General features: G+C 66.1%; 57 protein-coding genes and 1 riboswitch. Of the genes, 40 read left to right on the forward strand and 17 right to left on the reverse strand.

Going from position 1 to position 55,586, the window contains the following annotated elements; all coding sequences use genetic code 11:
- Positions 1–868: TRM11 family methyltransferase (locus tag Q0X68_RS05355; protein WP_297748625.1), on the reverse strand; the 868-nt coding region annotated here is incomplete at its 3' end.
- A 32-nt stretch (positions 869–900) separates the two neighbouring features.
- On the opposite strand from Q0X68_RS05355, the gene Q0X68_RS05360 reads away from it, so the two are divergent.
- Positions 901–1,833, forward strand: a complete 933-nt coding sequence (locus Q0X68_RS05360) for an NAD(P)-dependent oxidoreductase (RefSeq protein ID WP_297748628.1) — start codon at positions 901–903, stop codon at positions 1,831–1,833.
- 99 nt (positions 1,834–1,932) lie between these two features.
- Here Q0X68_RS05360 and Q0X68_RS05365 read toward each other — a convergent pair whose 3' ends face one another.
- The 5 genes from Q0X68_RS05365 to Q0X68_RS05385 all read right to left on the reverse strand — a co-directional run bounded on the left by Q0X68_RS05365 (position 1,933) and on the right by Q0X68_RS05385 (position 8,163).
- Positions 1,933–4,458, reverse strand: a complete 2,526-nt coding sequence (locus Q0X68_RS05365; protein WP_297748631.1) for an ABC transporter permease — start codon at positions 4,456–4,458, stop codon at positions 1,933–1,935.
- The gene (locus tag Q0X68_RS05370) at positions 4,455–5,216 is read right to left on the reverse strand and encodes an ABC transporter ATP-binding protein (protein WP_297748634.1); all 762 of its coding nucleotides are present in this window, start codon (positions 5,214–5,216) and stop codon (positions 4,455–4,457) included. The genes Q0X68_RS05365 and Q0X68_RS05370 overlap by 4 nt, the downstream gene beginning before the upstream one ends.
- A gap of 208 nt (positions 5,217–5,424) precedes the next feature.
- Positions 5,425–6,093: a response regulator transcription factor gene (locus Q0X68_RS05375; RefSeq protein ID WP_297748637.1), complete on the reverse strand. Its 669-nt coding sequence runs from the start codon at positions 6,091–6,093 to the stop codon at positions 5,425–5,427.
- A complete protein-coding gene (locus Q0X68_RS05380; RefSeq protein ID WP_297748640.1) occupies positions 6,090–7,250 on the reverse strand; it encodes a sensor histidine kinase in 1,161 nt (386 codons plus the stop codon). Before Q0X68_RS05380 ends, Q0X68_RS05375 begins: the two co-directional genes overlap by 4 nt.
- A 361-nt stretch (positions 7,251–7,611) precedes the next feature.
- Positions 7,612–8,163 (reverse strand): inorganic diphosphatase, encoded by a 552-nt coding sequence (locus Q0X68_RS05385; protein ID WP_297748765.1) that lies wholly within the window; start codon positions 8,161–8,163, stop codon positions 7,612–7,614.
- A gap of 68 nt (positions 8,164–8,231) precedes the next feature.
- On the opposite strand from Q0X68_RS05385, the gene dacB reads away from it, so the two are divergent.
- The 11 genes from dacB (at position 8,232) to Q0X68_RS05440 (ending at position 17,808) form a co-directional block, all read left to right on the forward strand.
- On the forward strand, positions 8,232–9,659 hold the full coding sequence (gene dacB, locus Q0X68_RS05390) for a D-alanyl-D-alanine carboxypeptidase/D-alanyl-D-alanine-endopeptidase (protein WP_297748643.1): 1,428 nt from the start codon (positions 8,232–8,234) through the stop codon (positions 9,657–9,659).
- Positions 9,659–10,549 carry a zinc-dependent metalloprotease gene (locus tag Q0X68_RS05395; protein WP_297748646.1) on the forward strand — a complete coding sequence of 297 codons (891 nt, stop codon included), beginning with the start codon at positions 9,659–9,661 and terminating at the stop codon, positions 10,547–10,549. Before dacB ends, Q0X68_RS05395 begins: the two co-directional genes overlap by 1 nt.
- Positions 10,542–11,459: a tRNA lysidine(34) synthetase TilS gene (gene tilS, locus Q0X68_RS05400; RefSeq protein ID WP_297748649.1), complete on the forward strand. Its 918-nt coding sequence runs from the start codon at positions 10,542–10,544 to the stop codon at positions 11,457–11,459. Before Q0X68_RS05395 ends, tilS begins: the two co-directional genes overlap by 8 nt.
- A 6-nt stretch (positions 11,460–11,465) precedes the next feature.
- On the forward strand, positions 11,466–12,017 hold the full coding sequence (gene hpt, locus Q0X68_RS05405; RefSeq protein WP_108871380.1) for a hypoxanthine phosphoribosyltransferase: 552 nt from the start codon (positions 11,466–11,468) through the stop codon (positions 12,015–12,017).
- 179 nt (positions 12,018–12,196) lie between these two features.
- The gene (ftsH, locus tag Q0X68_RS05410; RefSeq protein ID WP_297748768.1) at positions 12,197–14,341 is read left to right on the forward strand and encodes an ATP-dependent zinc metalloprotease FtsH; all 2,145 of its coding nucleotides are present in this window, start codon (positions 12,197–12,199) and stop codon (positions 14,339–14,341) included.
- Positions 14,338–14,904, forward strand: a complete 567-nt coding sequence (folE, locus tag Q0X68_RS05415; protein ID WP_297748655.1) for a GTP cyclohydrolase I FolE — start codon at positions 14,338–14,340, stop codon at positions 14,902–14,904. The genes ftsH and folE overlap by 4 nt, the downstream gene beginning before the upstream one ends.
- A 2-nt stretch (positions 14,905–14,906) precedes the next feature.
- Positions 14,907–15,707, forward strand: a complete 801-nt coding sequence (folP, locus tag Q0X68_RS05420) for a dihydropteroate synthase (protein ID WP_297748657.1) — start codon at positions 14,907–14,909, stop codon at positions 15,705–15,707.
- Positions 15,708–15,764: 57 nt separating this feature from the next.
- A complete protein-coding gene (gene folB, locus Q0X68_RS05425) occupies positions 15,765–16,109 on the forward strand; it encodes a dihydroneopterin aldolase (RefSeq protein ID WP_297748771.1) in 345 nt (114 codons plus the stop codon).
- A complete protein-coding gene (folK, locus tag Q0X68_RS05430; protein WP_297748660.1) occupies positions 16,106–16,669 on the forward strand; it encodes a 2-amino-4-hydroxy-6-hydroxymethyldihydropteridine diphosphokinase in 564 nt (187 codons plus the stop codon). The genes folB and folK overlap by 4 nt, the downstream gene beginning before the upstream one ends.
- Positions 16,666–17,148, forward strand: coding sequence for a DUF3180 family protein (locus Q0X68_RS05435; protein ID WP_297748663.1), 483 nt, complete (start codon positions 16,666–16,668; stop codon positions 17,146–17,148). The genes folK and Q0X68_RS05435 overlap by 4 nt, the downstream gene beginning before the upstream one ends.
- A 27-nt stretch (positions 17,149–17,175) precedes the next feature.
- Positions 17,176–17,808, forward strand: coding sequence for a hypothetical protein (locus tag Q0X68_RS05440; protein WP_297748665.1), 633 nt, complete (start codon positions 17,176–17,178; stop codon positions 17,806–17,808).
- Positions 17,809–17,816: 8 nt separating this feature from the next.
- Here Q0X68_RS05440 and Q0X68_RS05445 read toward each other — a convergent pair whose 3' ends face one another.
- Positions 17,817–18,812 carry an NADH-quinone oxidoreductase subunit D gene (locus Q0X68_RS05445; protein WP_297748669.1) on the reverse strand — a complete coding sequence of 332 codons (996 nt, stop codon included), beginning with the start codon at positions 18,810–18,812 and terminating at the stop codon, positions 17,817–17,819.
- 170 nt (positions 18,813–18,982) lie between these two features.
- Between Q0X68_RS05445 and Q0X68_RS05450 the strand changes: the two genes are divergently transcribed.
- The 10 genes from Q0X68_RS05450 (at position 18,983) to Q0X68_RS05495 (ending at position 30,799) form a co-directional block, all read left to right on the forward strand.
- The gene (locus Q0X68_RS05450; RefSeq protein WP_297748672.1) at positions 18,983–19,312 is read left to right on the forward strand and encodes an Lsr2 family protein; all 330 of its coding nucleotides are present in this window, start codon (positions 18,983–18,985) and stop codon (positions 19,310–19,312) included.
- Between the two features lie 96 nt (positions 19,313–19,408).
- Positions 19,409–21,919: an ATP-dependent Clp protease ATP-binding subunit gene (locus tag Q0X68_RS05455; protein ID WP_297748675.1), complete on the forward strand. Its 2,511-nt coding sequence runs from the start codon at positions 19,409–19,411 to the stop codon at positions 21,917–21,919.
- A 126-nt stretch (positions 21,920–22,045) separates the two neighbouring features.
- Positions 22,046–22,450 carry a BlaI/MecI/CopY family transcriptional regulator gene (locus Q0X68_RS05460; protein WP_297748678.1) on the forward strand — a complete coding sequence of 135 codons (405 nt, stop codon included), beginning with the start codon at positions 22,046–22,048 and terminating at the stop codon, positions 22,448–22,450.
- Positions 22,447–23,433 (forward strand): M56 family metallopeptidase, encoded by a 987-nt coding sequence (locus Q0X68_RS05465; protein ID WP_297748681.1) that lies wholly within the window; start codon positions 22,447–22,449, stop codon positions 23,431–23,433. The genes Q0X68_RS05460 and Q0X68_RS05465 overlap by 4 nt, the downstream gene beginning before the upstream one ends.
- Positions 23,434–23,441: 8 nt before the next feature.
- Complete coding sequence (locus Q0X68_RS05470; protein WP_297748684.1) at positions 23,442–24,029, forward strand: hypothetical protein; 588 nt, start codon at positions 23,442–23,444, stop codon at positions 24,027–24,029.
- A 142-nt stretch (positions 24,030–24,171) separates the two neighbouring features.
- Positions 24,172–24,831, forward strand: a complete 660-nt coding sequence (locus tag Q0X68_RS05475; RefSeq protein ID WP_297748687.1) for a 4Fe-4S dicluster domain-containing protein — start codon at positions 24,172–24,174, stop codon at positions 24,829–24,831.
- A gap of 5 nt (positions 24,832–24,836) precedes the next feature.
- A complete protein-coding gene (nrfD, locus tag Q0X68_RS05480; protein WP_297748690.1) occupies positions 24,837–26,090 on the forward strand; it encodes an NrfD/PsrC family molybdoenzyme membrane anchor subunit in 1,254 nt (417 codons plus the stop codon).
- Positions 26,087–29,257: a molybdopterin-dependent oxidoreductase gene (locus Q0X68_RS05485; protein ID WP_297748693.1), complete on the forward strand. Its 3,171-nt coding sequence runs from the start codon at positions 26,087–26,089 to the stop codon at positions 29,255–29,257. The genes nrfD and Q0X68_RS05485 overlap by 4 nt, the downstream gene beginning before the upstream one ends.
- Before the next feature lie 53 nt (positions 29,258–29,310).
- Positions 29,311–30,315 (forward strand): 4Fe-4S binding protein, encoded by a 1,005-nt coding sequence (locus Q0X68_RS05490; RefSeq protein WP_297748774.1) that lies wholly within the window; start codon positions 29,311–29,313, stop codon positions 30,313–30,315.
- Between the two features lie 25 nt (positions 30,316–30,340).
- Positions 30,341–30,799 carry a hypothetical protein gene (locus Q0X68_RS05495; protein WP_297748696.1) on the forward strand — a complete coding sequence of 153 codons (459 nt, stop codon included), beginning with the start codon at positions 30,341–30,343 and terminating at the stop codon, positions 30,797–30,799.
- 33 nt (positions 30,800–30,832) lie between these two features.
- On the opposite strand, the gene Q0X68_RS05500 is transcribed toward Q0X68_RS05495, so the two are convergent.
- From Q0X68_RS05500 to disA, 4 genes are all read right to left on the reverse strand, one after another.
- A complete protein-coding gene (locus Q0X68_RS05500; protein WP_297748699.1) occupies positions 30,833–31,807 on the reverse strand; it encodes an ABC transporter ATP-binding protein in 975 nt (324 codons plus the stop codon).
- Positions 31,804–33,405, reverse strand: a complete 1,602-nt coding sequence (locus Q0X68_RS05505; protein ID WP_297748703.1) for an iron ABC transporter permease — start codon at positions 33,403–33,405, stop codon at positions 31,804–31,806. Before Q0X68_RS05505 ends, Q0X68_RS05500 begins: the two co-directional genes overlap by 4 nt.
- Complete coding sequence (locus Q0X68_RS05510; RefSeq protein WP_297748706.1) at positions 33,402–34,442, reverse strand: thiamine ABC transporter substrate binding subunit; 1,041 nt, start codon at positions 34,440–34,442, stop codon at positions 33,402–33,404. The genes Q0X68_RS05505 and Q0X68_RS05510 overlap by 4 nt, the downstream gene beginning before the upstream one ends.
- Positions 34,443–34,475: 33 nt before the next feature.
- A riboswitch (TPP riboswitch) is annotated at positions 34,476–34,579 on the reverse strand.
- A gap of 8 nt (positions 34,580–34,587) precedes the next feature.
- A complete protein-coding gene (gene disA / locus Q0X68_RS05515) occupies positions 34,588–35,646 on the reverse strand; it encodes a DNA integrity scanning diadenylate cyclase DisA (protein ID WP_297748709.1) in 1,059 nt (352 codons plus the stop codon).
- A gap of 123 nt (positions 35,647–35,769) precedes the next feature.
- Here disA and Q0X68_RS05520 point away from each other — a divergent pair, with 123 nt between their 5' ends.
- From Q0X68_RS05520 to Q0X68_RS05535, 4 genes are all read left to right on the forward strand, one after another.
- Positions 35,770–36,510 (forward strand): HEAT repeat domain-containing protein, encoded by a 741-nt coding sequence (locus tag Q0X68_RS05520; RefSeq protein WP_297748712.1) that lies wholly within the window; start codon positions 35,770–35,772, stop codon positions 36,508–36,510.
- Between the two features lie 109 nt (positions 36,511–36,619).
- On the forward strand, positions 36,620–37,009 hold the full coding sequence (locus Q0X68_RS05525) for an MmcQ/YjbR family DNA-binding protein (protein ID WP_297748715.1): 390 nt from the start codon (positions 36,620–36,622) through the stop codon (positions 37,007–37,009).
- 266 nt (positions 37,010–37,275) lie between these two features.
- A complete protein-coding gene (locus Q0X68_RS05530; RefSeq protein ID WP_297748718.1) occupies positions 37,276–37,431 on the forward strand; it encodes a hypothetical protein in 156 nt (51 codons plus the stop codon).
- Positions 37,432–37,467: 36 nt separating this feature from the next.
- A complete protein-coding gene (locus tag Q0X68_RS05535) occupies positions 37,468–37,725 on the forward strand; it encodes a hypothetical protein (protein WP_297748721.1) in 258 nt (85 codons plus the stop codon).
- A gap of 63 nt (positions 37,726–37,788) precedes the next feature.
- Here the strand turns inward: Q0X68_RS05535 and Q0X68_RS05540 are convergent, their stop codons facing one another.
- The 6 genes from Q0X68_RS05540 to Q0X68_RS05565 form a co-directional block, all read right to left on the reverse strand.
- Positions 37,789–38,199: a hypothetical protein gene (locus Q0X68_RS05540; RefSeq protein WP_297748724.1), complete on the reverse strand. Its 411-nt coding sequence runs from the start codon at positions 38,197–38,199 to the stop codon at positions 37,789–37,791.
- Positions 38,189–39,271, reverse strand: coding sequence for a hypothetical protein (locus Q0X68_RS05545; RefSeq protein ID WP_297748727.1), 1,083 nt, complete (start codon positions 39,269–39,271; stop codon positions 38,189–38,191). Before Q0X68_RS05545 ends, Q0X68_RS05540 begins: the two co-directional genes overlap by 11 nt.
- 91 nt (positions 39,272–39,362) lie before the next feature.
- Positions 39,363–40,748 carry a DNA repair protein RadA gene (gene radA, locus Q0X68_RS05550; RefSeq protein ID WP_297748729.1) on the reverse strand — a complete coding sequence of 462 codons (1,386 nt, stop codon included), beginning with the start codon at positions 40,746–40,748 and terminating at the stop codon, positions 39,363–39,365.
- Positions 40,749–41,106: 358 nt separating this feature from the next.
- Positions 41,107–41,817, reverse strand: a complete 711-nt coding sequence (locus Q0X68_RS05555; RefSeq protein ID WP_297748732.1) for a DUF3800 domain-containing protein — start codon at positions 41,815–41,817, stop codon at positions 41,107–41,109.
- A gap of 273 nt (positions 41,818–42,090) precedes the next feature.
- Entirely contained in the window at positions 42,091–42,492 is a 402-nt protein-coding gene (locus Q0X68_RS05560) for a hypothetical protein (protein WP_297748735.1), read from the reverse strand.
- Positions 42,493–42,578: 86 nt separating this feature from the next.
- Complete coding sequence (locus Q0X68_RS05565) at positions 42,579–43,217, reverse strand: VOC family protein (RefSeq protein WP_297748777.1); 639 nt, start codon at positions 43,215–43,217, stop codon at positions 42,579–42,581.
- Between the two features lie 116 nt (positions 43,218–43,333).
- On the opposite strand from Q0X68_RS05565, the gene Q0X68_RS05570 reads away from it, so the two are divergent.
- The 14 genes from Q0X68_RS05570 (at position 43,334) to Q0X68_RS05635 (ending at position 55,509) form a co-directional block, all read left to right on the forward strand.
- Entirely contained in the window at positions 43,334–44,131 is a 798-nt protein-coding gene (locus tag Q0X68_RS05570; protein WP_297748737.1) for a sugar phosphate isomerase/epimerase, read from the forward strand.
- On the forward strand, positions 44,128–45,024 hold the full coding sequence (locus tag Q0X68_RS05575) for a hypothetical protein (RefSeq protein WP_297748739.1): 897 nt from the start codon (positions 44,128–44,130) through the stop codon (positions 45,022–45,024). The genes Q0X68_RS05570 and Q0X68_RS05575 overlap by 4 nt, the downstream gene beginning before the upstream one ends.
- A complete protein-coding gene (locus Q0X68_RS05580; protein ID WP_297748742.1) occupies positions 45,021–45,800 on the forward strand; it encodes a CPBP family intramembrane glutamic endopeptidase in 780 nt (259 codons plus the stop codon). The genes Q0X68_RS05575 and Q0X68_RS05580 overlap by 4 nt, the downstream gene beginning before the upstream one ends.
- A 51-nt stretch (positions 45,801–45,851) precedes the next feature.
- The gene (locus tag Q0X68_RS05585; RefSeq protein WP_297748780.1) at positions 45,852–46,877 is read left to right on the forward strand and encodes an aspartate-semialdehyde dehydrogenase; all 1,026 of its coding nucleotides are present in this window, start codon (positions 45,852–45,854) and stop codon (positions 46,875–46,877) included.
- A complete protein-coding gene (gene proC, locus Q0X68_RS05590; protein WP_297748745.1) occupies positions 46,874–47,662 on the forward strand; it encodes a pyrroline-5-carboxylate reductase in 789 nt (262 codons plus the stop codon). Before Q0X68_RS05585 ends, proC begins: the two co-directional genes overlap by 4 nt.
- 119 nt (positions 47,663–47,781) lie before the next feature.
- Entirely contained in the window at positions 47,782–47,883 is a 102-nt protein-coding gene (locus Q0X68_RS05595) for a 30S ribosomal protein bS22 (protein WP_042842924.1), read from the forward strand.
- Positions 47,884–47,888: 5 nt separating this feature from the next.
- Positions 47,889–48,128, forward strand: a complete 240-nt coding sequence (locus Q0X68_RS05600; RefSeq protein ID WP_297748748.1) for a glutaredoxin family protein — start codon at positions 47,889–47,891, stop codon at positions 48,126–48,128.
- A 9-nt stretch (positions 48,129–48,137) separates the two neighbouring features.
- Positions 48,138–49,688, forward strand: a complete 1,551-nt coding sequence (locus Q0X68_RS05605; RefSeq protein WP_297748751.1) for a uroporphyrinogen-III synthase — start codon at positions 48,138–48,140, stop codon at positions 49,686–49,688.
- A 9-nt stretch (positions 49,689–49,697) separates the two neighbouring features.
- Complete coding sequence (locus Q0X68_RS05610) at positions 49,698–50,357, forward strand: histidine phosphatase family protein (RefSeq protein WP_297748754.1); 660 nt, start codon at positions 49,698–49,700, stop codon at positions 50,355–50,357.
- Positions 50,354–50,917, forward strand: a complete 564-nt coding sequence (locus Q0X68_RS05615; RefSeq protein WP_297748757.1) for a TlpA disulfide reductase family protein — start codon at positions 50,354–50,356, stop codon at positions 50,915–50,917. The genes Q0X68_RS05610 and Q0X68_RS05615 overlap by 4 nt, the downstream gene beginning before the upstream one ends.
- A gap of 41 nt (positions 50,918–50,958) precedes the next feature.
- Positions 50,959–51,669 (forward strand): cytochrome c biogenesis CcdA family protein, encoded by a 711-nt coding sequence (locus Q0X68_RS05620; RefSeq protein ID WP_297748783.1) that lies wholly within the window; start codon positions 50,959–50,961, stop codon positions 51,667–51,669.
- Positions 51,669–53,153 (forward strand): cytochrome c biogenesis protein ResB, encoded by a 1,485-nt coding sequence (locus Q0X68_RS05625; RefSeq protein ID WP_297748760.1) that lies wholly within the window; start codon positions 51,669–51,671, stop codon positions 53,151–53,153. The genes Q0X68_RS05620 and Q0X68_RS05625 overlap by 1 nt, the downstream gene beginning before the upstream one ends.
- A gap of 25 nt (positions 53,154–53,178) precedes the next feature.
- Positions 53,179–54,060, forward strand: a complete 882-nt coding sequence (gene ccsB / locus Q0X68_RS05630) for a c-type cytochrome biogenesis protein CcsB (protein ID WP_297748786.1) — start codon at positions 53,179–53,181, stop codon at positions 54,058–54,060.
- 3 nt (positions 54,061–54,063) lie between these two features.
- Positions 54,064–55,509 carry a GerMN domain-containing protein gene (locus tag Q0X68_RS05635; protein ID WP_297748762.1) on the forward strand — a complete coding sequence of 482 codons (1,446 nt, stop codon included), beginning with the start codon at positions 54,064–54,066 and terminating at the stop codon, positions 55,507–55,509.
- Positions 55,510–55,586 lie beyond the last annotated feature (77 nt).

Raw genomic sequence — 55,586 nt, forward strand, 5'->3', positions numbered from 1 at the left:
GTTCGCACAAGGCCGAGAGATCGTCGCGGGAGAGCCCGAACGTGTTCCACGCGACGCCGAGCGCGCCGCCGTGCTTCAGCTGGCCTGCCCACACAGGGATGGCCTCGGCGAGCAGCTCGGCGGGGGAGCGGTGGCGGCCGGAGTCGCTCGTCGCGCCGTGCGCCACGCCGTAGGGCGCATCGGTGACCACCGCGTCGAAGCGCTTCTTGCCAAAGAGCTGCGCGGAGTCGCGGGCGTCGCCGGTGAACATGGTGGCGGTGAGCCCGTCGACGCGCAGGTCCAGCCGACGCCCCACCGCGCGGCCGTTGCGTTTCACGGGCGTGACGTCGGCCGTGTGCTTCATGTGCTTGCGGCGGAAGTAGGTCTTCCAAAACGATGCGGCCGCCTCGAATGCCTTGTCATCCAGCTCGACGCCGTACGCGTCGTGGCCTTGCCGCAGCGCGGTCGACAGCGTGGTGCCGCGCCCGGCCATCGGGTCGAGCACCTGGCGACGGCCGTCGGCCTCGCGGGTCACCGCGCCCAGCGTGACGTTCAGCAACAACTGCGTGAACTGCTCGTTCGTCTTGCCCTGATACTTCGGGATGGTGACGAGATCGTCGGGAAACCGGAACACGTCCGGCAACTCCACGGGCCGCAGCAACCCGTCCAGATGCTCGAACAGCGCGAAGCAGCCCGACTGCCGGGCCACCACGTCGAGTGCCCCCTCGTCGGCAGTGAATGCCAGGTAGGGCACACCGGCCAGTTCGACGGGTTCGACGTCGGCAGCCCCTGGGCAGGTGGCTTTGAGTTCTGCGACGGCGAGCTGCGGCGCGGATCCGGCGTAGACGCGGTTGGCGGAGGGCGCTAGCAACATGAGGTATCCGGGCATGAAGGAAGGGTAGCGCGGACTACTGTGGATGCATGAAGATCCTCGTGCCCAACTCGTTCCCCCTGACCCTCGACACTGACGACGAGCAGGTCGTGTATGACATTAAGGCAGACATCCCCGACGAGCATCGCGACGCGGAGGTGCTCGTCGTGTGGGGTAACAAGCCTGCGAAGCTGAAAGAGATCGCGTCGCAGCTGCCCAAACTGAAACTAGTACAGACGCTCATGGCAGGCACCGACGCCATCCTCGCAGCGGGATTCACCGACGACGCGGTGCTCTGCGGAGGTGCGGGCCTGCATGATCGCACCGTGACCGAGCACACCGTTGCGCTCACTCTGGCGCTCGTGCGCAAGGTGCCCACACTCGTCGCCAACAAGGCCACACACACCTGGACGTGGGAAATCAGCGGCCGCCAGGAGCTCGCGACGAAGCCCGTCACCACGCTGATTGGTGCCAACGTGCTCATCTGGGGGTTCGGGTCGATCGCGCAATGCCTCGCCCCGGTGCTGCAAACCCTGGGCGCCAACGTCGTCGGCGCGGCCCGCTCGGCGGGGGAGCGCGGCGGGTTCCCCGTCGTCGACGAGGCGCATCTCGACGACGAACTCGCCCGCACGGATGTGCTCATCATGATTCTGCCCGACACCGAGCACACCACGAACGCACTGAACGCCGAGCGTTTGGCGAAGCTGCCCGAGCACGCCTACGTCGTGAATGTCGGGCGGGGGCGCACCGTCGACGAGGACGCGCTGATGCAGGCGCTGGAGGGCGGGTCGATTGCGGGCGCGGCCATCGACGTGATGTGGCACGAGCCGCTTCCGGAGGACTCGCCGCTGTGGGAGGCCCCGAACCTGCTCATCTCCCCGCACGCTGCGGGCGGCCGCCCGATTGGCGCCGACGAGCTGGTCACCCATCAGCTCCGCGCGCTCGCCACAGGCGGCGAGTTCCGCAACCTCGTCGCCCGCTGAGGCCGCCGTCGCAGGCTTCATGCCCGTCGCATACGCAATAGGTGGCAGATTAGCGCCCATTGACGGGCGCTAATCTGCCACCTAAGGGGCCGGCCAGGTCTACTCCGCAGCTAGCGCCACCACGACGGGAACCCGCGCCGCCGAGCGTGACGGTACGACGGAGGCGATGAGCCCAGCCACCACCGCGACGGCCAAGGTGCCGAGCAGCACGCGCCAGTCGAGGGCGAACACAAAGCCGTCCGCACTGCCGAGCAGGATCGTCGACCCAGCGAAGCCGGTCAGCACCCCGAGCAGGATGCCGATCACTGCCCCGGCCACCGAGATGAGCACGCCTTCTGCGGCCAGCATCCCGCGCAACTGGCTGCCCGTGACGCCGACGGAGCGCAGCATGCCGTGCTCGCGTCGCCGCTCAATCACCGACAGCGTGAGCGTGTTCGCCACGCCGACAAGGGCAATCACGACGGCCACCGCGAGCAGACCGATCATCACGGTGACCACCGCGTCGATCACTCGGTTCATGTTCTGGCGCTGCTGCAGCGGCGCCGCTACGGAGGGCGCCGAGTCGCCGCCGTGCTCGGAGACTACGCGCTGCACGTCAAGCACGACGTCGTCCACCCGCTCGTCGTCGACGTTCAGCAGGAGCATCGTCGGCTGGCCGAGCTGCACCCCGGACCGCTCGATGGTCTCGGGCTCTACCACCATCGCTACCGCGAGGTTCTTCACGGTCTGGGTGGGCAACGTGATGGGCTTCGTCTCCTCTCCCGACGGCGTCTGGATGCTGAGGGTCATCTCGTCGGGAACGCCCTGGGGGAACGGCCGCGGGTCCACCCCGACGCGCCCGGGCTGCAGCGTGTAATCCGGGGTCTTCACCGTGGCCAACACGTCGTCGCGCTTCGCGATCATCACGTTCTTGCCCTCGGTGTCGTTGGCCATCCACGCGCGGGCGACGTACTCGACGCCCTCCACGCCCTCGACGGCTTTCACCAGGTTGTTGGAGAACGCCTCGGTGCCGTTGGCTCCGACCACTATCTCGGTGGGGAAGAACTCGTCGAGCGAATTCTCGATCGTGGCTCGCCCCGAGGCCGCACCTGTCGCCATCAATGTCACGAGGCCCACGCCAATCACGAGTGCCGACGTGGTAGCCGCCGTCCGGCGAGGGTTCCGCGTGGCGTTCGCCGTGGCCAGCCGCACCGTCGCCTTCGACTTCTTCGGCACGACGAGCGCCGCCAGCCAGCCGAGCACCGCCACCATCTGCGGCACCATGTACACGGCCAGCACGAGGAACCCCGCGACGAGCAGCAGCCCTCCAGCCACACCCATGAGCAGCAGAACACCGAGCAGGTCGACAAGCCCCGTGAGGTCGCCATCGGCGCGGTAGCCGTACACCAAAGCGGTGGGGAAGCCCAGCATCAGAGCACCGAGGATGAGTAGGACCAGCCCCACGACCTTGCGCAGACCGCTCTTCGCGCGCACGGGGTCCACCGTCGTCGGGCGCAGTGCGGCGACGGGGCTCACCCGCGTGGCGGCCCGGGCCGGGCCGAGTGCTGCGAGCACGGTCACCACCAGGCCGACGATGAGGGGCACGAGGATTGCCGGGATATTCACACCCATGCTGCCGAGCTTCACGGCGCCGGAGGACTGTGTCGACACCCACCAAAGGCCGGCGTAGCCGAGCCCGTGGCCGAGCAGAATACCGACAACCGATGCGAAGACGCCCAACACCGCGGCCTCGATGAGCACCGAGCGACGGATCTGCGCCTTCGTCGCCCCACCGCAGCGCAGCAGGGCGAGTGCTTTCGTGCGTTGCGCGACGAGCACCTCGAACGTGTTGGCGATCACCATGGCAGCCACGCCCACAGCAACGGCTGCGAACGCGAGCCCCAGGAAGACGAAGAAATTCGCATTGCCGACCATGTTCTCAACCTGCTGGTCGATGACCTCCCGGGCGGTGTGCACGGGGTAGGGGATCGTCTTCGCAATGTCGGCCGCTACCTCGCTCGGGTCACGGGAACCGTCGGTGTAGGCGAGGAGCGTGTCGTTCTCGACATGTTCTTCTGCGTATGCGGCGCGAACCTGCTGCACCGTGTCCGCAGTCGTCCACGACGGCGCGGTGCTAAACAAGGACATGCTCGGCTGGGTGACCCCGACAATCTTGAATTCCCCACCCTTGTCCTCCAGCGCAGACCACTGGAGCGCGTCGCCCACCTTCACGTTCAGCGACTTGGCGAGATCATGCGCGATCAACAGCTCGCCGGGAGCCTTCGGGGTCGTGCCTTCCGCCGGTGTTGGCGCGTCGCCAGCCGTCGGCAGCGACTGCAATTGCAGGAAGTACGCCGACGTCGCGTTCCCCACGGGAACGCCCTCGTTGAGCCTGTAATCGATGGCCTTGACGCCGGGAGTGGTGCGCACTGCGGCGAGTTGTTCGTCGGTGACATTGACTTCCTTGGCGACGACGTTAGCCCCGTTCAAATCAGCCGTGGCTACGGCTTCCGCGGTCGCTTTCATGACGCTGGTGCCCAGCAGTGTTGCCGACACGAAGCCTGTGCCGAGCACGATGGCGATGCCCGCCAGCAGGAGCTTGCCGACCGACGAACGCATCTGCTTGATTGCGAAGTGCCACATCATGCCACCTCGTCGGTGCGAAGGAGATCGAGGCTGGTGGAGACCGCTTCGGGCGTCGGGTCTTGGATCTCGCCGGCGATGCGCCCGTCGGCCAGGAGAAGAACGCGGCTCGCGTGCGCGGCGGCGACCGCGTCGTGGGTGACCATGATGACGGTCTGCCCCAGCTCGCGCACGCTCGTGCGCAGGAAGGACAGCACTTGGCCGCCCGCGCGCGAGTCCAGGTTGCCCGTGGGCTCATCGGCGAAAATTACGTCTGGCTTGGTGATGAGCGCGCGTGCCACGGCGACACGCTGCTGCTGGCCTCCGGAGAGTTCCGACGGCAGGTGCTCCAGGCGGTCGCCGAGATGCAGCAGATCGACGACGGTGGTGAACCATGCGTCGTCAGGTTTGGTGCCGGCGAGCTCGAACGGCAGCAGGATGTTCTGCTTCGCGGTGTACATCGGCAGCAGGTTGAACCCCTGGAAGACGAAGCCGACGCGGTCGCGGCGCAGGAGAGTGACGTCGTTATCTTTCAGGCTGGTGATCCACTTGCCCGCCAGCCACACGAGGCCGGAGCTGGGGCGGTCGAGGCCAGCGAGCATGTGCATGAGCGTCGATTTGCCGGAGCCCGACGGCCCCATGATCGCGGCGAACTCGCCGCGTTTGAACTGCACATCGACGCCGGCCAGCGCCTCAACCTGGGTGGCGCCTTCGCCGTAGATCTTTTTCAGATCGCGTGCGGCGGCCGCGACGTCGCGCAGCTCCTCGAATGGCTCTTGCATGGTGCACTCGCTTTCCAATCTGGTTCCAATCTGGGTGACGCTACGAACGCTACGCAGCCTCCGAGTGGAAAGCGTCAGCCTGGAGGATGGTCTTGCGCGTCATCCTGGGGGCTGACGGCGTTCGCGCGACCGAGCGCACACCAGATGGCAAAAACCGCCCCCAAATGGCCAAAATTGGCATCTAGAGTGCGCCCAGTCGCGCAAGTCGTTAATGCCCGGGTGCGACCAGCCCGGTTTCATACGCCACAACAACGGCCTGCACGCGGTCGCGGGCGTTGAGCTTCATCAGGATTCGCCCGACGTGCGTTTTCACCGTGGCTTCCGCGACGTACAGCTCGGCCGCGATCTCTTGGTTACTGAGCCCGCGGGCCATCAGCACGAGCACCTCGCGCTCGCGGTCGGTGAGCACGTCGAGCGCAGCGGGGGTGGCGCGTTCCTCGTCGGGGAGCATGCCGACGAGGTGATCGAGCAGGCGTTTCGTCGACGACGGCGCCATCACCGCGTCGCCCGCGTGGACGGTGCGAATGGCGTCCAGCATGACCTCGGGTGGGGTGTCTTTCAGGAGAAACCCCGAGGCTCCCGCCTTGATGGCGCGCAGTACGTACTCGTCGAGGTCGAACGTGGTGAGGATGATGATTTTCGGTGTCGCGTCGCCTTCGGGGCGGGCAGTGAGCTGTTCGGTGGCGGTGATGCCGTCGACCCCGGGCATGCGCACATCCATGAGCACGACGTCGACGTTCGCCATCGGGATTTGCTCGACGGCCTCGGCGCCGTCGCCGCATTGCAGCACCACCTCGAGGTCGGGTTGGGAGCCGATCACCATGGCGAACCCGGCTCGGACGAGCTGTTGGTCATCGACGAGTGCGACGCGGATCATGTGGTCTCCTGAGCGTGGTCGGGGGAGAGGGGGAGGGTGAGTTTGACGCGGAACCCTCCGGTGGCTTTGGGGCCGGCGTGCAGGGTGCCGCCGAACAGGGCAGCGCGCTCGCGCATCCCGACGATCCCACTGCCCGCGCCGTCGGAGAGCGCCGCCGCGCCACGACCGTCGTCGTCCACCTGCAAAGTGACGTCGGCGTCGGTGTAGCAAAGCATGACGGCCATCTTGGCGCCCGGCCCGGCGTGTTTGAGCGCGTTGGTGAGGGCTTCCTGGCACACGCGCTGCAGGGTGACGTTCATGCCCGGCATCAGTGGCCGGGGAGTGCCCATCGTGGTGTACGCCACGTCGACACCGGTCTCCTTGACGCGTGCGATCACGTCGGCGAGGTCGTCGCTGGTGGGTTGGGGTGTGACGATGGCGACGTCGGCGTCGGCGGTGCGAAGCACGCCGAGGATGCGACGGATGTCGGCGAGCGCGTCGCGCCCGATCTCGGCGATCGTCTCCAACGATTTCGTGGCCTGTTCCGGGTTGGCCGATGCCGCGTATCGGCCGCCGTCGGCCTGGGCGATGATGACGGCCAGCGAATGAGCGACGACGTCGTGCATCTCGCGCGCGATCCGCGAGCGTTCCGCTGCGACGGCGAGTTCGGCGTCGGTGCTTTTGGCGGCTTTCAAGGCGGCGATCCGTGCCTCGTCGGTGTGCTGCTGCGTGATTCTGCTGCGCCGCGCGAGCCCGAGCGCCCACGCCACACCGACGGCGAAGAGTGTGGGCAGGAAGTAGACGAGCACGTCGCTGGGATTCCGGCCGGCGACGAGTACAGCAAATATGAAGGCGCCGATGCCGCCACCAGCGAGCCCTAGTCGGTTGGCCCAGGTGGGGCCGTGGGCGGTGACGGAGTACAGGGACAGCAGCACGACGAGGTTCATTGGGCCGGGTTCGATGCCTAGTAGCACCTGGGCGAGCGCGAGCGCGTAGATTGCGGCAGCCGACGGTGCAGGTGCGGCGCGGCGCAGGAGGATGAGGCCTGCGTAGAGCAAGATGAACAATGGCAGCCACAAGGTGTGGGAATGCGACGGCGCCCATCCCCAGGTGATGATCCCCAGCCCGAATTGGCAGAGCGCGAGTACCACGTCGACGGTACGGACACGACTCAGCATGGTGTCAGCCTACGAGGCGAGCCGCGACGCCGCATCAGTCCCCGGGCTGATCTAGGTGGGTGGGATTGTCGGTGGTTGAGTAGCCCGCGGAGCGGGCGTATCGAAACCGCGCCGCTCGTGTAGCGAAACCCAGCACGAAACTTCATAATCCGTACGCAGATTCGTTTAACCCCTCAAAATCGGAGGCTTTGGTCAATCTGCGTACGGATTTTGAAGTTTTCACTCGGTGCATCTCGATACGGCGCTTCGCGCCTACTCGACGGTCGGTGGAAGATGCGGGCTGCCTACTCGATGGTCAGGTAGCGCTGTCTCCGGTGCTTGAGTAGCCCGCGGAGCGAGTGTATCGAAACCCCGGAGAGCGTCAGGCGAGGTTGACGTGGTGGTGCTCGAAGGGTGTGCCCTTGGCGCGCTCGGTCGACTTGATGACTTCCTGCTCCGCTTCCTTGCGGCCCGTCCAGGTGGCGCCTTCGACGGACTTGCCGGGCTCCAAGTCTTTGTAGACGGAGAAGAAATGCTCAATCTCGAGCAGCATGTACTCGGGCACGGAATCGAGGTCGACGAGGTGCTTGCGGCGCGTGTCTGCCGTCGGCACACACAGCACCTTGTCGTCGCCGCCCATCTCGTCGGTCATGCGGAACATCGCGATGGCGCGGCATTCAATAAGGCAGCCGGGGAACGTCGGGTCGCCGCCCACCACCATCGCATCCAGCGGGTCGCCGTCTTCGCCCAGCGTGCCCTCCACGAAACCGTAGTCGTACGGGTACTGGGTGGAGGTGAACAAGGTGCGGTCGAGACGGATCCGGCCAGTGTTGTGGTCCATCTCGTACTTGTGCTTGGTGCCCTTGGGGATCTCCACCGTCACGTCGAACAGAACCTGATCGCCGGACTCGATGGGTTCGAGAGATGCGTGAATGTCTTGGCTCACGACCGGGGCTCCTAAGATGATCGGTGTTACTTGCAGGTCACAATACCCTGTCGGAGGTGGCAGTGCCGAAGTCTCGGACAGCGCAGTGGGTCGCCGTCGGTATCGTGCTCGTGTTGGTGCCCAGCCTCACGCTCACCGCGCTCGCTCTGCGAGGCCGCATCGCCACCGCCGTCGGCCTCGATCGCCCCGCGGCATCCCCGACGGTGCCCCCCTCGGTGTTCGCGGCTCCATCAGCAGCGCCGACACCGCCCAGCGTCGGTGACCTCCAACCACCCGCAGCCATCGCGACGCCGGGCCCCGCCCCGTCGAAACAGCAACTTGCCCAGCGTCTCGCGCACCTCGACACATCGAAGCTCACAACGCCCGACGGGAAACCTGCCACGATCTCGTGGGAGCTGCTCGACGGGGTGTCCGGGCAAGCGATCGCCTCACGCGACGCCCACCGGATGCTGACCCCCGCGTCGAATACCAAAACGCTGACCATCACGTCGGTGCTCAACGCCTTCGACGGCGAAGAGACCTTCGCCACCACCGTCACCCAACCCGGCCCGGGCACCATCGTGCTGGTGGGCGGGGGCGACCCGCTCCTGGCAAGCGAACCCGCACAACCAGGCACGTACCCCCAGCCGCCGTCGCTGCGCAGCCTCGCCCAGCAGACCGCGAAGGCGCTGCGCGCCGCGGGAACCACCAGCGTCACGCTGGGCTACGACGCGTCCTACTTCCCGGATTCCGGCTGGGCAACAACATGGCCCGCGAAATACCGCGATCAGGTGACGCCGATCAGCGCGCTGTGGGCCGATGAGGGGAAGGTCGACGGAGCACGCCAAGCTGATCCCGCTGCCGCGGCCGCCGCCGTCTTCGCTCGCCAGCTCGGCGAAGAAGGCCTCCAAGTACGCGGCGCACCTGTCGTTACCAAGGGTACGGGAGCGGAGATCGCGAGCGTCGAATCGTTGCCCGTGCATGCGCTCGCCCAGCAGGCGATGCTGCGCTCCAACAACTCATTCACCGAAGTGCTCGGCTTCCAATTGGCCAAACACACGGGCCACCCGGCCACGTTCGCGGGCTCCACCGCCGCCATCCAGCAACAACTCACCAAGCTCGGCATCTGGGAGCAAGGCGCTCATCTCGACGACGCGTCGGGGCTCTCGCGCAGCAACCGCGTATCGGCGGCGATGCTCGCCCGCGCCAACCACCACATCATCACCGACGCCCGCCTCACCGCCGTCATGGATGGTCTGCCCGTCGCGGGGGTTAGCGGGACGCTGCGCGAGCGCTTCACCGACGAGGTCAGCGCCCCCGCGCGAGGGGTCGCCCGCGCGAAAACCGGTACGTTGAGCCTAGTGTCCTCCCTCAGCGGCTACACCATCACTGCCGACGGGTCGCTCGTCGTCTTCGCCATCGTGCTCAACGGGCAAGTCGACGGGTGGGCGGCGAAGGTGCTGGAAGACCAAGTGGTCGGCACGGTCACAGGGTGCGGTTGCTGATGGACGCCGCGCCAGAACTCCACTGGGCAACCGCCCGCGCCGTCGCCAAGCTGGGCCGAGGTGACCTGCCCGCCGTCTCGCGCCCGGAGGCGCACCGCTACGTCGCGAGCATACGACGCCACGCGCGCGAGGCCGCCGAGCTAGCGGCAGCGGCAATGCAGGTTCCCGCCCGTGGCGCGTCCAACATCCGTGTCGTAGATCGCGACGGTTGGGTCGCCGCCGCCACCAACGTCGCCCAGGCAGCCATCGACTCGGTGGGGTGGCCCCGTCGTTCCCCGACACTCTGGCGCGCCCTCACCGCGCGCGTGCTGGGCGCGGGCGTGGGCGTGGGGCTAGGTATCGGATCGCGGTGGATGCTCGGCCAATACGACGCTTTCTCGGGCAGCCGCACCTTGTACCTCGTCGCCCCGAATCTGTGGCGCCTGCAGTACCGAAACGGCTTCGACGAGCGCTCGTTCTTGCTGTGGATAGCAGCGCACGAACAGGCCCACGCGCTGCAATTCGACCGCGCGCCCTGGCTCACCGGCTACCTCGGTGAGCTCGTCGGCGACGCTAGCGGCAGGGCATCGATCAACCGCATCATCGCCACCATGACCTTCCTCGAAGGGCACGCTGACTACGTCTCCGACCGCACGGGGCGTATTCGTCACGTGCAGCGCATGCGCCGGGTGCTGGAGCGCTCGCGGCCCCAGCGCGGCGGCGGGCTACTCGACAAGGGCACCCAATACGCGCAGGGGCGCCAGTTCTGCCTCAAGGTGCAGCAGATGCACGCCGACGATGGCCTCAGCCAGCCGAATCCGCTCGACGCCGCATTCGACGCGCCAGAGAACTTGCCGACGCGCGAGGAGATCGCAAACCCTGCGCTGTGGGATCGGAGGGTGTATGGCTAGGCGTGAACTCGGCCCGGCATCGCTGGAGGTGGCGCGCGCCGTCGCGCAGGTGTGGCCGGGTGGCGATGTCGTCGTGGCGTGCTCCGGGGGTGCCGATTCCCTGGCGCTCGCGCTGGGGGCCGCGTGGGCGGCGCGGCGCGACGGGGGAGCGCCGCTTGCCGTCGTCGTCGACCACCAGCTGCAACCAGATTCCGACGAGGTCGCCCACCAGGTGGAGGAGCAGCTGGCCTGCCACTCCATCGAAGCACGCACGGTGAGGGTCACCGTCGAACCCGGCGCCGACGGCCTCGAAGCGGCTGCCCGCGACGCCCGCTACGCGGCGCTGGAAGCATTCGGGCGCCCGGTGCTGCTTGGGCACACCCTCGACGACCAGGCCGAGCAGGTGTTTCTAGGCCTCGTGCGCGGATCCGGAACGCGCGCCGTCGCCGGGATGCCCGCCCGACGCGGCCCGTTCCTGCGCCCGCTGCTCGGCCTCCGCCGCGCCACGACGGAGCAGGCCTGCGCCGAGTGGGGCGTCACCCCGTGGCACGACCCGATGAACGACGACCCCTCCTTCATGCGGGTGCGCGTGCGCCGCGCGCTCGCTGGGCTGGAGGACGTCATTGGGAGGGATCTCGCGCCCAACCTCGCGCGGACAGCCTCGCTGGCCAGAGCCGATGCGGACGCCCTCGACGCGTTCGTCGACACCCCGCCTACGCCGACGCTTCCCGTCGACGATATCCGCGAGCTCCCCGACGCGCTCAGGTGGAGGTTCCTGAAAGCTTGGCTCGAAGCGCAGGGTGCGCAGCCGGCGATGGTGCACGTGTTGGCCGTCGACGCCCTCGTCACGACGTGGCGAGGGCAGGGCCCCATCGACGTCCCGGGGGGCAGCGTGCAGCGTGCCGAGAACGAGCTCAGGTTGGTAAGGTGAGGAACCGTGGATGCTGCCGATATTGCTGAAGACCTCGAGCGCGTGCTCTACACCTCCGACCAGATCGCTGAGCGCATCGCGGAGATAGCCGCCCAAATCGATGCTGACTACGAGGGGAAGGACATCCTCCTCGTTGGAGTGCTGAACGGCGCGGTCATGGTGATGTCAGACCTGCAACGCGCCATGAAGAGCCACGTCCAGATGGACTGGATGGCCGTCTCCTCCTACGGCGCAGGCACCCAGTCGAGCGGCGTGGTGCGCATTCTGAAAGACCTCTCACAGGATCTCGAAGGCCGGCACGTCATCGTCGTGGAAGACATCATCGACACCGGCCTCACGCTCAGCTACCTCATCAACTACCTCGCCTCGCGCGGCCCGGCGAGCATCGAGATCATGACGATGTTCCGCAAACCCGACGCGGCGAAGATCGACGTGCCCGTGAAGTACGTCGGCTTCGACATCCCCAACGAGTTCGTCGTCGGCTTCGGTCTGGACTTCGCCGAGAAGTACCGCAACCTGCGCGACGTCGGCACACTGAAGCCTGAGATCTACAGCTGATCAACCCATACCTAACCCAATATCCACACGGGTTTCGCTGCAGGGGTCAAATCGGCCGATTTCGGCAAACGCATGTGGATATCGGGTTAGGAACGCAGTTGGGCCCCCGCAGCTTCCGGGGATGCATCTTTGGCGAGCGCTGGTAGGCTTCGGCTTGCTGTTTTCGTCTTTATTGAGTGGTGGCACCCTTGCAGAAATTCTTCAAGTCCCCAGTGGCGTGGATCCTCATCATCGTCATTGTGCTCATGCTCGGGTGGCAGCTGTTCAGCTCCTTCACCGGCTTCGAGAACATGCCCACGAGCCAGGCAATCAAGGTGCTCGAAAGCGACGAGAAGCTGCGCGAAGTGATCCTCGTCGACGGTGAACAACAGATCCAGATCGTCGACAAAGACGGCAAGCGTACGAGGAGCACCTGGGTGGGTGAGCAGCAGGCCGCCGACATCGTGAAACTCCTCAACGAGCGTCGAGAGCAGGGCACGCTCGAGCGCTGGAACGGAGAGAACCCGAAGCCAGGGCTGTTTTCCACCTTCCTGTTCTCGTTCCTGCCCTTCCTGTTGCTGATCGGTGTGATGTTCTTCATCTACCGTTCCATGAGCCAAGGCGGCGCGGGCGGGCCGATGTCGTTCGGAAAGTCGCGCGCCAAACTCGCGAGCAAGGACACCCCGCAGACCACTTTCAGCGACGTGGCCGGCGCCGACGAGGCGGTGGAGGAGCTCGTCGAGATCAAGGAATTCCTCGAGAAGCCCGACAAGTTCGTCGAGCTCGGCGCGAAGATCCCCAAGGGCGTCCTACTCTACGGGCCGCCCGGCACCGGTAAGACGCTGCTCGCCCGCGCCGTCGCAGGCGAAGCCGGAGTGCCCTTCTTCTCCATCTCGGGTTCCGACTTCGTCGAGATGTTCGTCGGTGTTGGTGCATCCCGCGTCCGCGACCTCTTCTCCCAGGCGAAAGACAACGCGCCTGCCATCATCTTCATCGACGAGATCGACGCCGTCGGCAGGCACCGTGGTGCAGGCATGGGCGGCGGCCACGACGAGCGCGAGCAGACGCTGAACCAGCTGCTCGTCGAGATGGACGGATTTGACTCGCGCGGCGGCATCATCCTGATCGCGGCGACGAACCGTCCCGACGTGCTCGACCCAGCGCTGTTGCGCCCCGGACGCTTCGACCGGCAGATCTCCGTCGAGGCTCCCGATGCGGCCGGACGCGAAGCCATCCTCAAGGTGCATGCGAAGGGCAAGCCGCTCGCGTCGAACGTCGACCTCACCTCCATCGCGCGGCGCACGCCCGGGTTCTCCGGCGCCGACCTTGCGAACGTCCTCAATGAAGGCGCGCTCCTGGCGGCCCGTTTGGGCTACGACATGATCGGCCAGAAGGAACTCGACGAGGCCATCGACCGCGTGATCGCTGGGCCGCAGAAGAAGACGCGCCTCATGGACGAGCGCGAGCGACTCATCACCGCCTACCATGAGGGCGGGCACGCGCTCGTGGCGGCAGCCATGCCGGGCAATGATCCGGTGCAGAAGGTGACGATCCTGCCGCGCGGGCGAGCGCTCGGATACACGATGGTGCTGCCTGACCAGGACAAGTATTCGCAGACGCGCGGCGAGCTGCTCGACCAGATGGCCTACATGATGGGAGGCCGCGCCGCCGAAGAGATGGTGTTCCACGACCCGACCACCGGGGCGAGCAACGACATCCAGAAGGCGACGAAGGTGGCCCGCGCCATGGTCACCCAGTACGGCATGAGCGAGCGCATCGGTGCGGTGAAGATTGGCGGCGGCGACTCCGAGCCGTTCATGGGCATGAAGGGCACAGACTCCAGCAAGGAGTATTCCGACGAGCTGGCAGGCATCGTCGACGAAGAAGTGGCCAAGCTCATTCACGCCGCGCATCAGGAAGCCTACGACGTGCTGGAAGAAAACCGCGACGTGCTCGACGAACTCGTCCGTCAACTCTTCGAGAAGGAAACCCTGGGCAAGGCGGAAGTGGCGAAGATTTTCGAGCCGTTGCGCCGACGCGACAAGCGTCCGGCCTGGACGGGGTCGCCCAACCGCGTGCCGTCGTCGATCCCGCCGGTGACACCGCCGGAAGCCCCCGCCGACTCCGATCTCCCCGACGGTGCCTCCTCACCCAAGCCGCTGGCTGGCCCCTCGGATTGGACTCCGCCGTCCGCACCCCAGCCGGGCGTGGAGCCGCCGGCCCCGCCGCAGCCGGGCGTGGAGCCGCCGGCCCCGCCGCAGCCGGGCGGCATCCCTCCGGGTGACACCCCTGGGTGGCGCCCGCCATCGGATTGGCAGCCTCCGCAGCCGCCGAGGCCCGAATGAGCGTCGATCAACCGCGCATCGAAGCCGCGGTGCGCGAGATTCTGCTCGCCATCGGCGACGACCCTGACCGCGACGGTTTGCGCGACACCCCACAGCGCGTCGCCCGATCATACGCCGAGCTGTTCGCCGGCCTCAGCCAAGACCCGGCAGATGTGATCGGCACCACCTTCGACGTATCCCACGAGGAACTCGTGCTCGTGAAAGATATCGAGGTGGCGAGCTGCTGCGAGCATCACCTCTTGCCATTCACGGGCGTGGCCCACGTGGGGTACATCCCGCAGAAGGGCGGCCGGGTGGCGGGCCTGTCCAAAATTGCGCGCCTCGTCGACGTCTATGCCCGCCGCCCGCAAGTGCAGGAACGGCTCACCACCCAGATCGCTGAGGCCATGGTGGAGCAACTGCACGCGCGCGGGGTGATCGTCGTGGTGGAAGCGGAGCACTCCTGCATGACGCTTCGAGGCGTGCGCAAGCCGGGCTCGAAAACGGTGACGAGCGCGGTGCGCGGAGTACTGCGTGACAGCGCCACCCGAGCAGAGGCGATGGGCCTCATCCTGGGGCACTGAGCATGCAGACACTCATCATGGGGGTGCTCAACGTCACACCCGACTCCTTCTCCGACGGCGGCCGCTGGGCCAACCCGGATTCCGCCTGCGAGCACGCCCACGAACTCGTCGCCCAGGGCGCGAGCATCATCGACGTGGGCGGAGAATCCACCCGCCCAGGCGCGGCTCGCGTCGACGCCGACGAGGAACTGCGACGGGTGCTCCCCGTCGTCGAACGCCTCGCCGCAGCGGGCATCACCGTCTCGGTTGACACCATGCGCGCCACGACGGCCCGCGCGGTGGTAGACGCCGGGGCCGCCATCATCAACGATGTCTCCGGCGGGCTCGCCGACCCCGATATGTTCGCGACGGTCGCTGCCTCCGACGCCTGCTACATCTTGCAACACTGGCGCGGGCATTCCGACGTGATGAATTCCCTCGCCAACTACACTGACGTTTGCGCGGAAGTGCTCGGTGAGACGCTCGCACGTCGTGACGCCGCCGTCGCCGCCGGGATCCCCGCCTCGCGCATTATCCTCGATCCCGGGCTCGGTTTCGCGAAGTCCAGCGACGATAATTGGCAGATCCTGCGCGATCTCACCGCATGGCAGGCCACCGGGCATCGCGTCCTCGTCGGCGCCTCCCGCAAACGCTTCCTCGCCGAGGCTCAGGATCGCGACGTCGCCACCGCCGCGGTGACCACCTGGTGCGCGGCCCACAGCGTCTGGGCAGTGCGCACACATGAGGTGCCCATGCAGCGTGACGCGATCATCGTCGGAAGCCACCTTCGCCCTGACGCTGCCGAGCTTCGCCCGCTCGGGTAGTATCCACAACGTCACAGTGACCAACGAGCAAGGTGAGGAACCATCGACACCATCACGCTGACGGGGGTACGCGCCCGAGGCTTCCACGGAGTCCTTCCCGAGGAGCGAGCTAACGGGCAGGACTTCGTCGTTGACGTGGTGATGGCCGTTGCATCCTGGCCGAGTGACGATGACCTCGCGTCCACGATCGACTACTCGGAGGTTGCCGACTTGGTGGTAGCCACCGTCGAGTCCGGCCCCTACCAACTGATCGAGACGCTGGCGCAGGCAATTGCCCGGGTCATCCTGGACCGCCAGCCGCTCGCCTCGTCAGTCAGTGTTACTGTGCATAAGCCGAGCGCCCCGCTTCGCCCGGCGTTCACCGACGTGGCGGTCACCATCACTAGGAGCAGACAGACATGAGTAACGCACCGTTTGACCTCGATGTCGACACCCTCGGCAACTTGCGTCCCATCTCGAAGGTCGTGTTCAGCCTCGGCTCGAACCAGGGAGATTCCGCAGAGATCCTCCAAGAGGCCGTTGACTTCCTCGCCGATACCCCTGACCTTATGCTCGTCGAGGTGTCCCCGGTGTACGAAACGACGCCGTGGGGCGAGGTGCAAGACCAGCCGAATTTCCTGAACATGGTGGTCATCGCGGAGTCGACGCTGGAGCCACTCACGCTCCTCGACCGCGCGCATGCCATCGAGGAGAACTTCGGGCGCGAGCGCACCATTCCGGGCGGTCCCCGCACGCTCGACATTGACATCATCATGGTGGGTAAGCGCGTCTCGGAGGACGCCATCGAGCTTCCCCACCCCTACGCCCACGAGCGCGCCTTCGTGCTGGTTCCGTGGCTCGACGTCGACCCGGATGGCGAGCTCGAGGGGCATGGCCCCATCGCTGACCTCGTCGAAGATATGGATACCGACGGCGTCACCCTCCGAAGCGACATCGTTATCTCGGCGGCAACGGGCTTTTGAGTAAGGTCACGCTCACCACCCCGCGTCAGACGGTCGTCGCCGTCCTGGCGGGGGCTCTGCTGATGGGAGGTGGGCTGGCGATCTACGATCGCCTCGCCGCCTACCCACCGGTGGTGCCGTGGACGGTGCCCGTCGCGCTGGGTGTGGTGAGCATCGCAGGCATCATCTACGCGCTGTGCATTCCGAAGCGTTTAGAGGAGCGCAAGCTCGGTTCGCAGGAAGCCATGGTTGCCCTCATCACTGGGAAGGCGATGGTGCTGAGCGGCGCGGCGCTGGCCGGAGCCAACACGGTGTACGTGATGAAATTCGTGTCAGCTATCGAGGCTGAAACACCGCTGCAGCGTGTGATACACGGGGGCGGGACGCTCGCCGCGAGCATCTTGTTGGCGGTGGCAGGCTCCATGATTGAACACCGCTTGCGCATCCAGCAACCCCCGGACGAAAAAGATGCGCGCCACGCCGACGCAACCGTCGCATAAGGAAATTGCAGCAGTTAGCATGCAGCCATGTCTGGTCGTCATTTCGCATCGTCTAAGAACGAACGAAACACCGCGCTGCTCATCCTCGGTATTGGCGCACTCGCAGCAGTAGCGTCGATGTTCGGCAATATCTGGGTGGTGCGCGCAGGTGTTGTGGTTGCCATTGTGATGGCAATGATTGCTCTCTACGTGTCTTTCCTAGAAGTCAAGCGCATTCGCGAGGAGCACAGCGAGGCGCTGCGTCGCGAAACTGAAATTCGGATGGCGCTTTCCGACAAGCATCACGCCGATTCAGTGGCGATGATCGATCGCTTCAACGCGCGCGCTGAGAACCTCAACGCCATCATCGCGAAGCTGCGTTCCCAGCTTGGGGCTGCAAAGAAGGAGCTGAGCTCCATGCGCGGCAACGCGGCGTGGCTGCGTGCTGAGGTGGCCGAGCGCCAGGCGCGCATCGAAGAGCTCACCGCCCGTATCGCCGAGCTCGAATCGCAGCGCGACGAGGCCGAACAGGAAAGCTCAATCGTCGAACTCCCCGAAGCTTCGTCTCTCTTTCCGCAGGTGGGCGACATCTGGGGCGAAGATGAGCATCCGACGATCATCAACCTCGCGAAGCTCCACCTCGACGAAGTGCTTGGCGAAGACCTCCGCAAGCACGCCTGAGCAGCGAATTACTTGTCAGCATCGCCGACGCTGTAGCCCACGGTGGCCACGGCGTCGGCGACCTGCGTTTCTGGGGTGGCTTCCAGCGCCTGCCCGAGCGCCGAGAGATTAGCGAACGAGGGCGTGCGCAGCGCTAGCCGCCAAGGCGTTGCGCCGCCGCGCGATACGAGCAGGCTCCCGGCGATACCCCACGGGGCTTCGACTTCGGCCCAGTGCTCTCCCTCAGGAACTTTGAGGCGCCGCGCGAGCCGCACCGTCACCTCGCCTGGGTGGTCAGCCACTCCCGCGAGCAGCGCATCTGCCATGGCAGCCGAGGTGCGCAGCTCGTCGACGAGCACCGCGAGGCGGGCGTGCCCGTCGCCGGCCGTGCGCGTGGGTGCGGGTTGGAAGACGTCCGAGTAGGCGAGGTAGCCGCGTGCCCGGCGGTCGAGGTCGAGGCCAGCGGCCCGCCCGACGGGGCCCGACAGCCCATATGCCTGGCAGGCATTGGCGTCGAGTGTCGCAAGGCCGCGGTAGCGCTCGGTGGCACTGAGCGCTTGCTCGCACAGGTCTGCGATGCGGAGCACATCGTCGAGGGGGAGTTGCCAGCCGCCGGGTATGTCCGCCGCGAGCCCGCCCACGCGGTTCAGCATGGGGTGGATGCGGTTGCCTGACCACGCGAGCACGGCGTCGCGGACTGCATCGACGGTGGTCCACAGCTGCGCTGCGACGTCGTCGTCGAGGAGCACGGATAGGAACGAGAGGTGGCTGTGGATGCGCGCGGTTTCGGCGAGGAGCGTGCGCAGCCAGGTGGCGCGGGGCGGTGCGACGAGCCGCATGGCTTGCTCAATGGCGAGGGTTGCGCACAGCTCGCCGGAGAATGCTGAGAGCCAATCGTGGCGGTCTGCCAACATGATTCCCGCTCGCCAATCCCGTACCTCAAAGAGTTTCTCCGCGCCACGATGGCCGTAGCCAGGCTGGATCACGACGTTGCGCCATAGCCCGTCAACAACATCAGTTTCCACTGCGATAAATCCCGTGTTTGTGGGGTGGCGATAGCCGAGGGAAATATGTGCATGCCCCGGCAGCGACATCGCTCCGATGCAATAGTGCTGGCGACGTATCACAACGCCCCTTTCTGGTATTGAGCTCGTGTACCCTGGGAACTGAATTATTCAAATCTGAAAGGATGACAATGGCTCGTAAGGTTGAAGTAACGCTCGTCGACGATATCGACGGAGGCGTGGCAACGGCTACTGTGCAATTCGCATTCGACGGTGTGCAGTACGAGATTGACCTCAACGACGACAATACCGCGAAGTTTGAGAAGGCCCTCGCTCCCTACATCGAGCACGGCCGCAAGGTGTCGGCAACCCGTCGTCGCGGGCGCAAGGCCGCCGCCGCTGGCGGCGCGAAGGTGGCGCCGGGTGAAGTACGTGCCTGGGCGGCCGCCAACGGCATGGAGGTGTCGTCGCGCGGGCGCATTCCGGCTGACGTGATGGAGGCGTACCTCGCAACGAATTGATCGCTGCTGGCCCGCTTGGGGCCGTGTTCGCGATGAGAGAATCCAGGTTCGGTGCATCCATGGGTAAGCTGGGGTGCACTCAACATGGAGGGACGGATGTTCGAACGCTTTACTGATCGCGCGAGGCGCGTGATCGTGCTCGCTCAAGATGAGGCGAAGCTGCTCAACCACAGCTACATCGGCACGGAGCACATCCTGCTGGGGCTCATCCACGAGGGCGAAGGCGTCGCGGCCAAGGCATTGGAATCCTTGGGAATCTCATTGGAACAGGTTCGCGAGCAGGTCGAAGAAATCATCGGCGTTGGCCAGCAGCCCCCGACGGGGCATGTGCCGTTCACACCGAGAGCCAAGAAGGTGCTCGAGCTCTCGCTGCGTGAAGCGCTGCAGATGAATCACAACTACATCGGCACGGAGCACATGCTGCTCGGCCTGATCCGCGAGGGTGAGGGCGTAGCAGCATCCGTGCTGATTAAGTTGGGTGCAGACCTCAACCGCGTCCGCACCACAGTGCTGCAGCTGCTATCGGGGTACCAGGGCCGCGAAGCGTCGATGGCTGGTGCCCCGGAGGCCGGGCCTGAGAAAACGAGCTCGCAGATTCTTGACCAATTTGGCCGAAATCTCACGCAGGCCGCCCGAGATAATCAGCTCGATCCAGTGATTGGCCGCACGCACGAAATTGAGCGTGTCATGACGGTGCTCAGCCGACGCACGAAGAATAACCCGGTACTGATCGGGGAGCCGGGCGTCGGTAAAACCGCCGTGGTGGAAGGCCTGAGCCAGGCAATTGTGCGCGGCGATGTTCCTGAGACGCTGCGCGATAAGCAGATCTACACCCTCGATCTGGGTGCGCTTGTCGCGGGTTCACGCTATCGCGGTGATTTCGAGGAGCGTCTGAAGAAGGTGCTGAAAGAAATTAAAACCCGCGGTGACATCATGCTCTTTATCGACGAGATCCACACACTCGTCGGTGCCGGAGCAGCCGAAGGTGCCATCGACGCGGCGTCAATCTTGAAGCCCATGCTCGCCCGGGGTGAGCTGCAGACCATCGGCGCCACCACACTCGACGAGTACCGCAAGCACATCGAGAAGGACGCTGCGCTGGAGCGTCGCTTCCAGCCCATCCAGGTGGCGGAGCCGTCGGTCGGGCTCACCGTCGACATCCTCAAGGGCCTTCGCGACCGCTACGAGGCGCACCACCGCATCACCATCACCGACGAAGCGCTCTCGGCGGCGGCCACGCTCGCCGACCGCTACATTCAAGACCGCTTCCTGCCCGATAAGGCCATCGACCTGATCGACGAGGCCGGCGCGCGGCTGCGCATCCAGCGCATGACGGCGCCACCGGACCTCCGCGAGTTCGACGACGCCTTGGCGCAGAACAAGGTCGAGAAAGATGCCGCGATCGACGCGCAAGACTTCGAGAAGGCTGCACGGCTGCGCGACGAGGAGCAGAAACTTCGCTCTCAGCGCGCGGAGAAGGAAGAGGCCTGGAAGCAGGGCGATTCCGACATCCCCGCGGTAGTCGGCGAGGAAGAGATCGCCGTCGTGCTCTCGGGCACTACGGGCATTCCGGTGTTCAAGCTCACCGAGGAAGAGTCGCAGCGTCTGCTGCGTATGGAAGAGGAGATCGGCAAGCGCTACATCGGTCAGGAGGACGCCGTGAAGGCGCTCTCGCGCTCGATCCGCCGCACTCGCGCCGGATTGAAGGACCCGAAGCGCCCGTCCGGTTCGTTCATCTTCGCGGGTCCGTCCGGCGTCGGTAAGACCGAGCTCACGAAGGCGCTCACCGAGTTCCTGTTCGGCGACGAGGACGCGCTCATCACGCTCGACATGTCGGAGTACTCCGAGAAGCACACCGCGTCGCGGATGTTCGGATCGCCCCCCGGCTACGTCGGCTACGAGGAGGGTGGCCAGCTCACTGAGAAGGTGCGGCGCAAGCCGTTCTCGGTGGTGTTGTTCGACGAGATCGAGAAGGCGCACCCCGACATCTTCAACTCGCTGCTGCAGATTCTCGACGAGGGGCGTCTCACCGACGCGCAGGGTCGCGTGGTGGACTTCAAGAACACCGTCATCGTCATGACCACGAACCTCGGCTCCCGTGACATCTCGCGCGGCGCGTCGCTCGGCTTCAGCCGCGTGGGCGACGAAGAGTCGAGTTACGAGCGCATGAAGTCGAAGGTGTCTGAAGAGCTGAAGACGCACTTCCGCCCCGAGTTCCTGAACCGCGTCGACGAGATCGTCGTGTTCCACCAGCTGTCGCAAACCGACATCGAGCGCATCGTCGACCTCATGGTGGGCGAGATCGAAGGTCGTCTCGGCGACAAGGACATGGGTATCGAACTCACGCAGGCAGCGAAGGAACTCATCGCTAAGCGCGGCTTCGATCCGGTGCTGGGTGCGCGTCCGCTGCGTCGCGCCATCCAGCGTGACATCGAGGACGTGCTCGCTGAGAAGATCCTCTTCGGCGAGCTGAGCGCGGGTGAGATCGTCCAGGTCGATGTCGCTGAAGAAGGCGCCGAGCTGCCGTTTACCTTCACCGGCGTCCCGAAGGCTGACGTGAAGCAGCTCGAATCCGCGCCTTCGGGTGGGGAACCCATGGAAGGCTGAGCCCACGGACGACGGTGGCCCCGCACCCTCGAGGGTGCGGGGCCACCTTAGTTGCAGAGGAGGGTGGGCAACGGCGCCGAAGCCAACTATGCTGCGTAGTAAGCGAAGTGGCAGGAGGAGAGTGGCGTGACTCGAAGCAACACGCCGGAGAACCGCGAGGGCGGAGATTCGACGAGGCTTGGTTCGCTCGAGCTGCAGGTCATGGAGCTGCTCTGGGCCCGGGGTGAAGCGACGGTGGAGCAACTGCGCGCTTCCCTGCCCGGCGCCCCTGCCTACACCACGGTCGCCACGGTGCTTACTAACCTGCGCCGCAAGCGGCTCGTCACGCGCCGCAAGGACGGCCACGCCAGCCTCCACTCGGCCACGATGTCGCACGAGGAATACACCGCTCACGTGGTGGACCGTGCGCTGGACGCCAGCGGCAACCGGGAAGCCGTCATGCTGCACTTCGTCAACCGGATGGGCGACGAGGACGTCGCCCTCCTGCAGGAGTTCCTCCGCGCCAGGGGGACGGGATCGGAGGCGCCATGACCCCGCTGCTGTGGTTGGTGATGCTCTCGAGTGTGCTGCTCGTCGCCGCACTGGTCGGGCCGCGGCTCATCGAGCGTTCCGCACCCGTGCTGGCCAGTGTGCCGAGGCTCGCCGCCGCAGCGCTCACCGTCGGGGCGTTGGTGTGGATCACGGGCCTCGTGTTCCTGGGGCCACTCGTGGCCTGGATCGGGGTGGGGCCCGAATGGCTGCCCGCCAAGGCCACAGAACTGTGTCAGCGCTGCCTGGCCGCGTCCTCGCCCTTCGGTAAGAGCAGCATCACCTACGCCATCCCGGCGTTCATCCCGCTGTCCGTTCCCTTCCTGGGCGCGGTGCTGATCGTTGCCGGCGCGGTGCGAGAGGTGCGGCGTACCCTGGCTGCTAGCAGGGAGGTGCGTGAGGCCGTCGCTGCTAGTGGTCGCCCGGAGCGAATCTACGGTCATCGGGTTTGGGTCTCCGACGCTCCCCAGCCCGAGGCCTTCGCGTTGCCGGCCAAGCGGGGTGGCATCGTCGTCTCCCGCGGTACGCTCGGCCTCCTCACCGACGAGGAGCTGGCTAGTGTGCTGGCCCACGAGCAGGCGCATTTGGACCAGCGTCACCACGCGTGGCTTGCCGCACTCCTCGGCGCCACTCACTATTTCCGCTGGATCCCCTGCATCGCCTCCATCCGCAGCAGCGTCGCCTCCCTGCTTGAAATCGCCGCGGACCAGGCGGCCGGGCGGGCCACCGCGCCCACCGGAGTCGCCGCCGCGCTGCTCAAGCTCGGCCAGCTCGAAGCGAACCTCACCCACGCCAGGCTCCTGCCTGCACCCCCGGCTGTCATGAATGCCGTGGGGTCGGAGCGCGTCCGCTCGCTCGTCGGCGTCGCGCACCCGAAGGGCAGCCGTGCCCTGCTCGCCACACTGCTTGCCTGCGGCTGCATGCTCGCCCTCGCCGTCGGCGTGGTGCACTGGCCGTACGTACTGGCCCTGCTCACCGGATGCTGAGGAGCCCCATGCAACCGACCGATGATGTCCTGCGCTCCATGGCTGCCGCCGCGACGGGTCGGGCCACGATGTGGCACCTCTGCGGAGAAGTTGCGAGCCGCCCGACTGAGGACTTCGTGCGTCGGCTGCGCGACGGTGATGTGGCCACGACGATCCAGCAGTCCACCGCGTGGCTGGGGGAGTCGTCGCCGTTCGACGAGCTGGTGGCCGCGCTCGGCGCCTACCGCGCCCGTTCGGCCCGCTTCACTCTCGAGCAAGATCTGGGGGAGCTCGAGGAGGAATGGGGCAGGCTAGTGCTTGGCCGCGACGTCGCCCGCGTCTGTGCGCAGTGCGAGGCGAGGGCCACCGCGGAGTCCGAGGCCTGGGCGACGGGTGACCATGAGGCCGCCAAAGCACAGCGCAAGGAGCAGTTCGAGTCTGCCTCGGGGTGGCTGGAGGCCCTGTCGCGCTGGTGCGCTCGTGCCGACGCTGAAACCCAGGTGCTCGTGATGCGCGTCCTCATCCGGGTGGTGGCCGCCCACGTCTCCACCGAGAGCGGGCGTGACCTTCTCGGCACACTGGAACACACGGGACGCACCGCGTTCTTCCGCTTCTGAGCGATTGGTGCTGAGGCTCCCCGAATCAATCGACTATGCAGGGTAGTAATTGCCGTAGATGCTTGGTAAGCTCGACTTACTACATCGGATAGTAATGTCGCCCCCGCGCCGTCGAGGGGGTCGGACCCCTGAGGAGAAGCCTGTGACAACCTCCGAGAACGAAGCACAGCCCCGGTGGGGCATGGTGATCGACCTCCAGAAGTGCGTGGGATGTGATTCGTGCACGATCGCCTGCAAAGTGGAGAACCGAACGCCACCCGGCGTGAGCTACAACGTCGTTGTCGAGCAGGAGGTCGGCTCGTTTCCCAACGTGCGTCGGGTGAACATCCCGCGGCCCTGCATGCAGTGTGACACCCCACCGTGCGTTACGGTCTGCCCCGTGAACGCCACCTACAAGGGTGACGACGGTGTCGTCGTCATCGACGCGGACCGCTGCATTGGCTGCCGCTACTGCATCACGGCCTGCCCTTATGGCGCGCGGTCGTTCGACTTCGGCGAGTCCTACCGCGACGAGATGCAGGGCGCCGATGAGGTGCAGGCGCCCGAGTGGGGCATCGACCGAGGCAAGCGTGGCGGCATCTGGACAGCCCCCGTGGGCACGGTCCGCAAATGCACGTTCTGCTCGCACCGCACCCCGCGCGGCGAGGAGCCAGCCTGCGTTGAGACGTGCATCGGCGACGCCCGCTACTTCGGCGACCTCAACGACCCAACGTCGGTCGTCTCGAAGCTGGCCCACGACCCGCGTGCCTTCCGTCTCAAAGAAGAGGTCGGCACTGAACCCAACGTCTACTACCTGAAGTGAGTGCCATGACGTCGATCACCATGGATTCGGCCCCGAAGGCCGAGCGCGGCGGGTTGATCCGTCGCTTCACGAATGAGGGCAAGGGGCGCGAGGGCTTCCTGACACCACGTAACCGGGTGCTCTGGTACGGCCTGCTGGCTGTGTCACTCGTCGCTGGTGCCTACGGCATGTGGGAACGCCTCACCAAGGGGCTCGCCATGACCGACCTCACGTCGCAGATGCCCTGGGGCGCGTGGGTTGCGTTCTACATCTTCTTCGTCGGTCTCTCCGCGGGCGCATTCCTGCTGTCGAGCCTCGTGTACGTGTTCGGCATGTACCAGTTCGAGCGCATCGGCCGCTCGGCGCTGCTGTCAGCGATCGTGTCGATGTTCGTCGCTCTCGCCTTCATCGGCATGGACCTCGGGCGCTTCGACCGCGCGTTGCTCGTCTTCCCGCACTTCCATTTCACGTCGCCACTGTCGTGGGAGGTGCGGTTCTACGTCATCTACATCACACTGCTCATCGCGGAGCTCGTGCTGGCGCTTCGGCTCCACCACGGCATCGCGAAGAGCGTGGAACGCACGAAACTGTGGCTCAGAATCCTTGGCACCATCGGCGTGCCGCTGGCCATCATCGGCGTGCATGGCGGCACTGGCACGATCTTCGCAGTCGTGAAGGCACGCGCGATGTGGTTCGGTGGTCTGTTCCCGATTATCTTCGTCGTCTCCGCCATGGTCTCGGGCACCGCGTTACTCCTGGCTGTCAACTACTGGCAGTCGCGTGGCATCGGGCGCAAACCCGACGAGAAACTCCTGAAAGGCCTCGGTAACGTCCTGCTCGCTGCGGTGATCTTCGACCTGTTGCTGACGTTCTACGAGTTCATCGTTCCGTTGCTGGCCTATGAGCGTCACGACACGGACATCGTCGGCATCCAGGCCACCGGTCCCTACGCGTGGACCTTCTGGGGCTTGCAACTGGGGCTTGGCATGGTGATCCCGTCGATCATCCTGCTCAGCCCACTGAAGAAGAAGCTCGGTTGGGTTGTCGCCGCGGCGATGATGGTCGTTGTCGGTATCGTCGGCGTGCGTTTCAACATTGTTGTGCCTCCGCTGATCCCGCCCGTCATCGATGGCTACCCCGAGAACTACTACTTCCCGACGCTCGCCGAGTGGCTGGTGTGTGTCTTCTTTATCGCCGGCGGGGCGCTGCTGTACAGCCTCGTCTCCGAATGGCAGCCCATTCACGAGCCCGAGCACGACCATGAGGAGCACGTCGCATGAGTCAGACCGAACACAAGCCCTCGCGCCGTAACGTCGTCATCGGCACGACGGCAGGCGTCGCCGGGGCGGCCGCCATCGGGTGGACGTTCAAGGACGGATTCGAGGACCCAATCAGAGAACCCACGCAGCACGGGCGGGGCGATGTCGTCGACACCTACGACGAGACCGACGTCATCCACTCCATGTGCATGCAGTGCAACACCTTCTGCACCATCAAGGTCCGCCTCGTCGACGCCGCAGACACTGGCGCGACGGCGCTCGTCGGGAAGATCGCGGGCAACCCCTACTCGCCGCTGACGACACAGCCCGTTGGGCCGATCCCGTACGACACGACACTGGCGGATGCGGTGAAGGGGATCGGGGTGATGCGCAAGGATTCGCGTTCGCGTTCCGGCGGCATCGCGTGCCTTAAGGGGCAGGCTGGCCCGCAGATCGTGCACGACCTGAAGCGCATCAAGCAGCCCATGCGTCGCGTAGGTGCGCGCGGCGAGGGCAAATGGGAGACCATCACGTGGGAGGAAGCGCTGCAGGGCATCCTCGAAGGTGACGACAAGCTCGGCACCCCGGGGCTCAAATCCTGGTACAAGTTCGCGCCGAAGAAGAAGGTCATGGCGGACTGGGACAAGGTGCAGGCGGGCACCATGAGCGCCGAGGCCTTCGAGCAGCAGTGGGGCGATGCACTCATCGACGCGAAACGCCCCGAGCTCGGCCCGAAGGCCAACCTGTTGGCGATGATGGGCGGCGACCGCATGGCGCTGCTCGGCGAGCGCTGGATGCTGCAGTCGTTCGGCTCGATCAACCAGTTCAACCACGGCGGCACATGCGGCGTCACGGGCGTCGTCGCCAACGCACACATGCACCCCAAGACCAACTTCAAGCGCATGTACGCCGACATCGACTACTGCCGCTACCTGATCGTCTGGGGCTCCGAGCCGCTCACCGCACAGAAGGGTCCGACGTGGCTCGCCCCCCGCATCGGGCGCGCCCGTGAGCTGGGCATGAAGATGGTCGTCGTCGATCCCCGCATGTCCAAGACAGGCGAGAAAGCTGATCGATGGCTGCCGGTCAAGCCGGGCCACGACGCCGAGCTCGCCTGGGCGATGGTTCGGTGGATCATCGAGCAGGGCCGCTACGACGAGCAGCACCTGCGGGCGCCGAACGAGCAGGTGGCCAAATCCGTCGGCGAGCCATGCTGGACGGATGCGACCACGCTCGTGAATCTCGACGACAAGCGTCGCCAAAAGCTGGACGTTGTGATGATGGGCCTTGGTGAGGCGCCGGAAGCCGAGGAGGGCGCGCCACCGCCGGAGGCCGAGTCGTGCTGCATGGTCGATGGCAAGGTGACGCCCGTCACGCAGGCCACCGGCCCCGCCGATCTCGAGGTAGACCAGATGGTCACGTTGGCCGACGGGACGCAGGCGCGGGTGAAGTCGGTGTTCACGCTCCTGAAGGAGCGGGCGCTCGAGAAATCGATGGAGGAATACGCCGAGGCCTGCGGTATCGACGTCGACACCATCGTCCAAGTGGCGCGCGAGTTCACGTCGCACGGCAAGCAAGCTGCGGTGATGAGCTACCGGGGTGCAGCCATGCACACCAACGGCTTCGACGCCATCCGCGCCATCGGCTACCTCAACCTCCTCATCGGCAACCACGACTGGAAGGGCGGCCACATCGGTGCCCAGAAGGGTTTCAGCCCTCGCGCCGGGCGCTACGACCTTGAGACCGTCGAGGAGCCACGCAAGGCATGGGGCATCCCGGTCACCCGTGAAAAGACGAACTACTTCAAGACGTCGTTCGCTAAGGAGGAAGGTGGCAAGCCGAAGCGGCGCTGGTATCAGTTCCCCGGCAACCTGTGTCACGAGGTCATCCCGTCGGCCGTCGCCGAGTACCCGTACGGCCTCAATGCGCTGTTCATCCATCGGCACTCGCCGATCAACAGCTCGCCTGACGGGTTGCAGATCGCTGAACAGCTGAAGCAGACAGACAAGATCAAACTGCTGGTGTGCTTCGACACGCAGATGGGCGATACCTCGCGCTACGCCGACTACCTGCTGCCCGACACGACCTACCTCGAGCGGTTCACGCAGGAATCGATCTACCCGTCGCAGCAGTATGCGGTGACGCAGCTCGGCCAGCCGACGACGCGGGCCTTCGATGGTCCGCGCCCGGTGGAGGCCACGTATCTCGAAATCGGCAAGGCTCTCGGGCTGCCGGGCGTTGGGGACAATGCCTTCGGCCCCGGCGCGCACTGGAACTCCGTCGAGGACTACTACCTCAAGATGGCGGCCAACGTCGCCTTCGCTGGCAAGAAGCCCGTCGCCGATGCTGACGCGCATGAGCTCGAGGTGTTCACCAAGACACGCGAGAAGCACCTCAAGGATGCGTTCGACGAGGCGGCCTGGAAAGCGTGCGTCACCGCGGAGGAGTGGCCCAAGGTGGTCACGGTGCTCAACCGCGGCGGCCGCTTCGAGGACCACGGCGACGAGCACGCCAACGGCTACGAGGGCGACTGGCTGAAGTACCGCTACGAGGGCCTCCTCACGTTCTACTCGCAGAAGGTGGCAGGGGCGAAGGATCCGGTGACGGGCGAGTTCTTCGACGGGATCGCCGCCATCCGCGAGGTGACGATGGCCGACGGCACCCCCGTGCCGAAAGACCAGTACCCGCTGCACTTCATCAACTGGAAGGCGCGCCAGCAAGGCACGCACCGCACCGCCAACTCCGCGTGGCTGCGTGAGATCCGGCCGGCCAACTACCTGACGATGAACCCCGTCGACGCGCGCTCACGAGGGATCAACAACGGCGACGAGCTGCTCCTGACGAGCCCCAACGGCGCCGAGGCCCGTGCCGTCGCATGGTTGACCGAGGCGATCCGCCCGGGAGTCGTCGGCGCAGACGCCACGTTTGGGCACACGGACTACGGTGGCCGCTCCTACGTACTCGACGGCAAGACCGTGGAGCCACCGAAGCCGTACGGGCACGAGGAATCAGCACGGAAGATCACGCCGATGAACGAGGAGACTGGCTACGCCGGCCCCCGCACGGCGGGCTTTGGCGTCAACCACCTCCTCGTGCGGGAATCGTTCGAGGGCGGTGGCGGCATGACCGACCCAATCGGCGGCGGCGCATCCCAGCTCGACACCTGGATCGAGGTGAGGAAGGCCTGAAAGATCTGCTGGGGGCGCTGAGCGCGTTCGAGCGACTGCGCCCCACCCCGACGATCCAGGACGCGGCGTGCACCCGTCGGCATGACTCCGGGTGCACACGGTGCGTCGATGCATGCCCGAATGCCGCGCTCACGGCAGGCGACCATGACGTGTCGCTGGACGCCGCGGCCTGCGTCGGCTGCGGGCTGTGTGTGCCTGCGTGCCCTGTGGGTGCCATTGACGGCGTGGGCCAGGTGCCGCAAGCCGTCGCGTCGCGGGTGGCAGGCGGGGCCGAGCTGCGCTGTGATGTGGCCCGGATCGTCGCTCCAGAAGAGGGCGAGTTCGCCGACGTGCCATGCATCGCTGCGGTCGATCCGGAGGCGCTCGCGGCGGGGGCGATCGTCGCGGGTAATGCTTCGGCAGTCGTCCGTGCGGACTGCGAAGTGTGCCCCGTCGGTGCGGCCTCCCGCGTGCGCGAAACCCTAGCCCGCGCCTCCGAGGCGCTGACCGCCAGTGGATCCCCGGCCTTGACCGAGCGGGTTGTGGCACCGGACTTGGCCGGGGCACCTGCTCGTGCGGCCCGGCCGACGCGCCCGGCGCCCGCGGTCAGCAGGCGGTCGTTGTTCGACCTACGAGCAGCCTCAACACCCGCGCCTGCACCGTCGGCCAACCCCCTGGACGCCCTGCCCGCGAAGGCGTCCGCCCGCGAGGTGTGGCTGGCAGTCGGCGAGAATGCAGCGCTGCCGGGGGTCGTCGTCGAGGACGGCTGCACCTCCTGCGGCGGATGTGCACGGGTCTGCCCGACGCAAGCCCTCACCCTGAGCGGTGGTCAGCTCACGTTGGCGCCCGACCGCTGCGTCGACTGCGGTGAGTGCGTGCGCGTGTGCCCGGAGAGCGTGGTCCGGCGGGTGCCGAGGCAACCGGGCTATCAGGCGCGAGTACTCGTCCGGGCCGAGACCACCCATTGCGACCGCTGCGCCCGACCGCTTGGCCCAGGCGAGCACGGCACGTGCCACGGCTGCGCTACCAAGGCATCGTTCGCCGACGGCATCTGGGGCCTGCTGGGGGACAGCCGCTGAGACGCTCTCGTTGTAACATCGACACATGCAGGACCCTCAGTTGCCCCAGGACCCGATCCAAGCCCCTGGCTACGTCTTCCCCACGTACACGCGGGAAACGAGCCAGCCCATGGGGCTCCTGCCGCTGTCGTTGATCGCCGGGGGTTGCATCCTGCTCGGGCTGGCGCTGGGGCTGCTGGTCGCCCTCCTCCCGCCGAGCCTCGGCGTGATTGGCGCCGTTTCCTCAGTGAGCTCGCTGTTCACGTTGATCGGCGAGATCGCCGCAGGCATGGCTATCTACGAATCGTTTCGCCGCTCGCCTGGCAGCCTAGTCATCTTCGGCGGGGTTGCCGCGCTCGTCGGAGTCGTGATCCGGTCGTTCGCGTTCTCGGTGCTCGACATTGAATCCCTCACGCTCCTGGGCGTGAGCAACTTCGTCAGCGGCCTGCTGACGACGGCCGGCGTCACGACAGCGCTGCTGGGCCTCTGGCGCCCGCGCGGCTGACGAGCCCCGCGGAGTCAGCCCCGACGGCCGCACTCAGGCCGGCGTGATCGCCCCGGAGCGCAGGCGTACGCGCACCTGCTCGTCAGTGATGCGCTGGGGAGCCTCGACGGTGGCGCGTTGCCCGTCGGGAAGCTGCACGGTGACGACGAAGTGGTCGATGGTCATGGATTGATCGACGACGGGCAGCGTGACGCCGTGGTCGTCGAGGCCGAGACTGCGGGGGCCGATGCCTAGCACGTAGCCGTCGTCGAGGGTGCCGCTCCAGCCGAGGGCCTGCGCCGTCGGAGCATCCACGAACGTGTGGAACCCGAGGAAGCCCGCAACTTGCTTGCTGGCCGGTCTGGACCACAGGACTTCGGGCTCGGCGCGCTGGAGCACCTCGCCCTCGTCCATCACTGCCACAGTGTCCGCGACGGTGAATGCCTCCTCTTGGTCGTGGGTGACGTAGATGGCGGTGGTGTGGGTTTGCGTGAAGATGCGCCGCAGTTCGTCGGCGAGGCGGCGTCGCAGGCCGGTATCCAGGGCGGAGAGGGGCTCGTCGAGGAGCAGCATGCGCGGGCTTGGCGCGAGGGAGCGGGCCAGTGCCACGCGCTGTGCCTGTCCGCCAGACAGCTCGTTGGGTTTGCGGTCGCCGTAGCCGGGGAGCCCGACGAGGTCGAGCAGCTCCTCGACTCGTCGGCGTTTCGCCAGCTTGTCGAAGGCGCTCAGGCCGTAGGCGACGTTCTTGGCGATGGTCATCGTCGGAAACAGCTGACCGTCTTGAAACACCAGGCCGAACTTGCGCTTATGCACCTTCACATTGGCGAGATCTTCGTCATCCCACATGATGCGCCCGGCAGATAACGGCTCGAGCCCGATCACCGCCCGCAGCAGCGACGACTTCCCGCACCCCGACGGACCCAGCAGCGCTAGCACATGGCCGGGCCCAACCTCGAACGAGGCGTCGTCGACGGCGAGCGTGTCGCCGTATCGCACGGACACGTTCTCGACGCGTAGACCGTTGCTCACCAGGAATCGACCTCCTTCGGCCGTGCGCGCTCTGCGACGACCATCACCGTTGCCGTCAATACTGCCAGCACCACCGACGCCGCCATTGCCATGACGTAGTTGCCGCCGGTCGGCCGGCTGAACAGCCGGAAAATCAGCACGGGCAGGGTGGGTTCGGTGGGGCGGACGAGGAAGCTCGTCGCACCGAACTCTCCCAGGCTGGTGGCGAGCGCGAACCCGACGGCGAGACCGAGCCCTCGCCCAAGCGCCGGCAGCTCGATCGTCGTCAGCACCCTGAGCGGCGACGCGCCGAGTACCTGCGCTGCATGCAGCTGGCGCGGGTCGATGGCCCGCAGCGTGGGTAGGAGGGTGCGCACCACCATCGGCAGCGCGACGACGGCCTGCGCGATGGGTATGAGCACAAGCGACGAGCGCAGATCGAGCGGGGGGCGGTTGAGCGTAATCAGATAACCGAACCCGACGGTGACCGCCGATACCCCGAGCGGGAGCATGAAGACATTCTCGGTGGCGCCGAGCCACCAACGCCCGGACACAGACCGCGGGCGACGGGAGACCACCAGCGCGACGAGCACACCCAGCACCAGCGCGATGGTGGCTGCCGCGACGGCGGTCATCAGGGTCGCGCGAATCGCCGACCCGAGCTGCCCGTCGAACAAGCCCCGATACCCGGCGAGGCTCCACGCGCCATCTACCCGCAGCGAGCGCACCACGAGCCCCGCGAGCGGCACCACCAGCAGCAACAGGCACACCCCGCCCGTGAACAGGAGCGCGGGCCAGTCGCGGCGCCAGGTGAGCGCGTCGCTGCTCGTGCTCTCCGGCAGGAGGCGCAGGGCAGCTTGGGCTCGTCGCTGCCAGGCGCTCGTGATCCACAAGCAGATCGTCACGACGACCACCTGCGCGATAGAGAGCGCGGCGGCAGCGGAGAGGTTGAACACCTGGGTGGTTTGGAACCAGATCTCCGTCTCGATGGTCTGGTACTTGCCGCGCCCGAGGGTCATGACGATGCCGAACCCGGACGCGCAAAACAGGAACACCAACGACGCTGCAGAGACGATGGCGGGCACGAGCGCGGGGAGCGTCACGGTGAGGCTCGCGTGCAGCGGCGACGCGCCGAGCGCCTGCGCGGCTTGCGCCTGGCGTGGGTCAATGCGAGCCCACAGCGCCCCGACGGTGCGCACCACCACCGAGTAGTTGAAGAACACCATCGCGAGCACAATCCCCACCACCGGCGGCGGGCCACTGAACGCAATGCCCACCACCACCGTCGGGAGTACGAACGGGACGGTCACGAGCCCGCGCAGCAACTGCTGGCCGGGGAAACGCAACCGATACAGCACATACGCACCGACGATGCCTGCCCCGACGCACAGCAACGTCGCGAGTGACGCCGTGCCGAGGGTGAACCACAAGGCTCGCCAGGTGCGCTGCGACGTCGCCACCTTGACGAATCCGTCGAGCGTCCAGCCCGTCTCGTCGTGGAAACCTCGCGCTACCAGCGTCGCCGCTGGCCAGGCGAAGAAGAGGGTCAGGAATACAGCTGGCACCGCCGCGACGATGATCCACGCGACGGTGCCAGCTCGAGGAAGGTGCCTCGTCACTGACCGATGGCCTCGGTCCACTCGTTCAGCCAATCTTCGCGGCCTTCATTGATCTTCTCCGGCGACAGCTCGATGGGTTTCACAGCCAGCGGCGCGAACTTCGCCCAATTCTCAGGCAGCTTCGTGTCGCCCAGCGCCGGGTACATGTACATGTTGTCCGGGATGGAGGCCTGCACCTCGGGGGAGAGCAGGAAGTCGACGAACTGCTTGGCGCCCTCCGGGTTGGCTGCGCCCTTCAGCACGGCCGCGTATTCCACCTGGCGGAAGCAGGTGTCGGGGAGGTTCACCGTCGTGGATTCGCCGTCGTCGCCAATCGTCCACGCAGGGGAGGAGGCGTAGCTGAGCACGAGCGGGCGATCACCCTTGCCTTCGCCCTGCGAGAACTCGACGTTGTAGGCCTCGGTCCAGCCGGCAACCACGCTCATGCCGTTGGCGTCGAGCTGCTTCCAGTAGTCGAGCCAGCCTTCGCCCTTGGCGCCGATGGTGGCGAACATGAACGCCAGGCCAGGCGACGATGACGCCGGGCTGGAGACGACGAGGAGGTCCTTGTACTCGGGCTTGGTGAGGTCGTCGAGTGTCCCCGGGATCTCGAGCTTCTTCTCCTCGAACCACTGGCGGTCAGCGTTGATGCACACATCGCCGAAGTCGATGGAGGACATCTGCTCGGTGGCCATGGCCTTGGCCTGCTCGTCGAGTTTGTCGGAGAGGTACGGGTCGATGACGCCCTCGGATTCCGCGCGGGAAGCGAAGGTGTTGTCGATGCCGAAGACGACGTCGCCGAGCGGGGAATCCTTGGTGAGCAGCAGCTGGTTCACCATCGCGCCCGCATCATCCATGGGGGAGTAGGTAACTTCGAGGCCTGATTCCTTCTCGAACTTCGCCTTCAGCTCGTCGGGAAGATTGAACGACGCGTGGGAGACGACCGTCAGCTTCTTCGTTTCTGTGGCGGGCGCTGATTCGTTCGTCGATTCGGTACCCGATCCGCATGCGGCGACGGCAAGGGCAGCGAGCCCGACGGCGAGAACACGGAATTTCATTATTCCTCCTGGTCTGTTGGGCTTGGCCAAAGCCAAGGAGAATTACTCACTCCCTACGCCGGTACGAACCGGATCAGGTTGAGGGTCTGCAGCTCCTGCACTCTCAGCGCCCTTGTGGCGCTCCCCTGTGGTGTTCAGAACCTTATCAGGACGGATCAGAGCGGGCGAATGCGGATTCGCCGATGCGCAAGAGCGCGTCGCGGATGAGTCGGGCACGCTGCTCGCCAACGCCGTCGATCTCCATGAGCTGGGCCCTGCTGGCGGTGAGGAGCTCCTGCAGCGAGTGTTGCGGTAGCAGAAGGTCGACGATGCCCGCGGGCAGACGGCCGATCGTCGTCAATGCGCGGTAGCCGTATGTGGTGAGGTGCTGCTCCAAGTGGACGGCGTGGCCGAAGCCCATGCGTTCCGCGATGAGGTGGTGCCCGAGGAGCTCTTCGGGGGTGAAGTTTTGCAGACTGTCGAGTTGGAACTCAGACGGGGTCTCGAGGTTGTGGGCGTAGTCCTTCGTGAGCAGCTCGGCGAGATCGTTGAGCGGGGCGGCGAGCTCCGCGTGCTGCATGGCGAGCAGGCGTCCTTCGGCGCCCAGGATGGTGATGTTGAAGTCCATCTCGGCTGAGAGGCGTCGGGCCAGCTCGTAACGGTGCGCGACGGCGGTGAGGTCGCGGACGGTCACCTGGTTCGCCACTTCGAGGGCGGTGAGCTGGTCGACGGTTTCCCCCAGCCGCTGCACGACGCTGTTCAGGGCGCCGAGGGTCTGCGTGCCTCGGCTGATGACGTCGCCGGCCTTTTCGACGACGTGTCGGCGCCCGTTGATGAACAGCGAGACGGTGCCCATCGACGCGGAGACGCTGATCACGGGAACGCCGGCGGCCTGCGCTGTGCGGTCGGCGGAGCGGTGGCGGGTGCCGGTTTCGGCGGTGGGGAGATCGCCAGGCGGCACCATGTGTACGCCTGCTGCGACGATGCGGGTGAGGTCGTTGCTGAGGATGATGGCGCCGTCGAGCTTGGCGAGCTCGCGCAGCGCCTGGGCGGAGAAGTCGACGTCGATTGTGAAGCCGCCCGACGACACCTTCTGCACCTGCCGGTTGTTGCCCATCACGATGAGCGCGCCGGTGCGGCCATGGAGAATACGGTCAATACCTTCGCGCAGCGGTGTGCCCGGAGCGAGTTGCTTCAGGTAGCGCTGCAACATGGATCGAGACACGGGCCCCTCCTCGTGGGATACACACCAGGATACTGAACGCTCCTCATGTGCCTGCAGCGAACGCACCGGGATTTCGCAGTGGTGGCCCATACGATGGCATTAGGTACGTGTGAAAGGACAGCCATGACAGACCCCATCACCGCCCTGCGGGAAGGTGAGACGGTGACCGCGCGTCGGCACGCCGCGCTCGAGCTCGGAACCATCCACACCGATGGGGTGGTGGACGTGTTGATCGAGCGGCTGCGTGTGGAGCCCGACGGACACGTGCGCGAAGACATCACCTGGGCGCTCGTGCAGCATGCCGACGAGGCCGAGGCGCAGCTGCTGGAACTGCTCGTCAGCGACGCCCCGCACGACCGCTTCTCCGGAGCGCACGTGCTCAGCAAAATTGGTAACCCGGCGCACTTCGAGAAGGTAGCCCCGCTGGTGCTCGACGAGCATGCCGACGTGGCGATCAAGGCCTACCGGGCTGCGGCGAACACCGGCGGCGCTAGGGCCGCGTCGGTGCTGGCTGAACGGCTGGGCGATGGCGACGGGTGGCAGCGCGACGCCTTGTCGGACGCGTTCCGGAAGCTCGGTGAGGCTGGTGTTCCGGTGCTTGTTCAGGCGCTCGGCAGTGACGATGCCGACGTGCGCGACCACGCCGTCGAGGCGCTCGGATACCTCGGTGAGCGCGCTGCCGGGGCGACGGATGCCGTCGAGGAACGCGTGGCCGATGAGCACGAGCCCGTGCGGTTGACGGCCGTGTCGACATTGGGGCAGCTGGGCGAGGCGGCCGTGCCGGCGCTGGAACGCGTCGCGGCCGGTGGCGATGCCGTGTTGGCGGCGTTGGCGAAGCGGTTCCTCGCGGCGCTGCAGGGGTGAGCTGAGGCGCGCCGCGCGCGGGGACTACTCGCGCGTGGCACGGCGCAGGTCGAGCACGCCGCATGAGGCGAGTATCATCGACCCGTGCATCAGAGATACCGGATCGTCGGTGGCTGACCACCAGATCCAGCGTTGGGCGTCGTCAAAAGCCGAGGAGCTTCCGGCGACGACGCTCACTCATCCCTTCGGCCCGTCCTGGGACGTCTGGAAGGTGCGCGGCAAGGTGTTCGTGCTGCTCAGTGAGCACGACGGCGAACCCATCGTGAACCTCAAAGCGAGCCCCGACGACGTCCTCGCGCTCGTCGCAGAGTACGAGCAGATCACGGTGGGCTACCACATGAACAAGCGCCACTGGATCAGCCTGCGCCCGGACGACCAGCTCGACGAGCGACACGTGCACGAACTCGTCGTCGAGTCCTACCTGCTCGTCGTCGAAGGCCTACCGCGTAAGGATCGCCCGGTGGACATCGAACGATTTGCGCCGTTCAAGCGCACCTGAGTGCTCAACAGTGGGTGCTCGCGCATGGTCAACGTGAAGAGTGGAGCCATCTCGTCGTCACCCAGTGGAAGGCGAGCAGACATCCGAAGCCTGGTGCGACAGCAGCCTTCATGCCGCTCGGTCGATACCTAGCGGATTCTCCTGAGCAGTGGGAACAGCAAGTCCTGGAGACGCTTGAAGGCCGAGCGTCCGCGCGGAAGCCGCCCTCTGCGAAGGCAGGGGCTTTGCCGTATCATTTTTTCCTACGTCGACTTTGGGAGGCACGCATGAAGAACTGGGCTATCGGCTTCCTCGCCACGTTGCACATCGATAGCAACCGCAGTCTTCGGTGTGAGCCGAAGGTGACGTTGTTCACCGGCATTACCTCGGGCGCGGGCCTAGAGGCGAAGCTCGATATCGAGTTCCGCCGCAGCCAGGGGTGACGGGGGTTGTTGTCGTTCTCGATGCGTTTGTGCGCTGTGTCGTTCGTCTTTCTCGCCGTGCTCCAGTTCGCGACGGCGGTCGATGATGGGCTGTGGCAGTACTGGATCAGCGGCGCAGGGTGTCTGCTCACTGTTTGGGGATGTTGGCGTTTGGGCGGAGCTTTGCGGCACGTGAAGATCACCGAGCCCCCTCCCACGCGAGCCGCGTTGCGCACCCCGGAAGCAGTGAGGTGGGCCCTTGTCGCGTTGGCGGGTATCGCCGCTGTCACGATCGCGATGTGGGCGGTGGGCTGAGCGCGTCCGCGCCGCCACGAGGATCGACGCACGGCCAGCCGACCGGCCCGGCGAGCGACCGCTTCAGCGCTCGAAGGCCTGCAAGGCTTGGCGGACGGCTTCGCCCGTCGCGCCCGAGGAGGTCAGTCGCTCGTGCATCTGGCGTGCTCGAGTATTGAGCTCCTCCCGCTCCTCCTCGCTCATCGCCCCCCGCGCCGACGCTACGCGATCTTCAGTGCGTTCTGCCCCGGTGTTGAACTCCTCGCGAAAGGCACGGTGCTCCAGGAGTTCTGCGAACCCCAGCCGTCCTTCGCGCGCCAGTTCGATGCGTTCGGCAAGCTGGGGGTCCTTCGCCTGTCCCGCCAGGGTACTCAGCGCCAGGTCCATCGCTGCCATCAGGCTCCGGTCGTGCCCGACGAACTGGGCGAAGGAATGATCGTCACCCAGCCCGGGGCGGCTGCCTTCGCTCGGCGTGTGCTGTGGTTCATTCGCCATTGGGCATCTCCAACTGTTCGATCGAGCCGATGCGTGAGCATGCACCGGCGATGACGCCCGCGAAGAGCAGTGCCGCGCCCACGGTTGCTCCTTGGACAGTGAGCACGGTTTGCCACACCCCTAGCACGGCATCGAGCATTATCATCAGGGACGAGGTCATCGCAGCCGCTGCAGGCGCACCGACTCCGCTGGCGGTTGCCACGGCAATAGCCGCGGCAAGGATCGCGGCACCGGCGACGAGGTCTCCAATGACGACGAGCAGACTGCCGATGCCCTTGGCGCTCAGATGCATGCCCTGGGCCAAGGTGCTGTATTGTCTGCCGATCTCCGTTAGGCCCGGCTCCTGTTCGGTGTGCGCCTCGGCCAGCCTGCGGAACCAGGACTCGGCGGAGCGGGCCGCGTCGCCCTCCCAACCGCGCATCAGCACCGCGCAATCATCGGTGGTTACGGTGCCCATCTGGGCCCAGTAGGCGCCCGTGTGCGTGAAGGCGTTTCCTGCCTTCGCAACCTCGTCCCAATCACCCATGAATTGGGCAATTGCCCAGTCCAGGGGGTTCGTCCCGATGGTCCACTCGAGGATCTTCATCGCCCAATACGTGGGGGAGACGAAGGAACCGCCGAATTCCATCACCATGATCGCCCAGTCGGGAATGCCGTCGAAGTTTTCGGCCGGCGGGATCTCGTGCGCGGGGAGAGAAGTGCCATAGTCGGCGGCGCTGCCGTGGTCAGCCAACGGCTCGCTGCTGGATGCGCCGCCGATGTTGGCGAAGAGGTCTGCCACACCGACGAGGTGGTCCTCCTCAGTCGAGTCATATCGGTCCTGCACAGCGTCCAAGGCGTCACGGGCTGCCTCGAGGAGCTGTTTGCCGCGCTGGATGTTGCGTTCCGTGTGTTCCACGAAGTCCTGATGGCCGCCCAAAGCTAGCATCCAGATTCGCCCGTCGGCTTGCTTTAGCGTTCCTGGACCTGATTCTACGTATCCGAGTGCGTGGTTCGTCGATGTCGCAAGATCCTCAAACCGGCGTGCTGCAGCGCCGACATGGGTTGTTGGCTCGAGGCGGAAGTCCGTCATCGTTGCACCCTTTCGTGTGAGTGCACAGGACTGTAGTGCAGCGTAGGGTCACCGACTCCTGTCGAGCACAGCACCATTGCCCCGGGTAGGGCTACTCGCGCGCAGCACGGCGCAGGTCGAGCACGCTGAGCGCGTCGTGAAGAGTGGGTACTTCCACGACCTTGAGGTTGCCGAGCTTGGGCACGCGGGCGGTGACATCGCGGGAGCCTTTCGGGACGAGCGCGAGTTCGAAACCCAGCCGGGCTGCTTCGGCGAGCCGCCGCTCGGTGCCAGGAACTCGTCGGAGATCTCCTGCCAGGCCCACCTCGCCGAGCGCAATAACGCGTCGCGGGTGCTGGCGGTCGAGTGCTGCGGAGGCGACGGCGATGGCGACGGCGAGGTCGACGGATGGGTCGGTGACGCGGGCGCCGCCCACCGTCGAGACGTACACGTCGTTGCCGAACAGCGGCAATCGGGCCTTGCGTTCGAGTACGGCGAGCACCATCGCCATGCGGGAGCCGTCGAGCCCGTGCGTGGTGCGGCGCGGATTCTTCTCGTTGGTGGATTGCGCGACGAGGGCCTGTACCTCTGCGAGCAGCGGGCGGCGGCCCTCCATCGTGACCGTCACGCACGTGCCGGGCGTGGGTTCCTCGTGGCGGGTGGTGAACAAGCCTGACGGGTCTGGCACCTCGACGATGCCTGACTCATCCATTTCGAAGCAGCCGACCTCGTCGGCGGGCCCAAACCGGTTCTTCGTGGCCCGAACCATGCGGAACCCGGAGTGGCGGTCGCCTTCGAACGACAACACCACGTCGACGAGGTGCTCCATGGTGCGCGGGCCGGCGATGGACCCGTCTTTGGTGACGTGCCCGACGATGATGACTGCGATGTTCTCACGTTTGGCGACGCGCGCGAGGGCGCCGGTAACCTCGCGAACCTGCGACGGGCCGCCGGGCACGCCGTCGGCTTCGGCGGTGGTGATGGTTTGCACCGAGTCGACGACGACGAGGCTGGGGGAGACCTCTTCAATGTGGCCGAGCACGGTGCCGAGGTCGGATTCGGAGGCGAGGTACAGATCGTCGACGACGGTTCCCGTGCGCTCGGCGCGCAGCTTCACCTGCGAGGCCGACTCTTCACCGGAGATATACAACGTGGTGCGCTGAGCCGACGCCCACTTGGCCGCGACATCGAGCAGTAGCGTCGATTTTCCGACGCCTGGCTCGCCGGCGAGCAAGATGACAGCGCCTGGGACGAGCCCGTCGCCCAGCACGCGGTCGAGCTCGCCGATCATCGTCGGGTAGCGCTTGGCCGACTCCATAGGCACCTGCGAGATGGGCAGCGCCTTCGCCGCGGGAGTGTGCGCGGCCACCTCGCGCAGCTTCGGCGCACCCCGTTCCACGACGGACCCCCAGGCTTGGCATTCGCCGCACCGGCCGACCCATCGCGTCGACGTCCAACCGCACTCTGTGCACTGGTAGCTGTCTTGCTTCTTCGCCATGCCAGCAACCTACCCGCAACCTCTGACACAACCCGCCGACGCCGTCGTCGCCCCGGTGTCCTCCCCGCCCCGGTGTCCCCCCGCAGGGCAGGGGTAACCTGTGCGGCTTAGTTCCGGAACATGTGTCACTTGCTTCGGTGGGGCGCGTCGTCGTCGGGAGGCAGGTGACACATGATCCGCTCTGTTGCCGCACAGGTTGCACCTGCCTGGGCGGGGGAGCCGACGACCGGGCGGGGAGCCGACGTCGACGCAACCCGGCCGAGCGGGCCCACGCCAGGCCGCGGCGGTGGGCTAGCCGTGGTAACATTGAGCACGCAGACCCCCTCCGCACCTGCGGTGTTCGGGGGTCTTGCTGTTTCTAGAGCGCGACGATCCGTGGCCGGCGTGCGGGATCCCGGACCTCGAGGTACTGGGCCCACCACTCCTGGGCTTCGAGGAGCTTCGGCGGAGGGTCTGCATGGGCATTGGCTGTCCATGCAACCAAGTCAGCCATTTGCATCAGTTGCGAGGTTTTCGAGTCCTGATGGATGGGGTCTTCGACGATTCGACGCGTCCGTCGCGGGAGCGAGCGGTGGACGTCGCGATATAAGGTGTCTCGCCCATCGCCGTCGACGAAGACAAGGCCGAGCGCATCCCGTTCGGCTAACGCTTCCTCAAACGATGTCAATAGCGCCGCATAGAGGTCGCGCTTCGTGTGAGCGAGGTTCCCTGGTCCCTGCGTCGCGATGATCGCGCCAATGCGCAGCCCTTGAACAGAAGACAGCGTCTGCAAACATGCAATGGCTACCTGTTTGCCCAAGTCGCGCCAGAGTGTCTGCCCGTTTCGTTGGAATGCTTCTGGCGGGTTCGTCGAGATTCGGCCGCGCCCATTCACATATTCGGTGGTGTGGAGCTCCTGCGTGACTGGAACACGGAACTGACGCCATAAGGACGCTCGCAGATCGAGCCACGCGCCCAGGACGTCGCGCCACTGCCACGGCTCGAAACTGATCCATCCGTACACCACACGTCCGGCACTTGGGCGCCCTGAATCGTCGATGTAGAACAGGCGGTCGAGCTGGCTGGGCATGGCCTCATCCTATGGCCGACCCAGCGCGATGAGTGAGGTCTTCGTCGCCCCGGTGTCCCCCCGCAGGGCAGGGGTAACCTGTGCGGCTTAGTTCCGGAACAGGTGTCACTTGCTTCGGTGGGGCGCGTCGTCGTCGGGAGGCAGGTGACACTTGATCCGCTCTGTTGCCGCACAGGTTGCACCTGCCTGGGCGGGGGCGGGGGAGCCGACGACCGGGCGAGGGAGCCGACGTCGACGCAACCCGGCGGGCCCGCGCAGGGCAGTGGCGGTGGGTCAGCCGCGGATGATGAAGTCGGCGCGGTCGAGGGGGCGCTCGTCGCGGAAGTACCTCTGCTCCGACGGCCACCACGCATCTACCCACCGCTCCGCGAGGCCGTCGCCGTCGCGGGCCGAGATGCGGCGTCGGCGCTCCTCCTCGGTGACATCAAGCCACAGCGACAGATCCCACCAACGCCCGACGCGCTCCACTACCGCGAGCGCCAACGCCGACACGCCTTCGACGATCACCAGACCCTCAGGCGCGACGACGCCAGAGCCCACAGGCATTGCCGCATCGTGGGGCCACCGTTGATACGAGGCTTCGCGCCCCTCGCGCAGCGGGCGGAGCACCTCATCGATGAAACGCTCATGTTCCCAAGTAGGGGTGCCGGGGCGCGCGAAATCGTCGAGAGTCACCACCTGGCCCGCGCACTGCCGCGCCAACTGCCTAGCCAGCGACGACTTCCCGCTCGCCCCGAAGCCGTCGACCGCGACGATGAAGGTCAGAGAATGACCTCGCCCTTGGCGCCCGATTCGAACCGCACGCGGCTGATGCCGGGCATCGCATTCGGCGCAACGAGATGGAACTCGACGCCGTCGAGGTTGTCCGAAATCTCGTGCTGCAGCCACTCGCTCAAGCGCTCGGCCGAACCGGAGACCTCGAAGCCTTTGAGCTTCACCTCGCCGTGCAGGGCGCTGGGGCGCACGTCGGCGTCGGACTTCCACTGGATGAAAAAGGGCAGCTGTGGGTCGGCGATCAGCCCGCGCACACCGATCTGCAGCCACTCGAGGCGACGACCGTCGGGGAACACGCGCGAACCCTCGACGGCCTTGCGGCCCAAGTGCTCCTCAATGGGGGCGATGTCGTCGACGCTCACCACCCAAGCCATCCAGCCGCCGCCCATGTTGGAACGCGACCGCACGGCCTGCCCAAACGGTGCCTTTTCAGCTGCAGGGTGGTCGAGTACCTCCACTACTTCGATGTAGCGAGCCTCAGCGAGGGGAATGATGTGGTTGCGGGTGCCGAACCGGGGATGAACCCCGCCGTCCTTGTACTCCGCGCCCAGTTGCTCAGCAAGACGAGCGGCATCGGCCTCGAGACCATCGGGTCCTGCCGCGAAGATCAAGTGGTCCACGTGCATCATGCCCCCATTCAACACGACGGGGCACCGTTCCTCCGAATCGGGGTGCCGCAGTGCCCCTCCGCTTGGGCCCTCGCGGTCGCCGCCAGCACGGCGACCCTTGTAATGTGGGAGCCGTGACTAGTCCAACCGTCACGCTGTCAACCACGACGGTGTACCCAGAGAGTTCTGCGAGCGCATTCGAGCTCGCGTCGCAGCTTGGCTACGACGGTGTGGAGCTCATGGTGGGCATCGACCCGCTGAGCACGGACGTCGACGCCATCGCCAAGCTCAGCAAGTACCACAAGGTTCCGGTGCTGTCGATACATGCCCCGACGCTGATCATCACCCCGCAGGTGTGGGGGAGTGATCCGTGGGCGAAACTCGAGAAGTCAGCCGAGGCGGCCAAGCAACTGGGGGCTGATGTCGTCGTCGTGCACCCGCCGTTTCGCTGGCAGCGCGCATACGGCGCGAAGTTTGAGGCGGGCATTCGCCGGCTCAACCAAACCTCGGGGGTGACGTTCGCCGTCGAAAACATGTTCCCCTGGCGCTCACCTGCAGGCAAGCTGCCCATGTACCTCCCGACGTGGAACCCCACCGACCGCGACTACGACCACCTCACCCTCGATTTCTCACACGCATCGACGGCCCAGCTGCAAGCCATGGATCTCCTCCACGCATGGGGGAGCAGGCTGAAGCACGTGCACCTCACCGACGGGTGCGGCTCGTTCAAAGATGAGCACTTGCTGCCTGGCGAGGGCGACCAGAACGCGTGGGACGTCGTCGAAGAGCTCGGCCGCACGGGCTACCAGGGCCACGTTGTGGTGGAGGTGTCCACCCGTCGCGCCCGCTCGCGCCACGAGCGTGCGACGATGCTCGCCGACGTGCTCGCCAACACCCGCAAGCACCTCGAGATTGGCAAGGAGCGTCGATGATTCACGGCATGCTGCGTCGCGTGATCCGCTCGAAGCGCGTGCAACGCACGGCACTCGCATCCGGGGCGCTGGAAGAGATCGCCCGCCCCTACGTCGCCGGCGTCGTGCCGACCACCGCCGTCGAAACCGGTCTCGACCTGCGCTCCAAAGGCCTCGAGCTTGGCTACACCTACCTCCCCACGAGCGAATCGGAAGCGGAATCGCCGGCCGCGCTCGAAGAGCTGCTCGCGAACCTCGGCGATGATGCCCGCGGCGTGGAACTGTCGGTGAAGCCATCGCAGCTCGGGATCCGCACATCGATGGCCGAAGCGAGAGCCACGCTCCGCACACTTGCCGACGATGCTGCCGCCGTCGGTGCTCTCGTCACGCTGGAAATGCAGGGGGCCGCCCAGTACAGCGACACCCTCCGGCTCTGGCGCGAGGTGCACGCCGACCACCCCGACCTCGGGCTCACCTTGCCCGTCGACATCCGCCGCGCCGAGCGCGACGTCCAGGCCCTCCTCGACGATTCCCCGCGGCTCAGACTGTGCATCGGCTCGTACCCCGTGCCTCGTGCGCTCGGCTACAACAATGAGCACCTCAAATCGAAAACCCTCGTGCGCTGTCTGCGCCTCGCGATGGAAGGTGGCGCGCGCACGATGCTCGCCTCCCACGACCCTCGCATCATCGCCATCGCCCAAGAGCTCAGCCGACGCAACCCCGTCGCGGATATCGAGTTCCAGATGTTCTACGGTGTGCGCCCGCTCGAACAGCGCCGCCTAGCCGACATTGGTCAGCGTTCGCGCGTGATCTTGCCGTATGGTCCTGGCTGGTACGAGTACCTGCTCACCCGCGTCGCCCGTCGGCCGCAGACCGCCTGGGGCTACCTCCGGGCGGTGTTCGACAAACGATGACGAACACCGACGTTGCCCCGCGCGACGTGCGGCGTCGCCTCGGGGTGGAGATCGCCGTCGTATTGCTGCTCTCGCTCGGCCAGTCCGCCGTGTACGCGGGGCTATCGATCTGGGACAAGCTCACCCGCGAGGTGGCGCTCAACCAGCAGGTGACAACGATGAACACCTCGCGCACACCGGACAGGCCGTGGCTCGACTTCGCCTACCAGCTGGCCGGCACGCTGTTCCCGCTCATGCCGGTGGCCTTGGTGCTGTATCTGCTGTGGGTGTATTTCCCTCCCGACGGTGGCCCCTGCAAGGCGATGGGGTTCGACCTGCGCAAACCAGGACGCGACCTGGCGCAAGGCTTCGGTATCTTCGCCGTGATCGGCGTGGCTGGGCTCGCCTTCTACCTTTTCGCCGTCCGGGCCGGCATCAACACGCAGGTCAGCCCGGCGAACCTCACGGCACAGTGGTGGACGGTGCCGATCCTCGTCGGCCGGGCGTTGATGAACGGCATCCTCGAGGAAGTCGTGATGATCGGTTACCTCTTCACACGCTGGGCACAGCGCGGCGGGCGGATGTGGGTGATCGTCGTCATCTCGGCGCTGATTCGCGGCGGCTATCACCTCTATCAAGGCTTCGGCGGGTTCCTCGGCAATCTGGTGATGGGCCTCGCCTTCGGTTGGCTGTTCCTCAAGTTGAAGCGCGTGATGCCGCTCGTCATCGTCCATGTGCTGCTCGACCTGTTCGCATTTCTCGGTGCCGGGCTGCTCGTGTACCTCCCGTTCGCGTGAGCCAGCACGCGCTTCGGACGCCGCCGTCGACGCGGCGTCAGTCTGCGTAGACTGGCCGACATGCGTGTTGGAGTATTTGGAGCCACAGGCCAGGTAGGCAGCGTCATGCTGCGCGTGCTCGCCGAACGAGGTTTTCCCGTCGACGAGCTGCGCGCTTTCGCCTCACACCGATCCGCCGGTAAGACGGTGCAGTACGACGGTGCCGACGTTGTCGTGGAAGATGTCGCTCAGGCTGATTTCGGCGGCCTCGACGTCGCACTGTTCTCCGCGGGCGGAGGCACGTCGAAGCAATGGGCGCCGAAGGTCGCCGCGGCCGGTGCGACCGTCGTCGACAATTCCTCGGCGTGGCGACTCGACGACCGCGTGCCGCTCGTCGTCTCCGAAGTGAACCCCGACGACGTGCACCGCGCGGAGATCGGCATCATCGCCAATCCCAACTGCACGACGATGGCGGCCATGCCCGTGATGAAGCCCCTCCACGACGCGGCCGGGCTCGTGGCAATGCAGGTCACCACATTCCAGGCGGTCTCCGGCTCGGGGCTCGCCGGCGTCGACACCCTCGCACAGCAGGTAGGCATCGTCGACGACATTCGCGGCCTCACCCATGACGGCTCGCTCATGCAGCCTGGCGACCTCGGCCCGTACGTCGCGCCGATCGCGTTCAACGTGGTACCCATCGCAGGCAGCATCGTTGACGACGGGCTCGGCGAGACGGACGAGGAGAAGAAGCTGCGCAACGAGTCGCGCAAGATTCTGCACATCCCCGAACTCGCCGTCGCAGGCACGTGCGTGCGCATCCCCGTCTTCACCGGGCACTCGCTCGTGGTGCACGCACGCTTCTCCCGCGCAGTATCACCCGACGAGGCCCGCTCGGCGCTGCGCGACGCACCCGGCGTGCAGTTGGTTGACGTGCCCACTCCGCTCGCTGCGGCAGGTGGCGACGACACCCTCGTCGGGCGTATCCGTCAAGACCAGTCGCTGCCCGACGGCACCGGGCTGGTGCTGTTCCTCTCCGGCGACAACCTGCGCAAGGGTGCGGCACTCAACACGGTGCAGATCGCGGAGCTGCTGGCATGACGCTCGCGTTGATCGGCGCCGGCAACATGGGCGGCGCCTTGCTCTCAGGCTGGCTGGCGGCGGGCTGGAGCGCCAACGACATCGTCGTGGTGCAACGCTCCGAAGCTCGCACCGCAGAGGTTGAGCAGCAATTCGGCGTGCGCTGTGTGAGCCTCGACGAGGCAGCCGGCGCCGACATCATCGTTCTGGCCGTCAAGCCGTACCAATTCGACGAAGTCCTCGCGGCGCTGCGCCCGAAACCGAGTGCGCTGGTGGTCTCCGTCGCGGCTGGCGTCACGCTCGAGCAACTGCAGGCCCAACTCCCAACGGGCACCGCGTGTGTGCGCGTGATGCCAAACACCGGCGCACTGGTGGGTCAGGGCATGAGCGGCATCGTTCCAGGTGAACACTCCACCGACGAGCACGTGCAGCGCACCCAGGAGCTCTTCGGCGCGGTGGGAAAGACCATCATCACCGACGAACAGCGCCTCGACGCGCTCACCGCGCTCTCCGGTTCCGGGCCCGCCTACCTGTTCTACATCGCCGACGCGATGATCGAGGCCGGCGTACATCAAGGCCTCACCCGCGACGAGGCGACGACGCTCACCACGCAGACGTTCCTCGGCGCCGCCCAGCTGCTCGAGGAATCCGGCCGTACCGCCGTCGAACTACGGGAACAGGTGACCTCGCCCGGCGGCACTACGGCTGCCGCGCTGCGCGTGCTCGACGACCATGGCGTGCGCGCAGCCATGCTCGACGCGGTCGAGGCGTGCGCGGCCAAAGCGGCCGAGCTGGCCGAGCGGTAAAGCGCCTACCGGTCGTAGTAGATGGACGCCGTTATTAGGCTGATGCACTCTCCGCGCGTTACCATGGGGAGTCCTGTCGCGTAACCGCGGCCCGAACAAGCTGTCCAGAAAGGCTGAACGTGGGTTCTGTCATTAAGAAGCGCCGCAAGCGCATGGCCAAGAAAAAGCACCGCAAGCTGCTCAAGCGCACTCGTATCCAGCGTCGCCGCGCAGGCAAGTAACGCCGGTGGCTCCCGCAGCGCGGGTTCGGCTGCTCACCCGCTCCGGCTGTCACCTGTGTGAAGACGCCGAGCGCATTGTGCAGCGCACGTGCCGCGCGCGCGGAGCTACGTATGCACTGGTGGATGTGGATTCCGACGACGCCCTGAGGGCGGAGTTTTCGGACCACGTCCCAGTACTCATCATCGACGACGTGGTGCGCAGCTACTGGTTCGTGGATGAAGCTGCGCTCGCGAACTGGCTATAGGAGAAGGCAGTGAGTGAAGTAGGTCTAGGGTCTGTCACCTTCGTCGGATCCGGTCCGGGTGAGTTCGCTCTACTCACCTTGTTGGGGGCACGCACCCTCCACTTCGCCGACCTCGTGGTGGTCGATGCCGACGTCGACGTCGAGGAAGTGCGCCGACTCGGCGTCGGGCATGCGAGAGTCGAGCACGTTGCCGACGACGAGACGTCGCAGCTCCTGAACGCAGCCCGCGAAGGGCTGAAGGTGGTGCGCCTCGAGCGCGCCGATCACTTCTTCGACGCCAACCCGTCGAGCGCGATGTCCGACGTGGAAGCCGCCGGGGTGCGCATCAACATCATTCCCGGCATCAACCATTGGACGACGATGCTCAACTACGGCGCCATCCCCATCGATGGTAGCGCCGCGTTCCTCGATTCCACCGTGCAGGCGCCCGCCGCCGACGAGTGGCCGTCGGCGAAGACCGTCGCCGTCCACACGTCGCGCGAGCTGGTGCAGTCGGTTACCGACATCGCGCTCGAGCATTTCGACGCCTCCGACGCGGTATGCATCCTGGAAGGCGTTGGCACGACGGGGCAGCGCAGCAAGGTGGTGACGTGGGGCTCCATGCCCGACGTCGACTCCGACTACTGCTATCTCGTGACTGGCCCTTCCATCGACTCCCAGCGCGATCGTCGCACGGGATGGTTCGAGGAGAAGCCGCTGCTCGACTGGCGCGTCCTGAGCCCTCGCACGAAGGACTCGCTCGACGACCTCGGCGAGGAGCTCGCCCAGTACGGCGCCGTGTTTGAAACCATCCCGACGATGTCCATCGAGCCGCCGCGCACCGAGCAGGGCATGGAGCGCGCCATGCGTGGCCTCGTCGACGGACGATTCCTGTGGTGTGTGTTCACCTCGCCGCACGCCGTCGTCGCAGTGTGGGAACGCCTGGAAGAGTATGGCCTCGATTCACGCGCGATGTCCGGTATCTCCATCGCGGCGGTGGGGCGCGGCACGAAGGAGGCACTCCGCCGACGCGGCGTCACCGCAGATCTCACCCCCGAGGGCTCGAACACCGTCGCCGGGCTGTCCGCCGAGTTCCCCGCCTACGACGAGCTGATGGACCCGATCAACCGCGTGCTCGTGCCGAGCGCCGACGTCGCCATCGACCCGCTCGTCGAGGGCCTGACCCACCTGGGTTGGGAGGTCGAGGGCGTCACCGCCTACCGCACGGTTCGGGCGGCGCCCCCGCCGGCTGAGATCCGCGACGACATCAAGACGGGTATGTTCGACGCTGTCGTCTTCACCACCGCGTCGTCGGTGCGCAACATGATTGGCATCGCGGGTAAGCCGCACGCGGCATCCGTGATCGTCGCCGCAGGCGAGGCCACCGCTGCCGCCTGCGAGGAGCACGGTCTGCGCGTGGACGTGATCGCAGAATCGCCTACCGTCGTCGCCATCGCCGACGGGTTGGCGCGGTTTGCCGAACGCCGACGCGACAACCAGATCGCCCAGGGCGAGCCGCTGAAGAAACCGTCCGAACGCAAACGCCGTCGTCGTCGGAAGACGGTTGCATCCAAGTCATAGTCTGAGGTCATGACGAACTCGACGACGGTGCACGTGATGCGCCATGGCCAGGTGTTCAACCCCGATGGTCTGCTCTATGGGCGTTTGCCGGGCTTCGGCCTGTCGGAGCTGGGGCATCGCATGGCGAGCCGCATGGCCGAGCACTTCGCCGACGAGCCCCTCACGCACCTGCGTTGTTCCCCGCTGCAGCGCGCGAGAGAGACCATCGCGCCGTCGGCGGCGCAGCACCCCGACCTTGAGATCGTCATCGACGACCGGCTCATGGAAGCGGAGAACAAGTTCGAGGGGAGGGTGTTCGGCGACAACAACCGTGCACTGTTCGACCCGCGCATGTTCTGGCATGTGCGCAACCCGCTTCGCCCCAGCTGGGGTGAGCCCTACGTCGACATCGCTGAGCGGATGCTCGCTGCGCTGAGCGACGCGGCTCGTGCCGCCGGCGACGGTGGCACTGCGCTCGTCGTCTCGCACCAACTTCCGATTTACATCGCCCGACGCGCGGTGGAAGGCCGACCCTTCGTGCACGACCCGAGGCGCCGACGCACGACGCTGTGCTCCGTCACGACGTTCACCTTCCGCGACGAGCGCCCCGTGCGCGTCGACTACGCCGAGCACATTCCAGATCTGCTGCCGAAGAGCTCCTCGACCTCGAAGTTCCGGGTGGGCACATGAGGCGCGCAATCGCATCCGGCGTCGCTGTGCTGTTGCTGGCCGCCTGCTCATCTGCGCAGTCAGGCGAGACGCCCGGCGACGGCACCGCAGGGTTCGCCATCGGTGATGGCACCGTCACCATCTTGGAGCGAGACCAGCGCCCGGACGCACCCACGCTCGAGGGGCCGTCGCTCACGGAGGACGGCGAACGCATCTCCACCGACGACTTTGCTGGCAAGGTCGTGGTGGTGAACGTGTGGGGTTCCTGGTGCGCGCCCTGCAGGCACGAAGCACCCGAGCTCGTCGAGGCGTACGAGCGGGTAGGAGACGACGTCGAGTTCCTCGGCCTCAACACGCGCGACCTCACGACGGCGTCCGCGCAGGCGTTCGTGCGCAGCGCCGGCATCACGTACCCCAATATTTTTGATCCCGACGGCACCCTATTGCTGGGATTCGGGCAGCTACCCCCCAAAGCGATTCCATCCACCATCGTGATCGATGCCGACGGCAAGGTGGCTGCCCGGGTGATCGGCGAAGTAGACGCTAACACCCTGGTGGCCTTGGTGGGTGATGTGCAGTGATCCCGCTGGAGGGATGGGTAGCCTCGGCGCTCACCTCGTCGATGGTGCTGGCGATCCCAGTGGCGCTGCTCGCCGGGCTGGTGAGTTTCGCGTCCCCCTGCGTGCTGCCGCTCCTGCCAGGGTACTTGTCGTACGCCTCGGGCATCGCCCCTAGCCAAATCCAGAATGGTGAAGGGAAACGCCAACCCCTGGTGCTCGGCACCATCGGGTTCATCCTCGGCTTCTCCGTCGTATTTGTTGCGACGGGCACCCTCGCCGGCGGCATCGGGTCCGCGCTGATCGAACATCAGCGGACGGTGACGATCATCGTCGGTGCGCTCATCGTCGCGCTGGGTGTGGCGTTCATGGGCATCCTGCCGCTACCGAACCTGTGGCGGCCGTCGTACACGCCGACGCTGGGTGTGGCGGCCAGCCCCATCCTCGGCCTGGTGTTCGGGCTCACCTTCACACCCTGCATCGGGCCGGCGCTGTCCGTCGTCCTGACGCTCGCCTTCAACGAGGCCTCGGCCCTGCGCGGCGGCGTGCTGGCATTCGTCTACGCGCTCGGGCTCGGACTGCCGTTCCTGGTGTTCGCGCTCGCCTTCACGAAGCTCGCGCCCAGGCTGCAGTGGTTGCAGCGCCACCAGGTGCTCGTGCAGCGCATCGGCGGCGCGCTGATGGTTGCGGTGGGCCTCGCGATGCTCGTCGGATGGTGGGATGCGCTCATGGCAGGCGTGCGTCAGTGGGCTGCGAACTTCGGGACGGTGTTGTGATGCTGCAGTGGATGCGGTGGATGTGGAATCAGCTCACGAGCATGCGCACCGCGCTGATGCTGCTGTTCCTGTTGGCGCTGGCGGCCATCCCCGGCTCGATCATCCCGCAACGCCCCAGTTCGCCCATCAAGGTGCTGGAGTACCAGCGCGCCCACCCCACCTTGGACAAGGTGTGGGAGGCGCTGCACATGTACGACGTGTACTCGTCGCCGTGGTTCTCCGCCATCTACCTGCTCCTGTTCATCTCACTCATCGGTTGCATCGTCCCGCGCATCGCGAAATACGCGCGAGATCTGCGCAAACCGCCACCCAAGCTGCCCCAGCACTTGCACAAGATGCCGGTGCACGCCGTCGTCGAATCAGTGCCCGACGAGGGAATCCTCGACGAGGCGGAGCGCTGGCTGAAATCGCACCGCTATCGCGTGCGCCGCACCGACGAGGGGTTGAGCGCGGAGCGCGGGTACCTGCGTGAGTTCGGCAACCTCACGTTCCACCTGTCCCTGATCGGGGTGCTCCTCGGTCTGGCTTGGTCAAACCTCGGAGGCTTCCAAGGCAGCGTCGTCGTGGTCGAGGGACGCGGGTTCGCCAACGTCATCACGCAGTACGACGATTTCACCGCCGGCGCGTGGGTGAACACCGATGACTTGGAAGAATTCAGCCTCACCGTCGACAGCTTCCAGGCAAAGTTTGAGACGGGGCGGGTGCAGCGCGGTGCTGCGCGCGTGTTCGACGCCCACGTCACGGTGAACGAGGGCGGGCAGACCCACGAAGAGCTAATGACAGTGAACACGCCCTACCACACCAAGGGCGGCTCGCAGATCAATCTGCTCGGCCACGGGTACGCCGCCCACATGACGGTCACCGACGGTGACGGCAACGTCGCGTTCTCTGGTCCGCAGGTGTTCCTGCCGCAGGACGGCAATTTCTCCTCCGTCGGCGTCGTGAAAGCGCCCGACGCACGCCCCAAGCGCCTCGCGTTCGAAGCGATCTTCCTGCCGACGGCGGTGCTCGACGAGACGGGCCCGCACTCGGTGTTCCCCGACGCACTCGACCCCGAGATCTGGATCAATGCCTGGTACGGCGAGCCCGCGACGGAGACGGGCGTGCCCGAGTCGGTGTACACCCTCAACACGGCCGGCCTAGAGCCGGTGCTTGGTGACAACGACGAACGCCTGCGCGCCCGGATGAAGCCGGGCTCCGGGTTCACGCTCCCGGACAACTTGGGCACCGTGCAATTCGACGGCTACTCTCGGTGGGTGAAGCTGCAGATCAGCCAGACGCCGGGCAACCCCCTCGCGCTCGCGTCGGTGCTGATCGGCATCGGAGGGCTCACCCTCAGCCTGTTCGTGAAGCCCAGGCGCATGTTCGTGCGGTTGCGCGACGACGACGTCACCGTCGGTGGCCTCGACCGGAGCAACACCGCCACGGGCCTTGAGGATGAGGTCTCCGAGCTCGCCGCAGCCCTGAACGGGGGGAAGGAATAAGGTGTCGCGATACTCTGACTTGGCGATGGTGGCCGCCGCCGTTGCATACGTCGTCGCATTCTTCCTGCACACGGCTGAGTGGGTGTTTGCCCGTGGGCTCACCAGCGAACGAGCGGTGGATGGTTCGGAAGACTCCAAGCGCCTCAACGTCGACTTGTACGGACGCCTCGCAGTGGCTGCGACGGTGGTGGGCTGGCTGCTGAACACGGTGGGCGTGGTGCTACGCGGAGTCGCGGCGTCGCGAGCTCCTTGGGGCAACATGTACGAGTTCGTCACCTCCGCGATCGCCATTTTGGGTTTGCTGTACCTCCTGTCGCTGTGGCGCTGGGGCACCCGCTGGCTCGGTATCGGTGTGACATTCATCGCTGCACTCATGCTGGGGCTGGCGGTCACCGTGTTCTACGTCGACGTCGCGCCCCTCGTGCCGGCGCTCCACTCGGTGTGGTTCATCATTCACATCGTCGCGGCCGTCATCGCTGCCGCTGGATTCAACATCGCCGCCGTCGCGAGCGCGCTATTCCTGGTGCGGCACTCCGCCGAAGCCCGCGCCCAAAGAAACGGCACCGAGCTCACCGGCTACCTGGCGCGGATCCCGTCGTTGAAGAAGCTCGAAACGTTCGCCCACCGCATGACGGCATTCTCGTTTCCCATCTGGACGTTTACTATCGTCGCCGGGTCCATCTGGGCGCAGTATGCCTGGTCGCGGTTTTGGAATTGGGATCCGAAGGAAACCTGGAGCTTCATCACCTGGGTGGTCTACGCCGGCTACCTCCACGCCTCGCTCACCGCTGGCTGGCGTGGTCGCCCTGCTGCGGTGCTGTGCCTGATCGGTGTGGCCACCTTCTGGTTCAACTTTGTGGGCGTGAATCTGCTGTTCAGCGGCATGCATTCCTACGCCGGGATTTGATCGATGGCGGTCCATAATGAGCGGATCGACGATCTGATCCAGCTCTACGAAGAGCAGCGCCCCCGCCTCTACCGGTTGGCACAGTTGCTCGGAGCGGGCACCGAGGCGGGCTCCATCGTGCGTGCCGCATTCCGCTCGCTGCACCGTCGTAGCAAGCGCCTCATCGACCCGCAGGAGCGTGTGGAGTACCTCACCGAACAGGTGATACACCTCGCACGCACCGCATCTGGGGAGGGCGTCGATATTCCTGATCCCGACGACGGCCGCTACCTACCGCTCATCGAGCGCCTGCGTAGGCAGAGCGCTGCGTCGGCCGAGATCCTCGTGGTGAGCCACTTCATGACCATGTTCGGTCCGGAGCTCTCACGCGTCATGCGGCTCACAGTGCACCGCAGCAACCAGCGGCTCGAGAGTGCGCTCGAGGAGCTCGCGAGTGAGGAGGGCGAGCAGATCAACGCGCTGTCTGCCGATCTCACTGCAGCGCTGCGCTCCATCGCGAGCCAGATCAAGGTTCCTCCCGCCAAGCCTCTCGCGCCGACGCTGCAGGAGGCGACGTCGCCTGAGCGTGGTAGCGTGCGCGGTCAGTTGGTGGCCGTCGCGAGCATCGTGGCGCTCGCTCTGGGTTCGATTGTGGCGGTCGGCACCCAACGGGAGCCGGCGGCAGTCCCTGACCCTGTGGTGTCGTCGCCCGTCGAGAGCCTGACGCCCACCACGCAGGCGGCCGTGCAAGCCGTCGTGCGCAGCGCACCGATCTACTACGTGGGGCGCACCGACGGCAAGCTCTACCGGGAGTATCGCGACTTGCCGTCGACGTCGAGCCTGTCGCGAACCGGTATCGAATCGCTCACCACGCTCGTGCCACTCGACCCCGACTATGTGTCGTTGTGGACGGGCAAGTACCAAGGATCGAAACTGCACAACGGTGTGCTGACCGTCGATCTCAGCGCCGACGCGTACTCGAGCATCGAGCCCGCCAAACAGGAGGCTGCGATCGAGCAAATGGTGTACACCATGTCGGAGCTGTTGGAACGGCCCGGCCTCGTCGTGCAGTTCCAAGCCGACGGATCTCCCGCCCCCGCACCGTTCAACAAGCCGCAAGGCTACCGTCGCCATGGGCTTGGCCCGATGCCGGGGTTGTGGATCACCTCGCCCAGGAACCAGGACGTGACGCCCGCAGGCACGCTCTCCATCCAGGGCACGGTGAGGCCCGAATATGGTGCTCCGACGGTGACGCTCGTCCACACCGAGACGCAAGAGGTCGTTTCCAGCAGCATCGCGCAAACGGGCCTCGCGAAAAACGACGAGGGCTGGCTCATCTGGTCGGTGATGCTGTCGATCAGCGAACCCGGCACCTATGAAGTGAGGGCCGCGGCCACCGCGCGTGGCATCAATGTGGCGGGGCAGCCCAACAGCGTGTCTGAAACAAAGCTGGTGCGGGTCTCTGAATAGCGCACTCGCCGGTGCGCTATGTGGCTCATCGTATTTGAGGGTGTAATCGGGGTCTGAATCCGCCGGTTTCGAGGAGG

The organism is uncultured Tessaracoccus sp. (assembly GCF_947286155.1).
In the GTDB taxonomy this organism is placed as follows: domain Bacteria; phylum Actinomycetota; class Actinomycetes; order Propionibacteriales; family Propionibacteriaceae; genus Arachnia.

What these genes read in the sequence shown, in the direction of transcription:
- Q0X68_RS05360 (WP_297748628.1), top strand. Translation starts at nt 901, where the DNA reads ATGAAGATCCTCGTGCCCAACTCGTTCCCCCTGACCCTCGACACTGAC.
- Q0X68_RS05365 (WP_297748631.1), bottom strand. Translation starts at nt 4,458, where the DNA reads ATGATGTGGCACTTCGCAATCAAGCAGATGCGTTCGTCGGTCGGCAAG.
- Q0X68_RS05370 (WP_297748634.1), bottom strand. Translation starts at nt 5,216, where the DNA reads ATGCAAGAGCCATTCGAGGAGCTGCGCGACGTCGCGGCCGCCGCACGC.
- Q0X68_RS05375 (WP_297748637.1), bottom strand. Translation starts at nt 6,093, where the DNA reads ATGATCCGCGTCGCACTCGTCGATGACCAACAGCTCGTCCGAGCCGGG.
- Q0X68_RS05380 (WP_297748640.1), bottom strand. Translation starts at nt 7,250, where the DNA reads ATGCTGAGTCGTGTCCGTACCGTCGACGTGGTACTCGCGCTCTGCCAA.
- Q0X68_RS05395 (WP_297748646.1), top strand. Translation starts at nt 9,659, where the DNA reads ATGGACGCCGCGCCAGAACTCCACTGGGCAACCGCCCGCGCCGTCGCC.
- tilS (WP_297748649.1), top strand. Translation starts at nt 10,542, where the DNA reads ATGGCTAGGCGTGAACTCGGCCCGGCATCGCTGGAGGTGGCGCGCGCC.
- folE (WP_297748655.1), top strand. Translation starts at nt 14,338, where the DNA reads ATGAGCGTCGATCAACCGCGCATCGAAGCCGCGGTGCGCGAGATTCTG.
- folP (WP_297748657.1), top strand. Translation starts at nt 14,907, where the DNA reads ATGCAGACACTCATCATGGGGGTGCTCAACGTCACACCCGACTCCTTC.
- folK (WP_297748660.1), top strand. Translation starts at nt 16,106, where the DNA reads ATGAGTAACGCACCGTTTGACCTCGATGTCGACACCCTCGGCAACTTG.
- Q0X68_RS05440 (WP_297748665.1), top strand. Translation starts at nt 17,176, where the DNA reads ATGTCTGGTCGTCATTTCGCATCGTCTAAGAACGAACGAAACACCGCG.
- Q0X68_RS05450 (WP_297748672.1), top strand. Translation starts at nt 18,983, where the DNA reads ATGGCTCGTAAGGTTGAAGTAACGCTCGTCGACGATATCGACGGAGGC.
- Q0X68_RS05455 (WP_297748675.1), top strand. Translation starts at nt 19,409, where the DNA reads ATGTTCGAACGCTTTACTGATCGCGCGAGGCGCGTGATCGTGCTCGCT.
- Q0X68_RS05465 (WP_297748681.1), top strand. Translation starts at nt 22,447, where the DNA reads ATGACCCCGCTGCTGTGGTTGGTGATGCTCTCGAGTGTGCTGCTCGTC.
- Q0X68_RS05470 (WP_297748684.1), top strand. Translation starts at nt 23,442, where the DNA reads ATGCAACCGACCGATGATGTCCTGCGCTCCATGGCTGCCGCCGCGACG.
- nrfD (WP_297748690.1), top strand. Translation starts at nt 24,837, where the DNA reads ATGACGTCGATCACCATGGATTCGGCCCCGAAGGCCGAGCGCGGCGGG.
- Q0X68_RS05485 (WP_297748693.1), top strand. Translation starts at nt 26,087, where the DNA reads ATGAGTCAGACCGAACACAAGCCCTCGCGCCGTAACGTCGTCATCGGC.
- Q0X68_RS05495 (WP_297748696.1), top strand. Translation starts at nt 30,341, where the DNA reads ATGCAGGACCCTCAGTTGCCCCAGGACCCGATCCAAGCCCCTGGCTAC.
- Q0X68_RS05510 (WP_297748706.1), bottom strand. Translation starts at nt 34,442, where the DNA reads ATGAAATTCCGTGTTCTCGCCGTCGGGCTCGCTGCCCTTGCCGTCGCC.
- Q0X68_RS05520 (WP_297748712.1), top strand. Translation starts at nt 35,770, where the DNA reads ATGACAGACCCCATCACCGCCCTGCGGGAAGGTGAGACGGTGACCGCG.
- Q0X68_RS05530 (WP_297748718.1), top strand. Translation starts at nt 37,276, where the DNA reads ATGAAGAACTGGGCTATCGGCTTCCTCGCCACGTTGCACATCGATAGC.
- Q0X68_RS05540 (WP_297748724.1), bottom strand. Translation starts at nt 38,199, where the DNA reads ATGGCGAATGAACCACAGCACACGCCGAGCGAAGGCAGCCGCCCCGGG.
- Q0X68_RS05545 (WP_297748727.1), bottom strand. Translation starts at nt 39,271, where the DNA reads ATGACGGACTTCCGCCTCGAGCCAACAACCCATGTCGGCGCTGCAGCA.
- radA (WP_297748729.1), bottom strand. Translation starts at nt 40,748, where the DNA reads ATGGCGAAGAAGCAAGACAGCTACCAGTGCACAGAGTGCGGTTGGACG.
- Q0X68_RS05555 (WP_297748732.1), bottom strand. Translation starts at nt 41,817, where the DNA reads ATGCCCAGCCAGCTCGACCGCCTGTTCTACATCGACGATTCAGGGCGC.
- Q0X68_RS05565 (WP_297748777.1), bottom strand. Translation starts at nt 43,217, where the DNA reads ATGCACGTGGACCACTTGATCTTCGCGGCAGGACCCGATGGTCTCGAG.
- Q0X68_RS05575 (WP_297748739.1), top strand. Translation starts at nt 44,128, where the DNA reads ATGATTCACGGCATGCTGCGTCGCGTGATCCGCTCGAAGCGCGTGCAA.
- Q0X68_RS05580 (WP_297748742.1), top strand. Translation starts at nt 45,021, where the DNA reads ATGACGAACACCGACGTTGCCCCGCGCGACGTGCGGCGTCGCCTCGGG.
- proC (WP_297748745.1), top strand. Translation starts at nt 46,874, where the DNA reads ATGACGCTCGCGTTGATCGGCGCCGGCAACATGGGCGGCGCCTTGCTC.
- Q0X68_RS05610 (WP_297748754.1), top strand. Translation starts at nt 49,698, where the DNA reads ATGACGAACTCGACGACGGTGCACGTGATGCGCCATGGCCAGGTGTTC.
- Q0X68_RS05615 (WP_297748757.1), top strand. Translation starts at nt 50,354, where the DNA reads ATGAGGCGCGCAATCGCATCCGGCGTCGCTGTGCTGTTGCTGGCCGCC.
- Q0X68_RS05620 (WP_297748783.1), top strand. Translation starts at nt 50,959, where the DNA reads ATGGTGCTGGCGATCCCAGTGGCGCTGCTCGCCGGGCTGGTGAGTTTC.
- Q0X68_RS05625 (WP_297748760.1), top strand. Translation starts at nt 51,669, where the DNA reads ATGCTGCAGTGGATGCGGTGGATGTGGAATCAGCTCACGAGCATGCGC.
- ccsB (WP_297748786.1), top strand. Translation starts at nt 53,179, where the DNA reads ATGGTGGCCGCCGCCGTTGCATACGTCGTCGCATTCTTCCTGCACACG.
- Q0X68_RS05635 (WP_297748762.1), top strand. Translation starts at nt 54,064, where the DNA reads ATGGCGGTCCATAATGAGCGGATCGACGATCTGATCCAGCTCTACGAA.